The 55,844-nt window shown below is 61.4% G+C and carries 52 protein-coding genes and 2 pseudogenes (1 of these 54 only partly in view); 23 read left to right on the top strand and 31 right to left on the bottom strand.

From position 1 onward, the window contains the following. On the top strand, positions 1–361 hold the final stretch of the coding sequence (locus LPA37_RS13060; RefSeq protein ID WP_229012760.1) for an ABC transporter permease. Its footprint begins 527 nt before the window's first position; only the last 361 of its 888 coding nucleotides appear in the window; its start codon lies beyond the left edge, outside the window; it ends in the stop codon at positions 359–361. A 54-nt stretch (positions 362–415) separates the two neighbouring features. Here the strand turns inward: LPA37_RS13060 and LPA37_RS13055 are convergent, their stop codons facing one another. Then, the gene (locus LPA37_RS13055; protein ID WP_228976216.1) at positions 416–1,363 is read right to left on the bottom strand and encodes a glycosyltransferase family 2 protein; all 948 of its coding nucleotides are present in this window, start codon (positions 1,361–1,363) and stop codon (positions 416–418) included. A 439-nt stretch (positions 1,364–1,802) separates the two neighbouring features. Between LPA37_RS13055 and LPA37_RS13050 the strand changes: the two genes are divergently transcribed. The 4 genes from LPA37_RS13050 to LPA37_RS13035 all read left to right on the top strand — a co-directional run bounded on the left by LPA37_RS13050 (position 1,803) and on the right by LPA37_RS13035 (position 4,265). After that, positions 1,803–2,669 (top strand): NmrA family NAD(P)-binding protein, encoded by an 867-nt coding sequence (locus tag LPA37_RS13050; protein ID WP_229012759.1) that lies wholly within the window; start codon positions 1,803–1,805, stop codon positions 2,667–2,669. 143 nt (positions 2,670–2,812) lie between these two features. Next, the gene (locus LPA37_RS13045; protein WP_228976212.1) at positions 2,813–3,298 is read left to right on the top strand and encodes an SRPBCC family protein; all 486 of its coding nucleotides are present in this window, start codon (positions 2,813–2,815) and stop codon (positions 3,296–3,298) included. Between the two features lie 303 nt (positions 3,299–3,601). Further along, the gene (locus LPA37_RS13040) at positions 3,602–3,805 is read left to right on the top strand and encodes a cold-shock protein (RefSeq protein ID WP_090537609.1); all 204 of its coding nucleotides are present in this window, start codon (positions 3,602–3,604) and stop codon (positions 3,803–3,805) included. A 232-nt stretch (positions 3,806–4,037) separates the two neighbouring features. Further along, positions 4,038–4,265 (top strand): hypothetical protein, encoded by a 228-nt coding sequence (locus LPA37_RS13035; RefSeq protein ID WP_228976210.1) that lies wholly within the window; start codon positions 4,038–4,040, stop codon positions 4,263–4,265. A gap of 80 nt (positions 4,266–4,345) precedes the next feature. On the opposite strand, the gene LPA37_RS27810 is transcribed toward LPA37_RS13035, so the two are convergent. Both LPA37_RS27810 and LPA37_RS13025 read right to left on the bottom strand, forming a co-directional pair. After that, entirely contained in the window at positions 4,346–5,500 is a 1,155-nt protein-coding gene (locus LPA37_RS27810) for a methyl-accepting chemotaxis protein (RefSeq protein WP_324251709.1), read from the bottom strand. A 155-nt stretch (positions 5,501–5,655) separates the two neighbouring features. Then, on the bottom strand, positions 5,656–7,251 hold the full coding sequence (locus LPA37_RS13025) for a carboxylesterase/lipase family protein (protein ID WP_229012758.1): 1,596 nt from the start codon (positions 7,249–7,251) through the stop codon (positions 5,656–5,658). Between the two features lie 636 nt (positions 7,252–7,887). Between LPA37_RS13025 and LPA37_RS13020 the strand changes: the two genes are divergently transcribed. Next, a complete protein-coding gene (locus LPA37_RS13020) occupies positions 7,888–8,187 on the top strand; it encodes a hypothetical protein (RefSeq protein WP_229012757.1) in 300 nt (99 codons plus the stop codon). Between the two features lie 75 nt (positions 8,188–8,262). Here the strand turns inward: LPA37_RS13020 and LPA37_RS13015 are convergent, their stop codons facing one another. The 4 genes from LPA37_RS13015 to LPA37_RS13000 all read right to left on the bottom strand — a co-directional run bounded on the left by LPA37_RS13015 (position 8,263) and on the right by LPA37_RS13000 (position 12,224). Continuing rightward, positions 8,263–9,252, bottom strand: coding sequence for a zinc-dependent alcohol dehydrogenase family protein (locus LPA37_RS13015; RefSeq protein ID WP_228976204.1), 990 nt, complete (start codon positions 9,250–9,252; stop codon positions 8,263–8,265). Between the two features lie 44 nt (positions 9,253–9,296). After that, on the bottom strand, positions 9,297–10,409 hold the full coding sequence (locus tag LPA37_RS13010; RefSeq protein ID WP_228976202.1) for an alkene reductase: 1,113 nt from the start codon (positions 10,407–10,409) through the stop codon (positions 9,297–9,299). 171 nt (positions 10,410–10,580) lie between these two features. Next, on the bottom strand, positions 10,581–11,327 hold the full coding sequence (locus LPA37_RS13005; RefSeq protein WP_229012756.1) for an SDR family NAD(P)-dependent oxidoreductase: 747 nt from the start codon (positions 11,325–11,327) through the stop codon (positions 10,581–10,583). Between the two features lie 33 nt (positions 11,328–11,360). Continuing rightward, the gene (locus tag LPA37_RS13000) at positions 11,361–12,224 is read right to left on the bottom strand and encodes an alpha/beta fold hydrolase (protein ID WP_229012755.1); all 864 of its coding nucleotides are present in this window, start codon (positions 12,222–12,224) and stop codon (positions 11,361–11,363) included. Positions 12,225–12,450: 226 nt separating this feature from the next. On the opposite strand from LPA37_RS13000, the gene LPA37_RS12995 reads away from it, so the two are divergent. Further along, positions 12,451–13,332 carry a LysR family transcriptional regulator gene (locus LPA37_RS12995; RefSeq protein WP_228976191.1) on the top strand — a complete coding sequence of 294 codons (882 nt, stop codon included), beginning with the start codon at positions 12,451–12,453 and terminating at the stop codon, positions 13,330–13,332. Positions 13,333–13,542: 210 nt separating this feature from the next. Here LPA37_RS12995 and LPA37_RS12990 read toward each other — a convergent pair whose 3' ends face one another. Beyond that, positions 13,543–13,905 carry an H-NS family nucleoid-associated regulatory protein gene (locus LPA37_RS12990; protein WP_228976189.1) on the bottom strand — a complete coding sequence of 121 codons (363 nt, stop codon included), beginning with the start codon at positions 13,903–13,905 and terminating at the stop codon, positions 13,543–13,545. 924 nt (positions 13,906–14,829) lie between these two features. Between LPA37_RS12990 and LPA37_RS27715 the strand changes: the two genes are divergently transcribed. The 3 genes from LPA37_RS27715 (at position 14,830) to LPA37_RS12980 (ending at position 24,127) form a co-directional block, all read left to right on the top strand. After that, positions 14,830–14,958 carry a hypothetical protein gene (locus LPA37_RS27715; RefSeq protein WP_267478171.1) on the top strand — a complete coding sequence of 43 codons (129 nt, stop codon included), beginning with the start codon at positions 14,830–14,832 and terminating at the stop codon, positions 14,956–14,958. Continuing rightward, complete coding sequence (locus tag LPA37_RS12985; protein WP_229012754.1) at positions 14,955–23,561, top strand: GH36-type glycosyl hydrolase domain-containing protein; 8,607 nt, start codon at positions 14,955–14,957, stop codon at positions 23,559–23,561. The genes LPA37_RS27715 and LPA37_RS12985 overlap by 4 nt, the downstream gene beginning before the upstream one ends. Before the next feature lie 122 nt (positions 23,562–23,683). Beyond that, positions 23,684–24,127: a hypothetical protein gene (locus LPA37_RS12980; RefSeq protein ID WP_228976185.1), complete on the top strand. Its 444-nt coding sequence runs from the start codon at positions 23,684–23,686 to the stop codon at positions 24,125–24,127. 93 nt (positions 24,128–24,220) lie between these two features. Here LPA37_RS12980 and LPA37_RS12975 read toward each other — a convergent pair whose 3' ends face one another. Further along, on the bottom strand, positions 24,221–24,472 hold the full coding sequence (locus LPA37_RS12975; RefSeq protein WP_228976181.1) for a DUF1488 family protein: 252 nt from the start codon (positions 24,470–24,472) through the stop codon (positions 24,221–24,223). A 382-nt stretch (positions 24,473–24,854) separates the two neighbouring features. Between LPA37_RS12975 and LPA37_RS12970 the strand changes: the two genes are divergently transcribed. The 3 genes from LPA37_RS12970 (at position 24,855) to LPA37_RS12960 (ending at position 27,041) form a co-directional block, all read left to right on the top strand. Next, complete coding sequence (locus LPA37_RS12970; protein ID WP_229012753.1) at positions 24,855–25,319, top strand: MarR family winged helix-turn-helix transcriptional regulator; 465 nt, start codon at positions 24,855–24,857, stop codon at positions 25,317–25,319. Positions 25,320–25,401: 82 nt separating this feature from the next. Then, entirely contained in the window at positions 25,402–25,743 is a 342-nt protein-coding gene (locus LPA37_RS12965) for a hypothetical protein (protein ID WP_228976177.1), read from the top strand. After that, a complete protein-coding gene (locus LPA37_RS12960) occupies positions 25,740–27,041 on the top strand; it encodes an MFS transporter (protein ID WP_228976175.1) in 1,302 nt (433 codons plus the stop codon). The genes LPA37_RS12965 and LPA37_RS12960 overlap by 4 nt, the downstream gene beginning before the upstream one ends. 508 nt (positions 27,042–27,549) lie before the next feature. On the opposite strand, the gene cysM is transcribed toward LPA37_RS12960, so the two are convergent. From cysM to LPA37_RS12940, 4 genes and pseudogenes are all read right to left on the bottom strand, one after another. After that, positions 27,550–28,452, bottom strand: coding sequence for a cysteine synthase CysM (gene cysM, locus LPA37_RS12955; RefSeq protein ID WP_229012752.1), 903 nt, complete (start codon positions 28,450–28,452; stop codon positions 27,550–27,552). 70 nt (positions 28,453–28,522) lie between these two features. Further along, positions 28,523–29,005: a universal stress protein gene (locus LPA37_RS12950; RefSeq protein WP_228976171.1), complete on the bottom strand. Its 483-nt coding sequence runs from the start codon at positions 29,003–29,005 to the stop codon at positions 28,523–28,525. 982 nt (positions 29,006–29,987) lie between these two features. Further along, positions 29,988–30,292: pseudogene (locus LPA37_RS12945) on the bottom strand (chloride channel protein); the annotation flags it as partial. 18 nt (positions 30,293–30,310) lie between these two features. Beyond that, complete coding sequence (locus LPA37_RS12940; RefSeq protein ID WP_228976167.1) at positions 30,311–30,724, bottom strand: MarR family winged helix-turn-helix transcriptional regulator; 414 nt, start codon at positions 30,722–30,724, stop codon at positions 30,311–30,313. A gap of 550 nt (positions 30,725–31,274) precedes the next feature. On the opposite strand from LPA37_RS12940, the gene LPA37_RS12935 reads away from it, so the two are divergent. Continuing rightward, positions 31,275–31,607 carry a DUF1840 domain-containing protein gene (locus LPA37_RS12935; RefSeq protein ID WP_228976164.1) on the top strand — a complete coding sequence of 111 codons (333 nt, stop codon included), beginning with the start codon at positions 31,275–31,277 and terminating at the stop codon, positions 31,605–31,607. Here LPA37_RS12935 and LPA37_RS12930 read toward each other — a convergent pair. The 6 genes and pseudogenes from LPA37_RS12930 to LPA37_RS12905 all read right to left on the bottom strand — a co-directional run. Beyond that, positions 31,576–32,031 carry a universal stress protein gene (locus LPA37_RS12930; RefSeq protein WP_228976162.1) on the bottom strand — a complete coding sequence of 152 codons (456 nt, stop codon included), beginning with the start codon at positions 32,029–32,031 and terminating at the stop codon, positions 31,576–31,578. The genes LPA37_RS12935 and LPA37_RS12930 overlap by 32 nt on opposite strands. A 71-nt stretch (positions 32,032–32,102) precedes the next feature. Then, on the bottom strand, positions 32,103–32,288 hold the full coding sequence (locus LPA37_RS12925) for a hypothetical protein (RefSeq protein WP_228976160.1): 186 nt from the start codon (positions 32,286–32,288) through the stop codon (positions 32,103–32,105). 416 nt (positions 32,289–32,704) lie between these two features. Next, a complete protein-coding gene (locus LPA37_RS12920) occupies positions 32,705–33,091 on the bottom strand; it encodes a DUF488 domain-containing protein (RefSeq protein WP_228976158.1) in 387 nt (128 codons plus the stop codon). 35 nt (positions 33,092–33,126) lie between these two features. Further along, positions 33,127–33,750, bottom strand: coding sequence for a uracil-DNA glycosylase family protein (locus LPA37_RS12915; RefSeq protein ID WP_229012751.1), 624 nt, complete (start codon positions 33,748–33,750; stop codon positions 33,127–33,129). A gap of 327 nt (positions 33,751–34,077) precedes the next feature. Further along, positions 34,078–34,266 carry a copper chaperone gene (locus tag LPA37_RS12910; protein WP_228976154.1) on the bottom strand — a complete coding sequence of 63 codons (189 nt, stop codon included), beginning with the start codon at positions 34,264–34,266 and terminating at the stop codon, positions 34,078–34,080. 58 nt (positions 34,267–34,324) lie between these two features. Then, positions 34,325–34,652, bottom strand: a pseudogene (locus LPA37_RS12905) (cbb3-type cytochrome c oxidase subunit I); the annotation flags it as partial. A 122-nt stretch (positions 34,653–34,774) separates the two neighbouring features. Here LPA37_RS12905 and hmpA point away from each other — a divergent pair. Continuing rightward, positions 34,775–35,980, top strand: a complete 1,206-nt coding sequence (gene hmpA, locus LPA37_RS12900; RefSeq protein WP_229012766.1) for an NO-inducible flavohemoprotein — start codon at positions 34,775–34,777, stop codon at positions 35,978–35,980. A 200-nt stretch (positions 35,981–36,180) separates the two neighbouring features. Here the strand turns inward: hmpA and LPA37_RS12895 are convergent, their stop codons facing one another. The 5 genes from LPA37_RS12895 to LPA37_RS12875 all read right to left on the bottom strand — a co-directional run bounded on the left by LPA37_RS12895 (position 36,181) and on the right by LPA37_RS12875 (position 42,747). Then, positions 36,181–36,822, bottom strand: coding sequence for a peroxiredoxin (locus LPA37_RS12895; RefSeq protein WP_229012750.1), 642 nt, complete (start codon positions 36,820–36,822; stop codon positions 36,181–36,183). Between the two features lie 164 nt (positions 36,823–36,986). Continuing rightward, positions 36,987–37,556 carry a class I SAM-dependent methyltransferase gene (locus LPA37_RS12890; RefSeq protein ID WP_267478172.1) on the bottom strand — a complete coding sequence of 190 codons (570 nt, stop codon included), beginning with the start codon at positions 37,554–37,556 and terminating at the stop codon, positions 36,987–36,989. A gap of 34 nt (positions 37,557–37,590) precedes the next feature. After that, the gene (locus LPA37_RS12885) at positions 37,591–39,108 is read right to left on the bottom strand and encodes a nitronate monooxygenase (RefSeq protein ID WP_229012749.1); all 1,518 of its coding nucleotides are present in this window, start codon (positions 39,106–39,108) and stop codon (positions 37,591–37,593) included. Positions 39,109–39,146: 38 nt separating this feature from the next. Further along, positions 39,147–40,880: an NADPH-dependent assimilatory sulfite reductase hemoprotein subunit gene (locus LPA37_RS12880; RefSeq protein ID WP_228976148.1), complete on the bottom strand. Its 1,734-nt coding sequence runs from the start codon at positions 40,878–40,880 to the stop codon at positions 39,147–39,149. Positions 40,881–40,890: 10 nt separating this feature from the next. Further along, positions 40,891–42,747, bottom strand: a complete 1,857-nt coding sequence (locus tag LPA37_RS12875; RefSeq protein ID WP_229012748.1) for an assimilatory sulfite reductase (NADPH) flavoprotein subunit — start codon at positions 42,745–42,747, stop codon at positions 40,891–40,893. Between the two features lie 173 nt (positions 42,748–42,920). On the opposite strand from LPA37_RS12875, the gene LPA37_RS12870 reads away from it, so the two are divergent. Next, entirely contained in the window at positions 42,921–43,814 is an 894-nt protein-coding gene (locus tag LPA37_RS12870) for a LysR family transcriptional regulator (RefSeq protein WP_228976143.1), read from the top strand. A 164-nt stretch (positions 43,815–43,978) separates the two neighbouring features. Here LPA37_RS12870 and LPA37_RS12865 read toward each other — a convergent pair whose 3' ends face one another. Together LPA37_RS12865 and uxuA are read right to left on the bottom strand one after the other, a co-directional pair. Continuing rightward, positions 43,979–45,283, bottom strand: a complete 1,305-nt coding sequence (locus tag LPA37_RS12865) for an MFS transporter (RefSeq protein ID WP_228976140.1) — start codon at positions 45,281–45,283, stop codon at positions 43,979–43,981. An 85-nt stretch (positions 45,284–45,368) separates the two neighbouring features. After that, the gene (gene uxuA / locus LPA37_RS12860) at positions 45,369–46,409 is read right to left on the bottom strand and encodes a mannonate dehydratase (protein WP_228976138.1); all 1,041 of its coding nucleotides are present in this window, start codon (positions 46,407–46,409) and stop codon (positions 45,369–45,371) included. A 259-nt stretch (positions 46,410–46,668) separates the two neighbouring features. Between uxuA and LPA37_RS12855 the strand changes: the two genes are divergently transcribed. Continuing rightward, the gene (locus LPA37_RS12855; protein ID WP_229012747.1) at positions 46,669–47,397 is read left to right on the top strand and encodes a FadR/GntR family transcriptional regulator; all 729 of its coding nucleotides are present in this window, start codon (positions 46,669–46,671) and stop codon (positions 47,395–47,397) included. On the opposite strand, the gene LPA37_RS12850 is transcribed toward LPA37_RS12855, so the two are convergent. The 3 genes from LPA37_RS12850 to LPA37_RS12840 all read right to left on the bottom strand — a co-directional run bounded on the left by LPA37_RS12850 (position 47,378) and on the right by LPA37_RS12840 (position 50,089). Beyond that, on the bottom strand, positions 47,378–47,527 hold the full coding sequence (locus LPA37_RS12850) for a hypothetical protein (protein ID WP_228976134.1): 150 nt from the start codon (positions 47,525–47,527) through the stop codon (positions 47,378–47,380). The two genes, LPA37_RS12855 and LPA37_RS12850, sit on opposite strands and share 20 nt — an antisense overlap. A gap of 72 nt (positions 47,528–47,599) precedes the next feature. Then, positions 47,600–49,675 (bottom strand): transketolase, encoded by a 2,076-nt coding sequence (gene tkt / locus LPA37_RS12845; RefSeq protein WP_229012746.1) that lies wholly within the window; start codon positions 49,673–49,675, stop codon positions 47,600–47,602. Positions 49,676–49,873: 198 nt separating this feature from the next. Further along, positions 49,874–50,089: a copper chaperone gene (locus LPA37_RS12840; RefSeq protein WP_407672517.1), complete on the bottom strand. Its 216-nt coding sequence runs from the start codon at positions 50,087–50,089 to the stop codon at positions 49,874–49,876. Between the two features lie 254 nt (positions 50,090–50,343). On the opposite strand from LPA37_RS12840, the gene LPA37_RS12835 reads away from it, so the two are divergent. The 3 genes from LPA37_RS12835 to LPA37_RS12825 all read left to right on the top strand — a co-directional run bounded on the left by LPA37_RS12835 (position 50,344) and on the right by LPA37_RS12825 (position 51,970). Further along, entirely contained in the window at positions 50,344–50,559 is a 216-nt protein-coding gene (locus tag LPA37_RS12835) for a hypervirulence associated TUDOR domain-containing protein (protein ID WP_229012745.1), read from the top strand. A gap of 71 nt (positions 50,560–50,630) precedes the next feature. After that, positions 50,631–51,656, top strand: a complete 1,026-nt coding sequence (locus tag LPA37_RS12830) for a DnaJ C-terminal domain-containing protein (RefSeq protein ID WP_229012744.1) — start codon at positions 50,631–50,633, stop codon at positions 51,654–51,656. Next, a complete protein-coding gene (locus LPA37_RS12825; protein WP_229012743.1) occupies positions 51,653–51,970 on the top strand; it encodes a chaperone modulator CbpM in 318 nt (105 codons plus the stop codon). Before LPA37_RS12830 ends, LPA37_RS12825 begins: the two co-directional genes overlap by 4 nt. Before the next feature lie 192 nt (positions 51,971–52,162). Here the strand turns inward: LPA37_RS12825 and LPA37_RS12820 are convergent, their stop codons facing one another. Then, a complete protein-coding gene (locus tag LPA37_RS12820; RefSeq protein ID WP_228976128.1) occupies positions 52,163–52,387 on the bottom strand; it encodes a LysR substrate-binding domain-containing protein in 225 nt (74 codons plus the stop codon). A 35-nt stretch (positions 52,388–52,422) separates the two neighbouring features. Between LPA37_RS12820 and LPA37_RS27710 the strand changes: the two genes are divergently transcribed. The 3 genes from LPA37_RS27710 to LPA37_RS27705 all read left to right on the top strand — a co-directional run bounded on the left by LPA37_RS27710 (position 52,423) and on the right by LPA37_RS27705 (position 54,478). Next, positions 52,423–52,551 (top strand): hypothetical protein, encoded by a 129-nt coding sequence (locus tag LPA37_RS27710; RefSeq protein ID WP_267478170.1) that lies wholly within the window; start codon positions 52,423–52,425, stop codon positions 52,549–52,551. Positions 52,552–52,997: 446 nt separating this feature from the next. Beyond that, complete coding sequence (locus tag LPA37_RS12815; RefSeq protein WP_229012742.1) at positions 52,998–54,014, top strand: IS110 family RNA-guided transposase; 1,017 nt, start codon at positions 52,998–53,000, stop codon at positions 54,012–54,014. A 341-nt stretch (positions 54,015–54,355) separates the two neighbouring features. Next, a complete protein-coding gene (locus LPA37_RS27705; RefSeq protein WP_267478169.1) occupies positions 54,356–54,478 on the top strand; it encodes a hypothetical protein in 123 nt (40 codons plus the stop codon). Between the two features lie 42 nt (positions 54,479–54,520). On the opposite strand, the gene LPA37_RS12810 is transcribed toward LPA37_RS27705, so the two are convergent. After that, positions 54,521–55,735, bottom strand: a complete 1,215-nt coding sequence (locus tag LPA37_RS12810) for an ABC transporter substrate-binding protein (RefSeq protein WP_407672518.1) — start codon at positions 55,733–55,735, stop codon at positions 54,521–54,523. Positions 55,736–55,844 lie beyond the last annotated feature (109 nt).

The following is a 55,844-nucleotide window of genomic DNA, read 5'->3' as shown; positions in this document are numbered from 1 at the left end:
GTATTCAGGTTTTCAGGCCGTGCCTGAAACGCTGCGCATGACTGGACGCAATTATGGATTGAGCGGTTTGCGCCACGTGACGCTGATTCTCGTGCCGGCGGCTTTGCCGTCGATTCTTGCCGGTCTGCGTGTGGGCTGGGCCTTTGCGTGGCGCACGCTGATCGCCGCGGAACTCGTATTCGGTGCCAGCAGCGGCAATGGCGGCCTCGGCTGGTACATCTTCCAGAACCGCAACGAACTCTATACCGACCGCGTGTTCGCCGGACTCGCCGCGGTGATTGCGATTGGTCTCCTCGTCGAGCATCTTGTATTCGACACGCTGGAGCGCGTGACGGTGCGTCGTTGGGGTGTGCAGCATTGATCGGTGTGAGCGCGGTACGTTAGCCACCGCGCGTGCGCAGCGCTGATTGACGGATCAACGCGCTTTGAGCGTAAGCATCGAACGCGAAATCATCATGAGGTGATAGTAAAGCCGCATGCTGAAGCCGTAGTTATAGGCGAACAGGTTCTTTACCGCGATACGCAGCCCCTTGACCGGATCGTGGTTGCGAGAATAGACCGAAACGACGATCGGTACGATACGTCGCAATGCGAGCTTGCGCGCCGGTTCAAGCTGACGGTCAAGGCGAAGCTTTTCGATGAACGCATAGGCGGAAACCGAAGCCGCGTTTGTCGAACGTCTGGTCGTCGTCGAAATCGAGACGTCGGTCTTGCGATAGAACGACACGTATTCGTTGAGGTAATACACCTGCTTCGCAGCAAGGCAGAGTTCGACGCCAAATACATAGTCGCAGCACATCCCGTACCGCTCCTTGTAGCTGATGCGGCGCACGAGATCGGCATCCGCCATCCAGCCATTGTTCGGGAACATCTGGATGAGGCCCGTGCGCCCCGGTTGCCGCTGCAATCCTTCAGCGCCTTTCGTGCGGTAAAAATCGGCGTTCAGGCGGTCGCTGGCGTCGCGATCGACATGACCCGCCTGATCGACCTCGTACTGGTTCGCGAACGCCACGTCGAGATCCGGATGGCGCTGCCAGAGCGAAACCAGACGCTCGATGCCATCGACGGCCAGATAGTCATCGTCGTGAATCAGCAGAATCTTGCTGCCGCCCGCTCGCGCAAAAAGACTCGACACATTGCGCGCCTGTCCAAGCGAAGGTGTATTCCTCACGTAACGGATGCGTGGTTCGTGCTGATAGCGCGTTGCGATCATCCTTTGCGTGCGGTCGTCTTTTGAATCGTCGCCTATCAGGATCTCGATGTTTGTGTGAGTCTGCGCGAGGCACGACTCGATGCACTCGACAATGAGATCCGGACGGTTGCAGGTCGGCAGACAAATGGAGACCTTCGTTTGCGTCGTCATCTGGTTCGCCCTGGTTCGTGAGCCTGTGTTCGTGAGGGTCAATACAGCCCGCTCCCATGACGAACTGCTCGCCATGCGACACCAGGGTAGCCCAAAAAAAGTCGAAAAAAATCCTCAATAAATCGGCCAAAAACCCCGGATTCGCTGCAATCGCCCGGCCCAGGTGCACGCGCGGCACCGTACCTGCTGACCGGTCATGCGGGCGGGGGGCTGACCTTGTGGCTTGAGACAAGCTGGTTTTATTCATGCTGGCGCCCCGGAGACGCCTGTGAAACAGGCAATAACACCACTCGCCGGGTCGATCCTGTTTCAACTTCGAGTGAACACGTACATGACGTAACGGCATTAATCAAATGACATTCATGCGCTGGATGAAGCGGGATATCGTGACCAGAATGCTTTCCTGTGCGGCGTGGGTCGCAATTCACTGGAGAGAGCAATGTTCGCGATTACCGGAATCACAGGGCAGGTTGGAGGGGTTGTGGCACGGCAACTGCTGGCGCAGCAGCATGACGTTCGCGCGGTAGTACGTGACGCGACAAAGGGCGCTGCCTGGGCCGGGGCAGGTTGTGAAGTGGTGCTCGCCGGCATGGATGACGCGCAGGCTTTGGCCCGCGCGTTCGCTGGCTCGGAAGGTGTGTTTGTTCTGTTGCCGCCGAATTTCGATCCGTCACCAGGCTTTCCGGAATCGCGCCGGATTATCGCGGCTTTGCGGCAGGCACTGGAAGCCGTGCAGCCACGGAAGGTCGTGTGCCTGTCGACGATCGGTGCTCAGGCAGAAGAGATCAACTTGTTGCAGCAACTGCAGATCATGGAACAGGAACTCGGCACGCTGTCGATGCCCGTCGCGTTTTTGCGGGCCGCGTGGTTCATCGAAAACGCGGTGTGGGATGTCGAGCCTGCCAGCACGACCGGCATCATGCCGAGCTTTCTGCAGCCGCTGGAGCGCGCTGTGCCTATGGTCGCAACCGCTGATGTCGGTCGCGTCGCGGCTCGATTGCTGGGCGAAACATGGGCGGGGCGTCGTGTGGTGGAGCTCGAAGGTCCGCGCCGGGTGAGCCCTGATGACCTTGCCGCCGCGTTCGGTCATCTGCTGGACCGGGATGTGCGGGCGCAACCCGTGCCGCGCGATACGTGGGAGTCGCTGTTTCGCGCGCAAGGCATGCGGAATCCGGTACCGCGCATGCGGATGCTCGACGGCTTCAACGAAGGCTGGATCAGGTTCGAGGTGTCGGAGGCCGAAACGGTGAAAGGTGTCGTGACAGTCGAAACGGTGTTGCGCGGCCTGATCGGGCGGGCGGCCTGAAACCGTTCATCTGTGGCGACATGGACCGGAACGGGCGGCCTGGAGTCGTTTTTTCGTGGTCGTATATCGATGGAATCGGGCAATATGGTGCGTAAAACCCGGCAGGTGCAATCGGGAATGGCAACGTGATTGCAGGAGAAATCGTGCACACAGCGCAATACCGCTTTTCGACGACATGGCGAATCGAAGCGCCGTTGCCTGCGGTCTGGGCTGTGGTTCGCGATGCGTCGCGCTGGCCGCGGTGGTGGAAGAACGTCGAACGCGTGGTCGAAATCGCGCCGGGAACGGGCGAGGGCATCGGCGCCGTTCATCGCTATACGTGGAAAGGCGCGTTGCCGTACCGGATCGTCTTCGACATGCACGTGACGCACGTCGATCCGCTGGTCGCGCTCGAAGGCGAGGCGACCGGCGACGTGCGGGGCACCGGCCGGTGGCAGTTTGCAAACGATGGCGACGCAACCATCGTGCGTTACGACTGGCAGATCCATACGAGCCGGTCGTGGATGAATCTGCTCGCGCCCATCGCACGTCCGGTCTTTCGCTGGAATCACGATGCGGTGATGCGCGAGGGCGGTGAATCGCTTGCACGTCTTCTGCACGCGCGGCTACTCAGTATCGAGCAGACGTAAAGCGTCGGCCCAGAGCTACGGGTTCATGCCATTTGCTGTATGTTCAGGACGTCAGAACCGTTTGTTCAAGGTCGCGCGTAACCCTTTGTGGCGGCCGCCGCGGGTCTGACCAACAAACCGTTACTTAATAAACCTTGCTTTGGAAGCCTTCACAGCGTACTGTGAGGGCCGAAGTTCAAGAAGATCGATTGCTGATCATCAATGTGTCGCCTCTTCAGCGGTATTCGTTGTCCTCTCACTCCTTGATCCTTCTCAGCCGCTCCTTAACAGGGCGGATTATTTATTTTTTTCGCAAGGTGGGTTATGGAAACCGGTACCGTCAAGTGGTTCAACGACAGCAAAGGCTTTGGCTTCATTACGCCGGACGCAGGTGGTGAAGATCTTTTCGCGCACTTCTCGGAAGTGAAAGGCGATGGCTTCAAGACCCTGGCTGAAAACCAGAAGGTCAGCTACGAAACGAAGCGCGGCCCGAAGGGCATGCAGGCAGCGAATATCACGCCGCTTTAAGTCGCTGTTTCGGGCGCGTCAAGGCCTGAACGACCCCGCAACAGTGGGCCTCAAGGGCACACGGCTGATCGGGGTATAACGGCAACCTTTAAGGTCGCCGTCTGCTGCCGCTCCTTATTGGAGCGGCAGTTTCGTTTGCGCAACCGTTTCGTGCGTTTCCGTTCGCTCCGTTTGATTGATAGACTGATGTCCCGAGGCACACAACAAGACCCGGACACAGGAGACTTCAACAATGAAAATCGCTTTCAAGGATTTCGAGCGGCAGGTCATGCAGCGTCACCTCATCAAGGGACACGTCTACGAAAACGCGGCGGCGCTCGTTGAACGCGCAAACGCATGGATTGCCGAAGAAAGCATCGATGTCGTGAACGTAGAAAGTCTGTCGACGTTCGGCAGCGGTGACGACACGAGCGTCAGCCACTGGTATTCGGGCATCCGGATCTGGTATCGCATACCCTGAAGTGTTTTTCACGCCAGACCGAAATGAAGGTGCCGAGGCGAATCCCACGTCACGTGCGACGGGCGCGCGGCCATGCGCGCTCAAGCCGACAGCTTCGCCGTGTTTGCCGTGCCAACCTTGAATTCCGATAACGTGCCTCGCACGCGCGTCACCTGTTCTTCGAGCGACTGGGCTGCGGCCGCCGCCTGTTCGACGAGCGCGGCATTTTGCTGCGTGACCTGATCCATCTGCGTGACGGCCGCTGCGACCTGTTCAATTCCCCGGCTCTGTTCTTCCGATGCGCTCGCAATTTCCGCCACGATGGCCGAGACCTGTCCGATCGCGGTCTTGACCTGCTCCACCGTCGAGCCGACATGCGCCGCCTGCGATGATCCCTCGCGCACCATTGCAACCGACGAGCCGATGAGCGCCTTGATTTCCTTTGCCGCCGTTGAAGAGCGTTGCGCGAGATTGCGCACCTCGCTTGCGACGACCGCGAAGCCGCGCCCGTGATCGCCGGCTCTCGCGGCTTCCACTGCGGCGTTGAGCGCGAGAATGTTCGTCTGGAACGCAATGCCTTCGATAAGACCGGTGATCTCGGAGATTTTGGTCGATCCCTGGTTGATCTGCTCGATGGTGTGCATCATCGCCTGAACTGCGTCGTGACCGTCGTCCGCCATCCCGGACGCGCGGCTCGCGAGGTTGTTTGCCTGACGTGCGTTGTCGGTGTTGTGCCTGACCGTCTCCGTGAGTTCGACCATGCTCGCAGCGGTCTCCTCAAGCGACGCCGCCTGTTCCTCGGTGCGGGCTGAAAGATCCATATTGCCCGCCGCGATCTGCTGCGTGGCCGTACTGACCGAATCGGTCGCGGCCTGGACGGTCAGCACGGTTTCCTCGACGCGGTTCATGAACCGGTCGAACCATACGGCGCCGCGCCCGAACTCATCCATGCGGCGCGCGGCGGATCGCCTCGACAGATCCAGTGTCTGCGACAGGTACTGGAACGAACGCGATTGCCTGCCCAGACCGTCGACCACGATGGCTTGCAGATGCACAAAGCCAAACGCGAGTATCGCAATCGTCCCGCCTGTGGCAACAGGTAGTAGCCAGAGCAGGGCGTGTGTGGACACGCCGGCAAACGAATGCGAATCGCGCAGCGCGACCGTCGCCACCACACCGATGCCCAGTGTGAGCAGCGCTGGGATGCCAAGGGCCATCGCCAGGCGAAACTTGATGGTTGGAACAAACTTGTGCATCGGGTCTCCAATGGGCTGCGTTCCAGGGCAACCGTCTGTCTCGCAGATTGCCGTCGAACGACACCTGTATGGCCGTTTTTGATGAAACTGTACGTCGGCGTCATGCCCGTCGAGACGCAAGCGCCTTCGAGCGGGCATCACGATTCAAGGAACGGTTAGAACGCGAAGCCGAGGCTGCCGTTGCTTCTGAAGCTGTTCAGGAACTGGAAGCGGGCCGTGGACACTTCGGACTGCGCCTGAAGCGGCGTCGCGAGCCCCATGACCTTGCCGGCCGCACCCGTGTACGCGGGCCAGTCCGGCAGACCGTTGCCGTTCGGATTGCCGGTCTTCGCGAAGTTCGTCCAGTACGACGACATCGCTTCCGCGACCGCGGCGTCAGTCGCATCAGGCGCGCCGTGGCCGTTTGCCACGAGATTCTGGAAGACGTACGGCACTTCCGACACGTGGATGGGCAGCGGATTGTAGGCGGACGTCTGGCTGAAGTAGTACGAGTAGACAGGCGACTTGCCGGTTTTCAGCTGCAGATTGGCCATTTCCCACGTTTGCGACGCGATGATCAGATCGCCCGCAAGCGTGACTTCCGACTGCTGTGCCGCGGCGTCGGTGGTTGCCGGGTAGAACTGCAGGAACGTATTGATGTTCGCGGAGCCAAACGCGGCAGTAGCCGCCGTGACGAAGTGATCTTTCGTGTCGGCGGGAATGCCTGCCGTTGCGGCGAAAATCGTGCCTTCGTCCGCATTTTGTCCTTCGAGCAGCGGTACGTCGTTTTGCTGGCCGGCGGCAAATCGCGAGTAAGGATCGGTTGTGAGCACATAACCGTCGACGCTCGGGTTACAGGCCGGTTCCGTCGGGTCGGTCATCAGCTGCGAAGCCGGCAAGGCACGAAGATCGGCCAGCGTTTTGGCGCCCATCGTCACGCCCAGTTGCGCGCCGATCTGCGACACGGCAGCATGCGATCGCATCACGCCCTGCGGTGTTTCCCAGAAGGCTCCGCTTTCGGCGATCGCCTTGTTGAAGGTGCCCGCGGCGAGTGGCGACGCCAGAAGCATCCCGACCGCATGCGCCCCGGCCGATTCGCCGAACACGGTAATGTTGTTCGGGTCGCCACCGAACGCCGCGATGTTTGTCTTTACCCAATGCAGCGCGGCGATCTGGTCGAGCAGGCCATACATCCCGGACGACTTGCCACCCGATTCGGCGTCGAGATCCTGGCGCGCAAGAAAACCGAACACGCCGAGCCGGTAGTTAAGCGATACGACGACCACCCCTTTCTTCGCGAGGTTGCCGCCTTCCCAGCGCGGATCTCCCGATGTGCCGAACTGGAAGCCGCCGCCATGCAGCCACACCATCACAGGGCGTTTTTCAGTGGTTGATTTCGCGCCGGTCCACACGTTGAGGAACAGGCAGTCTTCGCTTGCCTTGCTGTTGTCGACGGCGCCGAATGCGGTGCCTTGCCAGCATGTGTTGCCGTATTGCGTGGCCGCCTTGCTGCCGGTCCACTTGACGGGCGGTTGAGGCGCCTGCCAGCGCAACGCGCCGACGGGCGCCGCTGCGTATGGGATGCCCTTGAAGCTGATAATGCCGGACGAGTCAGCAGGATTGCCGGTGACAAGACCGGTCTCGACCTGGGCCTGACTGTTTGCCAGCACAGCGGATTGCGCGGGGTTGCCATTGGAGCCGCCACAGGCGGTCAGTATCGCGGTCACGCACGCTAGCGTCGTCGCGCGCAGCAGCGCCTCTTTTTTAATCACGGTTTTGTCTCCTTCATTATTTTTGAATCGTCACGCTGTCCGCATGAGACTGAGCAAGCCTTTTCCGCGAGACATCGCAGGCGGCCCCGGACGTTTGAAATTAATATTTGTCGTCTTTTGTGCTTTAAAAAATAAATCGGATAACGAACTAATGTTCATCCGGTTCGATATAAAAGTCGTTGGTGGAGTGTTCGATTGCCCGCCACTGCGCCTCTTTTTTCAGACGTGTTGCGAAGGTAGCCGCGTCTGGCCCATAACTCCATACAATCGAATTCATACCCAGTATGAAACTGGCGCATAGAGGAGGGGCAACGCGGTGGGATGTATCGGGGTGCGGCGCCGGTGCGCAGGGCCAGCGCGCGTTACGTCGCGACGCGCGTGCGGTGCGCATCAAGGCCAGCTAAAGGGACAGGCTCAGGGAAAATCCGTAGGCCCGCCAGGGAGCTGCCGTGCTTCGGCCAAGCGTAGACGTCAAGCCCAGCAGGAATACGTCCGTCAACACCGTGCGGCGTGCGCGCCACGATCAGGGCACAGTTCGCAAGCGCACCCGCGCTGTCGTTGATATCATCTCGCTCGCTGCGGCAGCGGCGTCAGCCCGTCGCTATCATTGGATCAAAAAGAGAAGCCGGAACAACGATGCGTTTGCGGAAAATTGAGTATGCGTTTCTGGCGGTGGCGGTGATTTCCGTTGTGGGATTCGGGAACTGGCTTCAGCGGGAAATGGACCGGGCGGCGCGCTCGCGCAATCAACGCGTCGCGAGCGACATGACGGACTCGCGCAATCACTGCGGCGATGCGCTCAACCGTCGTTCGGCACAGCAGGACACGATCTGGTGCGGCGCTGTCGCGCGTGACCTGACGAAACTGACTCGCCAGGTCGCGCAGCTTCAACCACGCGTAGTCGACGCGCCCTTGCGGCGTGTCAGCACGCGCTGACCCACAGCAGACGCCCAAGGCACGCGCGCGCCTGCACCAGCTGTGCTTAAGAGCGGGCCCAGCCGGTGAACGTGTTCATACGGTCACGACGATCTTGCCAAACTGACCGTTCGTTTCCAGATAGCGGTGAACCTCCACGATGTCATCGAAACTGAACGTGCGGTCGATGACAGGTTTGAGCGCGCCGGCCTCAAGCCCCTTCAGAACGAACTCGACCGCAGCGCCGCGACGTGTCGCGTCGCCGCTTGTCAGCCAGATGTTGTGCGCCTTCACGGTGATCACTTTAGCGATCATGTCCAGCACCGGCAGCGGCGTTACACCCTCGTCGAGCGCCCCGTAGATGAACGCGATTCCCCCGAACGACAGAGCCGCAATCAGCTTCGCGAAGTTCGCGCCCCCGACTGGATCGAACGCCACGCGCGCACCTTTGCCTTCGGTGATCCGCATGACTTCCTTGACGAGATCGACCTCGTCGGTGGCGATTACGTGCGCGGCGCCCGCATCGAGCAGCGGCTGGCGCTTGGCGGAGGTCCGCGTCAGCGCAACGGGCGTTGCGCCGGCGTAGCGGGCGATCTGTATCGCGGCCAGCCCGACGCTGCTGGATGCAGCCGGAATGAGCACGACGTCGCCTCTGGTGATTTTGGCGTCTTCGATCAGCGCGCCATATGCGGTCACGAACATCATCCACACAGAAGCGGCCTCGTCGAACGAAAGCGACTCCGGATGCTTCACGACCGCATGGCCCGGCGCGATGATCACTTCGCCATAGGTGAAGTACTGGTTCATCGAGAACGACGGAATTACGTTGACCTTGTCGCCAACTGCCAGACCTTTGACATCCGCACCGAGCGCGTCGACGATACCGGCCGCCTCGTAGCCGAGCCCCGCGGGAAACTCGACCGGCTCGATATAGACGTCGGTGCGCCACATCGATTCGGCGCGGTTGATACCAATTGCCTTGACTTTGATGCGAACTTCGTTCGGGCCAGGGGCGGGGACGTCGGTCTCGACGAATTCGAGGACTTCCGGACCGCCTGCTTTTGCAAACCTGATCGTGCGTGACATGTGAACCTCTTGAACGGGATGGTTGAAACCGGGTTCACCTCGGCTTATGCAGCCGCGGTGGCCTCGACAGCCTGATAAGGCGGGAAATCCGAGTAATGCTTCTCGTCGCCGCCCCAGAACGCCGCGCGGACATAAGGTGTCAGCGGCAGCTTGTGCTCCAGACGATACGGCAAATCTGGATTCGACGTGAAGTGACGACCAAACGCGACGAGATCGGCATCGCCCGACGCGACGATCGCTTCGGCGCTTTCGCCGTCAAAGCCGCCTGCCGCAATGATGGGACCGTGGAAATGCGGGCGCAGATAGCGCGTAGCAACTGGCGGATGATCTTCGTGAAGCGTGTCGTCGCCCTTGATACGCGGTTCGATTACGTGCAGGTAGGCGATCTTGTATTCGTCGAGCACGCGGGCGACATGGCTGAACGTCGTTTCCGGATCGCTGTCGGCAATGCCGCCCCATTCGCCTGACGGCGAGATGCGCACGCCCACGCGGTCCGCGCCCCACACCGGGATGAGCGCTTCGACGGCTTCGCGCAGGAAGCGCACGCGGTTTTCGATCGGGCCGCCGTACGCGTCCGTGCGCCTGTTCGTGCCGTCCTGGATGAACTGGTCGACGAGATAGCCGTTGGCGCCGTGAAGCTCGACGCCGTCGAAGCCTGCATCGAGCGCGCGCTGCGCCGCGACGCGGAATTCCTCGATGACGCCGGGGATTTCCCCGATATCGAGCGCGCGGTGCGGCGACGCGGGCACGAAGCCGTCCTTCGTCAGCGCCACGCCTTCGAATGGCACCACCGAAGGCGCGACCGGATCGACACCGCCCGTCATTTCGACGTGGCTTTGCCGGCCGCCGTGGATGAGTTGCATGAATACGCGGCCACCCTTTGCGTGAACGGCGTTCGCAATGGCCTTCCAGCCTTCCGTCTGGCCGTCGTGATAGAAGCTTGCCGCGCCGAGATAGGAGCGCGCGGGAATCGAAATGCTGACGCCTTCGATGATTTCGAGGCCACCTTCCGAAGCGCGCTGGCCATAGAAGTCGGCCATCATCGGGCTGGGAATGTCCCCGGGCTGGATGGTGCGAAGGCGAGTCATCGGCGCCAGCACGACGCGATGTGAGAGGGTGTACGGGCCGAGCTTCGTTGATGTGAACAGATGAGCCATGATCTTTCCTTAAGCGGTGAGGGTGAGGCAGTGCGGTGAGGGATTGCGTCGCGATATGCGCCTGGCGCTCGCAGCTGGATTGCACCGTATCTTTGTGACAATTTATAAATATGGATGACTAACTATTTCGAATTCAGATGCGACCATGACATCCATATACTGCCGATCAGTTCAGAGCCTTGATCCGCCGTCGACGCTCAATGTATCGCCGGTTATCCAGCGTGCCGCGTCTGACGCGAGAAAGACGACCGCGCCGGCAATATCGTCGGGCTGCGCGACGCGCTTCAACGCCTGCATGCCGAGAGCGGCTTCGCGGCCCGCTTCTGTCTTCGTGAAACTCGACATTTCGGTGTCGACGACGCCCGGTGCGACGGCGTTCACGCGGATGCCGCGCGCACCGAGTGCGGTAGCGAAATGCCGGACCAGCGTGTCGATTGCACCCTTGGTGGCGGCGTAGGCGGGCAGGGTGCCCAGCGAGGCACGGGCCGCCAGCGAAGAGAGCATCACCACGCTGCTGCCCTTGCACATCACCGGCAACAGCTGTTGTACGAGAAAGAAGGGCGCACGTACGTTCACGGCAAAGAGATTGTCGAAGTCTTCCACGGTCGTGTCCTCGATGCTCGCCGCTTTCGAAATGCCGGCGTTCGCCACGAGGATGTCAAGGCGATGTCCGACCACGGCGCGCACACGTTGTGCAAGAGAGTGTGGACCATCCGCGGCACGCAGATCAGCCGCGATTTTCTGGGCGTTGCCACCCGCCGCGCGGATTTCGGCGACCACCGCGTCTGCCGCCTTTTCTCCGCTGCTGTAATGAACGAGGACCTGGGCGCCAGCCTTTGCGAGTGCGAGTGCGCTGGCGCGGCCGATGCCGCGTGATGCGCCCGTGACAAGGGCGGTCTTTCCGGTGAGGTTGCTCATGACAAGACTCCTGAGTATGGGTTCAGCACAGGCTTAAGCGCGTTCGTTGCCTTCGTCCAGAAACTGGCTGGCGTGAGTCACGAAACGCTCCGGATACTGGTAAAGCGAGCCATGATTCGCGTCGGGGTAGATGATCAGTTGCGCATCAGGGATGTGCTGTTGAAGAATCCATGAGTTGATCGAATAGATGATCACGTCGTTGTCGCCGTTGACGACGAGCGTCGGTTGCGTGAGTGCGTTCAGATAGTCGTACGGGTTTTCGCGCGAAGCGCCCCATTTGCCGAGCGCGGCGAGTTGTGCCGGCGCGACCTTTTCATTGGCTTCAGGGTCGCGGCCTTCAGTGCGCTGGCGGAAACGCTGGAGGAACTGACGTCCGGCTGCCTGACTCGCCGCCGAAGGCGAGAAGTGCACACGCAGCCACAGCTGATCCGGTTCCTCATATGTCGCGCCGAAAATGTCCTGCGCTTCGGGTGTAAGCGAACTCATACCTTCGCCGCTACGCGGGCCCGTACCGACGAGAATCAGGCGGCGTACGAGTTGCGGTTCGGCGAGCGCGAGTTCCTGGGCGATCAGGCCGCCCATCGAAAAACCGAGCACGTCTACCTTCGTGAGGTCAAGGGCCTTGATGAACGCCGCAGCGTTGTCCGCCATTTCCTCGATCGACTCCGGCACCTCGCCCGACGAGCTGGAAATGCCCGCGTTATTGAACAGGATCACTTCGCGGCTTTGCGCAAGACCGTCGGTCACGGCCGGATCCCAGTGATCCATCGTGCCGGTGAAGTGGATGTTGAACACGAGCGGCACGCCGCCCGTTTTGCCGAACCGGCGAAAGGCGAAGCGAGTGCCGTTTGCTTCAACGTATTGCGTCGGTACGTTCTGATGGGTATGGCGGGTCATGGCGAAACTCCTGTAAGGTCAGTGGACAGCCCGGCTGTCGCTTCCCGATTCCTGCGATATAGATGAAAGGCATGAAGCAGGTCGACGATCGGGTTGCCGGGCCTTCGCCGCTGGGTCCTCGTTGTGTCGCTGCCTGAACGGTAATCTAGTGGAGGCTTGCGGAAAACAAAAAGACTTTGTAGGCTGACTGGCATGCCTTTGAGGTATGGCTAACTGAAGAGAGACCATGGAGCTTCGACATCTGCGGTACTTTGTGGCGGTCGCTGAGGCCGGCAGCCTGACGGTGGCGGCCGAGCGCCGGCTCCATACCTCGCAGCCATCGCTTAGCCGCCAGATTCGCGATCTGGAGGACGAGGTGGGGGCCGAGCTGTTCAACCGCAGCGCGCGTGGGGTTGAACTGACTGCGGCGGGCAAGGCGTTTCTCGATCACGCCCGACTCGCGCTCACGCAGGTCGACGCCGCGACCGAGGCAGCGCGCCGCGCGGCGCAACCCGCAAGGCAGGTGTTTGCGCTCGGTTTTCTGACCGGGCAGGAAATGACGTGGCTGCCGCGCGCCATGCAGGTGCTGCGTGACGAACTGCCGAACATCGAGGTCACGGTCTCGAGCCACTATTCACCGGATCTCGCCGATGCGCTCGCGCGCGGCAAGCTCGATCTCGCGTTTCTGCGTGCCGAACCGGGATTCGATCTCGACTATCGCGTGGTCAACCGGGAGAAGCTGCTCGCGCTCATGCCGAGTGATCATCCGTTGACGGCCAAAGCGGCAATCAGCCCGCGCGATTTCGTGGGTGAACCCTTCATCATGGCGTCGAACAAGGCGAGCGTGCTGCACGACGTGATCGAAAAGTATCTGCAGCAAAGCGGCGTGGAAGTCGCAGCGGAACACGGTGTCGACAATCTCGCGATGGCGATGTCGCTCGTCGCTTCCACGCGGGGCCTCGCGTTGATGCCCGAGTACGCGAACAATCTGCTGCCGTGGTCGGTCGTCAGCCGGCCGCTCGAAGGAGATGCGCCCACGGTCGATCTGGTGATCGGCTACAGCAGGGCGAATACGTCCGCCGTGCTGAAGCTCTTTCTTTCACGCGCCGGGGAACTGGTCGCCTGGTAAGCGGATGCAGTGTCGCCTGCAAGCAGGTCGATCGTTCGAAGAAAACGAGTTGCTGGAGCACGGTGTGAACATGCGCGACGACTGGCGCTGGCGCGGACTCGATTCAAGGCTTGTTGTTGAGCCAGTTTTTCGACTGGCATGGCTCATGCGACCAGTGGCGATTTGCTCGCCTTTATCCTGGGTCGACTCCAGGCAGCGTAACGCGAGGCGTTATCGGGCACCGGTAAAAATCGACATTCCCGCATCGCCAGGCGAACCCGATCCTGGCGCGGCGTCCTGTTTACGGACTGCGAAAAAATCGACGTCTACACCGAGTTGCTGGACATGTTTAAGCCAGTCCGGCATATCGCCCTCACCGTTCCACTCGTTGCCTTTGTGATCACGGTAACGGGGCGTCAACGGTTTATCCGCTTCGATGGCGGCGGCAAGATTCTCGGTGCTTATTCCATATTCGTCCATGCGCCGGCGAATCCAGACGATCAGGCGATCGCGGGCTTCTCCGTCAAAATTGCGATGCGGTATTTGTGGAGCGGATGGCGGGTTCACCACGTGGCTTTGTTTCTGTAAAAACATGGTTATCTCAAACGTAATGCAAGGGGCCGGCTCGCAAGGCAGCAACTCGGGGAATAACCCGATTCATTGCGCCAGTCGTGCTGGCCGGGGGGGAAAGGAAATATTCTGGAATGCAGAAAATAGGGGAATCAAGCTATGACCGTCGCAAACACATGACGTCATACCAGCAGCATACGCTATATTCGTCGCCGACAGATTGGTGAGCTGATTGGGACCCGTCTGGCTGGCTTCCTCTGGAAGATGCGCAACGGACATTCAAAAGAAAAATCGCGACAGTATCGCCAAATGCGCCCAGACTGGGCGACATGGTGGTCGCTTTCGCGACCGGCGAATCAGGAGAAACATATTGGCAAAGAGCACGATGCGCGGCAATCGCGAGGCTAAAAAGCCTAAACAACCCAAAAAGGTGATCGCTCCTGCGGCAGGCGTGTCCCCGGCGAGTGCGCCGAAGGCCGTCGCGGCCAGCGCCCCGGCCAGAAAAAAATAGCAGGCACCCGGGGCACGGATTCGTGGCCTTTCTGTTTCACCCTTTCCGGATGTTGAGCCGGGAACTTCATCTTTAAGGACAGGGATGCGCAAGTGCCCCTCTGTCTCTCATTCAGAGCCGCATCGGTCCGATGCGAAGTCCATCCGACTTTTCGTGCATCGCTAAACGGCCGCTAACGGTTTGCGTGTGACGGTCGACTGACCCATTCCCTTTGCCCGCATGGTTCCTGCGGAATGTTTCGATTCGCCGGTAATCCGCGGCTGCGTCAGTGGCCGCGTCGCGTCATGGCTGACCACGTCGGCGGAGGCCGCACGTGGCCGCTTGTTCGTCCTGACGGGTTTGCGTGCTCTTTCCGCATCCGTCGGACCCACCACGGCCGGCAGGCGTCCACACGCGCGACACGCGTAATCCGGCCGCCCTCGAAGGAAGAACCGATCATGTCCCAGTTCGATGAACAGTGCGCCGATGCAACGACGGCGTCCGATGCAAGCGTCGCGAACATCGCGCGTCGCCGCGACCAGTCCGGTCTGCCGATGGCACAGACGTCGCAGGAAACGCATCTGTGAACGCGATTCTTCACTATGTCACGCGACGTCGCTTCGTGTCGCCGCCGTGGACCGACACCGCACCGGTGCGAGAGGAACTGTTTGGCGTCGAACGGCTCGAGCAACACGCGCAGAGCCTCGCTGCCGCGCAGCCGGTGACGAAGACGCCGCCCGTCGTGCTATCGCTGCACACGCGGCTTGACGACAACGCCGCCGTCCTGCTCGCGGCCTACCGGGCGAGCGCCTGGGAACTGGAGAGCGGCCGGGGCGTCGTGCCAGCGGCCGAATGGCTGCTCGACAACTATCACCTCGTCGAGGAACAGATCCGCGAAATCCGCGACGACCTGCCGCACGGCTACTACCGGCAATTGCCCAAGCTCGCCGCTGGCCCGTTCGCCGGCTATCCGCGCGTATTCGGCCTCGCATGGGCGTTCGTCGCGCATACCGACAGCCACTTCGATCCGCAGATCCTGCGGCGTTTCATCGATGCGTATCAACGGGTTCAGCCACTGACGATCGGTGAACTGTGGGCGGTCGCGATCACGCTGCGCATCGTCCTGATCGAAAACCTGCGACGTCTTACCGACCAGATCACCGCGGGGCGCGGCGCACGCGCGGACGCCGATGCGCTCACCGACCGTCTGCTCGAATCGGGCAGCGCGCGCTCGGCACTCGAAGCGGATATCTCGACGCGTTCGTCGGACCTGCTCTCGGAACTGTTCGCCGCACAACTGGCTAAACGGCTGCGCGATCAGGATCCGCGAACCACACCCGCGCTGGGCTGGCTGGAAGAGCGGCTCAGGCTCCAGGGCGCCAGCGTCGACGAAGTCGTGCAGCACGCGCAGCAGCGGCAGGGCGCGTCGAACGTCACCGTGCGCAACGTGATCACCAGCATGCGGCTGATTTCCGACATCGACTGGGCGGAACTGTTCGAGAGCATGAGTCTCGTCGACGCCCGGCTGCGTGCGGGCAGCGCCTTTGGTGCGATGGATTTTCCGACCCGCAATCTGTACCGCAGCGCGATCGAGCAGCTGGCGCGCGGCTCGCACTTTACCGAACTCGAAGTCGCCGATCTCGCGCTTCGCTCGGCGCAGGCGGCGGCCGGAGAAACAGGCGATGCCGCGCACGCGGAGCGAACCAGCGACCCCGGCTACCACCTGATCGCGGAGGGCCGCCGCGTGCTTGAACAGACGATCGGGTTCCGTCCACCGTCACGTTTGCGGATCACGCGATTCAACCTCCACCTCGGCATCAGCGGCTACGTCGGCGAGATTCTCGCGCTCGCCACGACGTTGCTGGCGCTGGCGTTGTGGCTGCTCTGGTCGCTGGCGCCACGCGGTCTCGACGCCAGTGTGTTCGTGCTGTTTGCCGTGTGCGGATTCCTGCCCGCCACCGAGGTCGCGACCGCGCTCATCAACCGGACGATCGCGTGGAGTTTCGGCGCGATCACGTTGCCGGGTCTCGAACTGACGGCGGGGGTGCCGTCGTCGCTGCGCACGCTGGTCGCCGTGCCGACGCTCCTGACGAGCGAAGCCGACCTGCGCGAGCAGATCGAACGTCTCGAGGTGCATCACCTCGCGGGTGCGGGTGGTGACCTGTCGTTCGCGCTTCTGGCGGACGGCCTCGATGCAGATCAGGAGGTGGTGGCCGGCGACGCGCATCTGCTCGCCGTCGCCGCCGATGCCATCGAGGCGTTGAACCGCCGGTACGAGCCAGGTCCCGGCGGTAGCCGCTTCCTGCTGCTACACCGTCGACGCGTCTTCAACGCGAGCGAGAACAAATGGATGGGCTGGGAGCGCAAGCGCGGCAAGCTGCACGAACTGAACCGTTTGCTGCGCGGCGCGACCGACACGACCTTCCTGTCGATCGCCGGGCGAGCACCGCACGTGCCGTCCGACGTGCGTTATGTGATCACGCTGGATGCCGATACGCGTTTGCCGCGAGACGCGGCGTTGCGGTTGATCGGCAAGATGGCGCATCCGTTGAACCGGCCGAAATTCAGCGACGTCGAACAACGCGTCGTCGATGGATACGCAATTCTCCAGCCGCGTGTCACACCTTCGCTGCCCGTTGGCCAGGAGGGTTCGCTGTATCAGCGCGTCTTCTCCGGTCCGGGCGGAATGGACCCGTATGCTGCGGCCGTGTCCGACGTCTATCAGGATCTGTTCGGCGAAGGTTCGTTTACCGGCAAGGGCATCTACGACGTCGATGCATTCGAAGCGGCTTTGCATGGCCGCGTGCCGGAAAATGCGTTGCTCAGTCACGATCTGTTCGAAGGGATTTTTGCGCGCGCCGGTCTGGCATCGGATGTCGAAGTGGTCGAGGAAGTGCCGTCACGTTATGACGTGACGGTCAGGCGGCAGCATCGCTGGACGCGTGGCGACTGGCAATTGCTGCCATGGATCGTCGGGCATCGCGGTCGCGACCGGCACGCGATGCCGTCGATTGGTCGCTTCAAGATGCTCGACAATTTGCGGCGCTCCCTGCTCGCACCGTCGATGGTCGCCGCATTCGGTCTGTGCTGGCTGATGCCGATCCGCGCCGGGATTGCGGGCGGCTTGCTGGTGTCAGGCGCGCTGGCGATTCCCGCCTTCCTGCCGACGCTGTTCGCGATCGTGCCGCGGCGCACCGGCATCCGTCTGCGCAATCACATCGGTGTGCTGGCCGCCGATGTGCGGCTCGCCGCGCTGCAAATCTTCCTGTCGGTCGCATTCCTTGCCGATCACGCATGGCACATGGGCGATGCGATTGTCCGGTCGCTGACACGGTTGTTCGTGACGCACCGCCGTCTGCTTGAATGGACGACGGCTGCGCAGTCGAAGGGGAGTCCGCGGCTCGACCTGCAAGGTTTTTATCGGCAAATGGCGGGCGGCACCATGCTCGGACTGGCGCTGCCGGTTAGCGCGATCGCGTTCGCACCGTCGCATTGGCCGCTCGCGCTGCCGTTTGCGTTGTTATGGCTTGCCGCGCCGGCGCTCGCGTTGTGGGCGAGCCGCTCACCGGACGTCGCGCGGCGCTTCGCCATGTCGGACCCGGACGCGCGCGACCTGCGCCTGATCGCGCGGCGCACGTGGCGCTTCTTCGAGACCTTCGTCACGCCAGCGGAAAACATGCTGCCGCCCGACAATTTCCAGGAAGACCCGAAGCCTGTCGTCGCGCATCGGACTTCACCGACCAATCTCGGTCTTTATCTTCTGTCGGCGGTCGCCGCGCGCGATTTCGGCTGGACCGGCACGACGGAAACCGTCGAGCGCCTCGAAGCGGCGTTCGCGTCGATGCAGAAACTCCCGCGTTTCAAGGGACATTTCTATAACTGGTACGGGACACTGGATCTCAAGGCGTTGGCGCCGGCTTATGTTTCGTCGGTGGATAGCGGCAATCTGGCGGGGCATCTGATCGTCGTCGCAAACGCCTGCGAAGAATGGCTGCATGCGTCGCTCGCACCGGCTGCGCGACGAGGGATGATGGATAACCTGCAACTCGCGCGTGAAGCCGTCGATGCGCTACCCGCCGCAAGCGGCACGCGTGGCAGGCAGATTGCCGCGATCTTCGACGAGATCGAAGCGCAATTGCAAGGGCCGCAAACGCTCGAAGCCCTGTCGCCATCGCTGGCCCGTTTAACGGAAAAAGCCGCGAAAGCAACGCGCGAAATCGTGCCGGCCAGCGGCGACGACAGTTCGGCCGACCTGATGTTCTGGATCGATGCGTCAGGCAAGAGCGTCGTCGAGCATGGCCGCGACCGGCAACAACTCGCCGACGCGCCGGATCGCCTGCGGGAACGTTTGAAGTCGCTCGCCGACACCTCGCGCGCGATGGCGCTCGGCATGGACTTCGCGTTCCTGCTCGATCCGGAACGCAAGCTGCTCTCGATCGGCTATTCGCAGTCCGACAACAGCCTCGACCCGAGTTGCTATGATCTGCTCGCGTCAGAAGCGCGGCTCGCGAGCCTGTTTGCCATCGCGAAGGGCGACGTCACGACGCGCCACTGGTTCCGTCTCGGTCGCGCCGCGACGCCGGTCGGTAATGGCTCGGCGCTGATCTCGTGGTCGGGATCGATGTTCGAATACCTGATGCCCTCGCTCGTGATGCGCGCGCCGGTCGGCAGCCTGCTCGAACAGACGAGTCGTCTTGTCGTCGAGCGGCAGGTGTCGTACGGCAGGTCACTCGGTATTCCATGGGGTATTTCGGAATCGGCCTATAACGCCCGCGACATCGAATTCACCTACCAGTACTCGAATTTCGGTGTGCCGGGTCTGGGTCTCAAGCGCGGTCTTTCGGAGAATCGCGTGATTGCTCCGTATGCGACAGGGCTCGCCGCGATGGTCGACCCGCAGGCCGCGCGACAGAACTACGCGCAACTCGCCGCACTCGGCGCGCTGGGTCGTTACGGTTTCTACGAAGCACTCGATTTCACGCGCTCGCGGTTGCCGGATAACGAGGATGCCGCGATTGTCCGCAATTTCATGGCGCATCACCAGGGCATGACGATCGTCTCGATCGCGAACACGTTACTCGATGCGCAGATGCGCGCGCGTTTCCATCGCGAGCCGATGATCCAGGCGAGCGAACTGCTGTTGCAGGAACGCATGCCGCGCAATGTCGCCGTGGCGCAACCGCGTGCCGAGGAAGTGAGCACGTCCGCAGTCGAAGACGGCGCCGTGCTGCCGACCGTGCGGCGCGTCGCTGCGTCGGCTGTGGCTGACGCGGCGCCGGTGACACACCTGCTGTCGAATGGACGCTACGCGGTCATGCTGACGGCGACCGGCGGCGGCTACAGCCGCTGGCGCGACACGGCCGTGACGCGCTGGCGTGAAGACGCGACCCGTGACGACTGGGGCTCGTTCATCTTCCTGCGCGATACGCGCAGCGGTCAGGTGTGGTCGGCCAGTGCACAGCCGGTGGGCAGCGAAGCCGAGTACGAAGAGGTCGTGTTTGGCGAGGACCACGCGGAATTCATCCGCCGCGACGGCTCGCTGACGACCACGATGGACGTGCTGGTTTCCGGCGAAGCGGACGGCGAAGTGCGCCGCGTGTCGCTGGCGAACAGCGGCCGCCGGGCGCGCGAGATCGAGCTGACTTCCTGCGCCGAAATCGTGCTGGCTACACCCGCCGCCGACAACGCGCATCCGGCCTTCTCACGCATGTTTGTCCAGACCGGGCACCTCGCCGAATTCGGCGCGCTGGTGGCAACGCGCCGTCCGCGTTCGCACGACGAAAAACAGGTGTGGGCCGCGCATTTCGCGGTGGTCGACGGTGAGATCGTCGCCGATCCGCAATACGAATCGGATCGCGCGCGCTTTCTGGGCCGCGGGCGCAACGCGGGCACGGCGGCGGCGATTTTCGACAATCAGCCGCTGACCAACACCACCGGCACCGTACTCGATCCGGTCTTCGCGCTCAGGTATCGCGTGCTGGTGCCGCCGGGCAAGGTCGTGCGCGTCGCGTTCTGGACGGTGGTGGCCGAGTCGCGGGCACTGCTGCTCGATCTGGTCGACCAGCATCATGACCGCAACGCGTTCGATCGCGCCAAAACGCTCGCATGGACGCAGGCTCAGGTGCAGTTGCGCCATCTCGACGTCAAGGCTGAAGAGGCGGCGGATTTTCAGCGCCTCGCCGCGCCGGTCATTTACGCTGATGCGCGTTTCAGGGCACCGTCGGACACGATCATTCGCGGGGCCGGCGTGCAGTCGGGACTCTGGCCCAACGCGATTTCCGGTGATCTGCCGATCGTGCTGTTGCGGATCGACGATGTCGAGGATATCGCACAGGTGCGGCAGCTATTGAGGGCGCACGAGTACTGGCGGATGAAGCGGCTGGGCGTCGATCTCGTGATCGTCAACGAGCGGGCTTCGTCGTATACCCAGGAATTGCAGGGCGCGATCGAAACAGCCGTACGCAGCAGCCAGTCGCGGCCGCATTTCGGCGAAGAACTTGCGCAAGGGGCGGTCTATACGCTGCGCGCCGATTTGATGAGCGTGGAGGCGCGCGCGTTGCTGCAATCGGTCGCGCGTGTCGCGTTGATCGCGCGTCGCGGCTCCATCGCCGACCAGCTCGCACGGTTGCCATCGATGCAGGGTCAGCCGTCGGCACTTCGACGGCAGAAGGTGCCGATGTCGTCGCCCTGGCCCGCACCGGTTCACCCACCCCTCGCGCCTTTGGCTTTAACTGCACGACTGGAGTTTTTCAACGGTCTTGGCGGCTTCGATAAAGACGGTCGGGAATACGTGACCGTTCTTGCGGCGGGCGCGACGACGCCCGCACCGTGGATCAATGTGATCGCCAATCCCGGCTTCGGTTTCCAGGTCGCGGCAGAAGGCAGTGGTTACACGTGGGCTGAAAACAGCCGTGAAAACCAGCTCACGCCGTGGTCGAACGATCCGGTCGAAGACCCAGCCGGCGAAGCCATCTACGTGCGTGACGAAGTGACCGGCGACGTGTGGGGCGCCACCGCGCTGCCGATCCGCGACAGCGGTACCTATATCGCGCGTCACGGGCACGGCTATAGCCGTTTCGAACACGAGGCGAATGGCATCGCACTCGACTTGCTGCAATACGTGCCGCTCGCCGACCCGTTGAAGATTTCGCGGCTGACGTTGCGCAATCTGTCTGGCGTGTCGCGCCGCCTGTCCGTGACGGCGTGGCTGGAATGGGTGCTCGGCACGTCGCGTGGTGCGTCGGGGCCGTTCATCGTGACGGAAATGGACTCCGCTACCGGCGCGATGCTGGCGCGCAATCCGTGGAGTATCGGGTTCGCGGGGCGTGTCGCATTCGCCGATCTTGGTGGCCGGCAGACCGCGTGGACGGCGGATCGCACTGAATTTCTCGGCCGCAACGGCCGGACTGCCGCGCCCGCTGCGCTCGCCGGCAGGGAGCCACTGTCTGGTGCAACCGGCGCGGGCCTCGATCCATGCGCGGCGTTGCAGGGTGTGATTGAGCTGGGTGTGGGCGAAACCGTCGAAGTTGTGTCGTTTGTCGGGCAATGCGCATCCGTCGAAGAGGCGCGCGCGTTGATCGAACACTATCGCAAGGCCGATCTCGACGCCGTCCTCGCCGAAGTGACGAACCACTGGCAGACCGTGCTCGGCACCGTACAGGTGAAGACGCCCGACCGGGCGATGGACCTGATGCTAAACGGCTGGCTGCTGTATCAGACGCTCGCGTGCCGTGTCTGGGCACGCTCGGCGTTTTATCAGGCGAGCGGGGCGTATGGGTTCCGCGATCAGTTGCAGGACGGCATGGCGCTAACGCATACACAGCCGGACGAGACACGTCGGCATTTGCTGCGCTCCGCGGCGCGACAGTTCGTCGAAGGCGATTTTCAGCATTGGTGGTTACCGCAGTCGGGGCAGGGCGTACGCACGCGGATTTCAGATGACCGCGTGTGGCTCGCGTTCGCGACGGCGACCTATGCCGGGTGCACCGGCGACGCCGCGATCCTCGACGAGATCGTGCCGTTCCTCGATGGGCCGCCGCTTCGTCCGGGCGAACACGATGCGTTCTTCCAGCCGATGGTTGCTGACGAACTGGCGTCGCTGTTCGAACACTGCGCACGTGGACTCGATCAATGCATCGAGCTGACCGGCAAGCATGGTTTGCCCCTGATCGGCACGGGTGACTGGAATGACGGCATGAACCGCGTCGGCGCGGCTGGCAAGGGAGAAAGCGTCTGGCTCGGCTGGCTGCTATTGCGAACCATCGAGCTGTTCGCACCGCTGGCTGAAGCGCGTGACGCAGCGTGCGTTGCGCGTGCCGGGCGCTGGCGCGCGCATGCCAGGTCGGTGCGCGGGGCACTGGAACGCGATGCGTGGGACGGTGAGTGGTATCGCCGCGCGACTTTCGACGACGGCACGTGGCTCGGCTCGAAAAACAGCGACGAGTGTCAGATCGATTCGATTGCACAATCGTGGGCTGTGCTGTCGGGCGCGGCCGATCCTGCGCGCGCGGCGCAGGCGATGGCATCGCTGGAGAAGCACCTGATCCGTCACGAGGATGGTCTTGCCTTGCTGTTCGCACCGCCGTTCGATAAAACGTCGCACGATCCCGGTTATATCAAGGGCTATCCGCCGGGGCTACGTGAAAACGGCGGTCAGTACAGCCACGCGGCGATGTGGGCGATTCTCGCGTTCGCGAAGCTGGGCGATGGCAACAAGGCGGCCGGACTGTTTTCACTGCTCAATCCGGTCAACCACGCGCGTACGCCGATGGACGTCGAGCGCTACAAGGTCGAACCTTATGTGGTTGCCGCCGACGTCTATTCCGTGACGCCGCACGCCGGGCGCGGTGGCTGGACCTGGTACACGGGGTCCGCTGGATGGATGTACCGCGCTGGTGTCGAGGGCATTCTGGGCATTCGTCGCGAGGGGGATTTTCTCGTGGTTGATCCGTGTATTCCGGATGCGTGGCCGGGATTTGAAGCGACGGTCAATGTGCATTCGACGCGGTATGAAATTCGCGTTGAATCCGCGGCTGCGCGAGGTGCGATGCGTGTGCTGCTCGACGGCGCGAGTATTGATTGCGACGGCGGGCCTGTACGTGGGCCGCTGGATGCGAAGTCGCATACCCTCGTGATTTCGCTTCGTCAGGGAGCGGGCGAGAACGTCGAGCGTGACGAACGGGTTGCGTGATGCTCCGGCTTCCCTCCAGCTTTTTCGCCCGCCCTTCGGCGATGTTTCCGCCAGGCTGTTGACGCCTTACCCAGGGGCGCTGGCAGGTCGCCTGGCGCCGGACCTTTGAATCAGGGAAAACGATGTTGGCATGGCACTACACCACGGGCCGGAAATTGCAACACATCACCGCAAGCGGGATGCTGATTCCAGGCGGCATGGGAACTGAACCGTCCGGCAAGCCCATACTCTGGTTTTCGCGAAATCAGCACTGGGAGCAAACCGCCGGCAAGGCATGCCATGATGCCGGACAACCAGTACGCCGCCTGACATTGCGGGAAACCTGGGCGGAGAGCGACGGGCTCGTGCGATATGGATGCGACGTTAAACGCCTGTACGCCGGGGAAGCGCTGCGGCAAAAAGCACAAATGAGCCACGAGGTCTGGGCGGCCTTGTACGCGGCGGGAAAGCTTCAGCAGGCCTATCCAGCCGCGTGGTGCGGCTCGGTCGACTCAATTCCGGTTGATGGCCTGGTCGTGGATGTCATGAGCGGATCCTTCAAATGGGAGCGCCTCGATGCATGCTAGCGTACCGTCGGCCATGGGTCCGTCAGTGTGGTGCGGCCCAAGGCCCGCCGCGGGTTAGCCGATCCTGGAGCGTTCTGGTGAAAGGGGTTCCGCTCAGGAAATCGAATATCGATTCCGTGGGCCGCTGACATACTGCTTCCTGGCGATTTCAAGAAGCTTTTCGCGAAACTGGTCAAAGGCACTGAGTATCGAACGCTCGTCGGAGCCCGCGCCAGGTTGCAGATTTCTTATCATCGCGTCGTCGACCTGGAAGGTGATTTCGCGTGAATTGTCGTATCCCCAGAAACACACGCAATGCCTGGAGGCATCGTAACTACGACTGGGATTGGGGAATTCAAGCACCACGATCAGCCTTTCTCGCGTACAACTGAGTAACGCCACTTACTGGCGTTCGAATCGATAGAGGCGTAACTGACACGTCTCTGTTCCGCGCGCAAAGCGTCTGCCGTTGCGAGGACAAGGGCCTGCGTCCTGCGCTCGTAAGAGTACGCGCTCTCTTTGCCGACAGGGGGCGAAGCCGGTTTGGTCTGTAATTGCATGATTGATCCATGAACAGGAGGCCGCAAGGGGCGGCCGGCCTTTTCTCACTGTATACCCTTCGTATGGTGCCAGCGTCTTTTATTGATCGATCCGGGCCGCCAGGCCCCTTTTCAGGCGTGCTTGACGCGCGCGCATGTGAAAAGGTAACCTGTGAAGGTTACCTTCATATGTGGCGGCAAGACAAAAAATGGTCAGTCAAACGAAAGGTGCGTGCGATGACGACGACATCGCGCTGGCATTGTCGCTGGCGGGCGAATTGCGGGTTCTTGTCGGCAAACTGAAGCGACGGATGCGCGAAGAGGCGAACCTTGGCGATCTCACGTTTTCGCAAACACGCGTGCTGGCCTTGCTCGAACGCGAAGGGCCCGCCACCGTAACGGCGCTTGCGCGCGCGGAAGGCGTGCGCCCGCAATCGATGGGCGAGACCGTTTCCTCGCTAAAGGCGGCCGGGTTTGTTAGCGGCGAGCCCGATCCGGTGGACGGCCGGCAAACGGTACTGTCGCTCACCGCAGCCTGCAGGAAAGCGATCAAGGCAGGCCGTGCGGCGCGCGAGGACTGGCTCTTCCGTGCCATTCGCGCGAAGCTCGCGGCCGCCGAACAAAAGAAGCTTGCCGCAGCGGTCGAATTGCTCAAGCGCCTCCTCGATACCTGATCGCACCGGCACGCGCTATTGCCGAAAATGCCTTTGGGCCGCACCGGGCAAGCCCTGCACTCAATGAAAGGAGCGTTTGACGATGAACTGGATTCACCTGGTTTCGTGGTTCTTTGGCGGTGCGTTTTTGGCCAATGCCGTTCCGCATTTCGTGAGCGGCGTGATGGGACGTGCGTTTCAGACGCCGTTTGCGAAACCGCCTGGTGAAGGACTTTCGTCTTCGACGATGAACGTGCTGTGGGGTGGTTTCAATCTTGTCGTTGCCTGGCTGCTGTTGTGCCGTGTCGGCAGCGCGGACCTGTTCTCCATGGCATATGCTGTTTCGACGGGACTGGGCCTGTTATTGATGAGCTTGATACTCGCACGCCAGTTTGGACGGTTTAACGGCGGCAATGCGCCACTCGAGCCGGGAGCGGGCAGGTGAGCGGCACATTCCGTTCGCTGCGCGGATACAACTATCGGGTATGGGCGAGCGGGGCGATCGTGTCCAACGTCGGGACGTGGATGCAGCGCACGGCGCAGGACTGGCTGGTGCTGACACAACTGACGCATCACAACGCGACCGCCGTCGGCATCGTGATGTCGTTGCAGTTCGGGCCGCAGATGCTCCTGTTGCCCTTGACAGGCTATGCGGCCGACCATCTCGACCGGCGCAGACTGCTGTTCGCCACACAGGGTTCAATGGGCGCGCTGGCGCTCGGCCTTGGGATACTGACAGTCGCGGGATTCGTGCAGTTGTGGCACGTGTATGTATTTGCGTTTCTGCTCGGATGCGTCACCGCGTTCGATTCGCCCGCGCGTCAGACGTTCGTGTCGGAGCTGGTCGGCGAGGCCGATCTGTCGAACGCCGTGGCGCTCAATTCGACGTCGTTCAACGCAGCGCGAATGATCGGTCCCGCCGTGGCCGGCGTCCTGATCGCGGCAGTGGGTATGGGATGGGTGTTCCTGATCAACGCGGCGTCGTTCGTGGCCGTGCTTGGCTCGCTACGATTTCTTCGTCTGGACGAGCTTTATCGGAAGAGCAGGGTCGCGCACACCCGCGGCAGTCTTGCCGATGGTTTCCGTTACGTCTGGAAGCGCCCTGATCTTAAAGCCGTTCTATTGATGCTTTTCCTGATCGGCACGTTCGGACTCAATTTTCCGATTTTCATCGCGACGATGTCCGTCACGGCATTTCACGCGGGGGCCAGCGAGTACGGGTTGCTGACGTCGATCATGGCAATCGGCTCGGTCAGTGGCGCACTCCTTTCGGCCCGTCGCGCGCGACCTCACATCACGCTATTGCTGCTGGCGTCGGCGGTTTTCGGCCTGGGCTGCGGACTGGCTGCGCTCATGCCGACCTACTGGCTGTTCGGCGCGGTGCTCGTGATGATCGGCGTTTCGGCGCAGACGGTCACGACGTCGACGAACAGCTACGTGCAACTGGCAACCGAGCCCGAGATGCGTGGACGTGTCGTCGCGATCCTGCTGGCCATCGCGCTGGGCGGTACGCCGCTCGGTGCACCTGTCGTTGGCTGGGTGGCCGATCATTTTGGCCCGCGCTGGGCGCTCGTGGTCGGTGCGGCGTCTGGTTTTGCCGCGGCGATCGTTGCGATCCGGTATCTGATGAAGCGTGGTGAGTTACGTGTGTTCAGGGAAGGGGCGCGTATTCGTGTCAGTTTCGCGAGAGCCGGGGCGGAGGCTGAGGCTGCAGCCGATGGGCGGTTAGTGGATCACTCCTGACTCTGGCAGGGTGCTGTTGCCATTCGATAGCGAGAGCGCCGGACGGATCAGGCTGTTACTGAAGGGCATGGCCGTCAGGGACGATGCGTTCTCCGTCGTGTCTTTGGCCACCTGATACATCTACGCCACGGAAGTGCTGGCGGTTGGCGGCTTGCGACGCTTTTTCCCACCCTGGTGGGAGACGCGCTATCTTGCCGATCCGGCAATCCTGTCGTGTGCAGACGCGATACAGGTTCGGAGTTGGCATCGCGGAGAAGTTCAGACAGCGCGACGCCGAGGACGCAACACACAGCCACCAGTGCAATCAGCCATACCCAGGCCTCGTCGGCGCTCATGATCGGCTCCATCTCCTGAGATTGCGCTCAAGTCCGTCACCGTGTGAAAGCGGGATCGCATTCCGTGTTGCCGGTTATATTCACCTGCCAGGCTGATCGCTCGTGCTATCGCCCCCTTCTGCACGAGAAGCAGCAGGTTGCAGGTAGCGCCAGGCCGGCCTTCGCGATGTTCATCACGCTGGAAACACGCCTGTTGACAGGTAACGATCGCCTCGATCACAAACGACGAACACGATCGTCGCGTTCTCGACCTCCTGAGCGATGCGCATTGCGACGGCGCACGCACCACCCGCTGAAATTCCACAAAAGATTCCCTCGAGCGCAGCAAGGCGACGCGCTGTGGTTTCGGCCGCCGCCTGACTCACCGACTCGGTCCGATCGATTCGTGTGGGCTCAAAGAATGCCGGCAGATATCCGTCGGACCATTTGCGTATGCCTGGAATGCGTGAGCCTTCTTCAGGCTGGGCCCCCACGATCTGCGCGGCGGAATTCTGCTCTTTCAGAAACCGGCTCACGCCCATGATGGTCCCGGTCGTTCCCATGGCCGAAACGAAATGAGTGATGCGTCCCTGTGTTTCACGCCAGATCTCGGGACCGGTTCCTTCGTAGTGAGCAAGCGGGTTATCCGGATTGGAGAACTGGTCGAGGACGATTCCCTTGCCTTCCCGTTCCATCTGCCCGGCGATGTCCCGCGCACACTCCATGCCGCCCTTGGCCGGCGTCAGGATTATTTCGGCGCCATACGCTGCCATGCTGCGACACCGCTCGACGGAAACATCCTCCGGCATGAGCAGCACCATCCGGTAGCCGCGCAGGGCGGCCACCATGGCTAGCGCAATGCCGGTGTTGCCACTGGTCGCTTCGATCAGTACGTCGCCAGGCCGTATGCGTCCGCGACGCTCAGCCCCCTTGATCATCGACAGCGCGGCGCGATCCTTGACTGAACCCGCAGGGTTGTTGCCCTCCAGCTTGCCGAGGATGACATTGTTGCGCGCCCGGATCGTTTCATCGGGAAGACGAACGAGTTCGACGAGCGACGTGTTGCCAATGACACTTTCAATGGTTCTGTAAGTCATGTTCCGAAGTATTGGCGCGGTCTGAGTCATGGCTGTCCAGCCGTCTGGCGACGAGTTTTTCACGATGCGCTTACACGCGAGCGGAGAGCACCTCTACCGGCTCGTGTGTATCCGCGTCTTCCGGCTCCATGGCGACGAGCACGGCGCAGGAAACCCTGTCCAGCAGCAATCCGTCGTTCTTGCCGCTCCACCATCGCCTGACCCGACCGCTTCGGCGATGTCCAACGACGATCAGGTCGACTTTCAGTTCATTGGCAAAAAGCGGAATCTGCTCCAGAGGATCGCCAATCGCGAAATGGGCCGTTGCGATGATTCCACGCGCGGCGAGCTTTTCGATTCCATCGCGAAGGATCTCTCTCGCAGACTGTTCCAGGACATCGAGCGGTACGGTCGACGCAATCTCGGTCCCTTGCTGCCACGTCGAGCTATTCAGGACAGCAAGCAGGTGCGTTTCCGCCTTGACCTGCCCGGCCAGTGAGGCGCCATGACGCAATGCTCGCCGCCCCTCACGGGTTGCGTCATAGCACAACAGGATGCGCCCGAACGCAGGCATATCGTCATTCGCTCCGATTCGAGATACCCACTATCCAGCAGCCGGGCAGCGGCTACGCCGCCATATGAATGGCCACTGCTCACGCGTGCTGCTGCCCAGCCTCGGGGAGCGCACTGTGTCAAAATCATTATATATCACTTTGTGATATATATGTTCTGCCCCAATCGCGCGAAGGGTTCTGGCTGGAGCCCGCACGACCCCGAATGGCTCATGCCGTTCGAGATGCCGTCAGGTACCCAGGCAAACCAGGTATTTTTCGTGAGCCGTTTGCACTGCGGCGTCTATCTGCCTGGGCCGGTCTCTTCGACGCAACTCAGTACAAGGGTACTGCTCGACCCTGCTTCAGGGCTAAGCGCGGCGGTGTGGAATTCGGTGTCGGTACACCGCCATTCGGCTCGAAAGTCCTTGTGGCAGCTCATGGATGGAGCACCCGTGATTCCCTTGTGCAGTACGTACCGGCAAGTCTGGAGACCGTCGCACTGACGGGCGAGGTCATGAGTCGCGTTGCCTCGTGGCGCTCCGCAGTTCGTGCCGTCGCTACCCGATACGATCCTGATTGCCCGCGCTTGCGCACCCGGGCTTGCGACCACGCAGAGAATGCCCAGTATCGCCAGGACACAGTGAGAGGCTCCGGGGAGAGGAGGGGATTTATATCGTTGGTGTGCAAGTGTCGTGGCCATCATCGCCAGCTACCCGTGATAGTACGTTCGCGATCATCCGATTGCAGCGGGTGCCGTCGAATCTGGATACGTCGCACACTGCGGCATCGATTTCGCGCGATGATGATTCGCGCAGGAAAGGACAAAACCGCCGGTACATATTTTGACACGACGATTTCCGTCTGCACAAAGTATCCGGGCATCCAGTGCGCATGCGATCCGCAACCAGTCGGATCGTGGATAGGGTGTTCGATGTCACGTGTGAGAGCCGCGTTCCCGCCTTCCTGGTTACGGTTTGCGAGGCGCGCGTCTTTGAAGCAATCGCCGAACAGGATGGCTTCAATTGTTTCCGGAATGCCGTGCCCACGAATCTTCTCCGGGCCGTAGCGCGCCATGAAGCCGGCGATGAGGCCGCCGGTTACCGGAATGATTACCACCGGGATCCCCAGTGCATTAAGGGCCCGCGAGCGGTTCGCAAACGAAAATTCCTGGAAGAAAACAGGCTGGTGAACAGGTGAATCAGGCCCGGCAGCACGAACACCGCGAACGTGCTGAGCGTGCCGATCGCCGCGGCGAGCGCGGAAATGCCGGCAAGCCGCGTATTGATGGAAAAATCGCGCTTACGGATATCGAAACGCGCTGTGACTCAAAAATCAATCTGGGGGACGTTAAAGGCGCCGTCGAGCGACTTCAGTTCGGTACGATGCATCTCGGCGAGACGGGCAAGCACTTGCTCGCCCGCTTTCAGCAAATGGACCTCGACCTGCCGCCGGTCTGTCTCACTGACTTTTCTGCGGACGAGATCGAGCGCCTCACAGCGGGACACGAGCGCGACTACGCCGTGATGCTGCGCCTGGAACCGTTCCGCGAGTTCGCCGACGGTCGCCCAGTCGCGCTTCGGGTAGCCCTTGATGTGCAGGAGCAGCAAATACTGCAATGGCGTGATGTCCTCGTGCTGCGCGGCCTGTTCAGAAAAACGCTCGAAGCGCCGCATCTGATAGCGAAACTCGGATAGTTGCTCGAAGTCTGTCTTGGTCAAGCTGCGAGCGAGGGCTTTCATCGGCGCTCCGTCGAGAAACAGGGGAAACGTAAATTATATCAAATTATGATATTTATGTCTGAATTCAATCTGGCAACGGAACGGTGGCTATGCCAGGTATATTTCGTCGTGGTATAAAAAGTGGTTCGGACTGCGGCAGTGCAGCAGAAGCGGGTTGACCATAGAGTCAAAACAGTTCGACGGCTGTCGCAAGGAACGTCAATAGATGCTATTTCCAGCCCTAATAAATCATGTCGTGATATAAAATGATGGCAGGCCTTCTGGTGGCTGGACCTTGAGCAGGAGCAGTCCGGATGAAACTACAACGATGATTTGCCCGGATTGCGCGTACCGATGGGGACGCCGTGCTTCGCTCCGATGCGCAATGCCAGTCATCCTGAAGGCCCTCGCTGTCGTCACAGTGTGAAAGATGCGTTGCCTCACTTCCACGAGAGCATCGCCGTGGGTAGATCCGAGGCCTTTCCGTCTGCATCGTCGAGACGCGCCTCATTCGTTTTGCTCAACGGCTTTCTGGTGCGATCGTGCAATAAGATCAAATCAAGGAGCCATCATGCTGATCACGTTTCAATCGCCCGCAACGCCTGATGTCGTGATGCTCAGGGAGCTTGCCCAGTATCTGCTGGGGCTCGTCGGCAAACGGCTCGATGCGCGTGGTGTCATCCTGCACGACGAACTACCCGGCGCGATCAGGCGTGTTGAAGCGGCTATCTCCGATGACGAAAAAGCGGAGCTTGCCCTCGAATCGCTGCAATTCCCCCGCGAACACGGTCAGGAATCTGGCAGTGGACTTTCGCAGCCAGCCTGGTCGTTTCTCGACATGATGCGTGAAGCCCGCGAACACAATGCCGACATCATCTGGAAGATTCCGCGCGCGCTTCAGTGACCTCGAACAGGACGCCGCACGACACGCGGTTGAGCAGCAATGCGTGGTTTTCTCCGGTCCACCAGCGCGCAAAAAAGCCATGTGGGTGATGTCCGATGACGATCAGGTCGACCTTCAATGAATTGGCCAGACGGGAAATCTGGTCGACCGCGTTTCCTGTCGAATAGTGGCCCGTCGCGGCCACACCCCATGCCTGCAGACGGTCAATGCCCTCGCGCAGTGTTTCCCGCGCCGCCTGCTCATCGACTTCGAATTTCATCGCGGACAGAACGTCGAATCCACTCGACCAGTACGAGCAATCGAGAATCGACAGCAGATGGGTTTCAGCCTGGAGTTGCTGCGCGAGTGCTGCGCCGCAGCGCAACGCAAGCTGCCCTTCCGGCGTGCCGTCGTAGCAGAGCAGGATCCGGTTGAACGGGGTCATCGTCAGTCCTTTACCAGGTTTCGCTGCGCCTTCTGGATTGCGCGCCCGAATGGGTTTTGCCGTGAACCGGTTCAGGTGAACATCGGCACCGCTTCGATCAGCACGAAGCCGAGTAGTGCGCCGAGTGCCGCGCCTATGAGTCTCGGATGCCACCGCTCGAGATGCAGCATGCTGAACAGACTGCCGATGAGAATGATGCCCAGCAATGCGAATGCAACCAGCAGATAGCCGATTTCGAAGTCGTTGTTAATGATCACGATACCTCCCTCGTGTCGTAACGAACTGGGTGCCTCACGCGCGCGAGACCGCGAGGGCTTGCATTCAATTATATATCATGAAGTGATATATATGACCGGGCGGACCGGGTGTTGCCGACGCAACACATATGGCGATGGCAGGATGGAAAATCGCAAGTATGGGACACGGAAACCGGGCGGCATTCGCAGAGATTATTGCGTGACTACCAGGCGAATCGGGTATCTGGCCGGAGTGCCTGCATTCCGTTCAGTTCGCGGGCATTCCGCGAGTGCCAGAGGCGAGCCGTGCGATCCCTGATCAGTGATGTTCTCTGTCCGCCGGGCGCACGCTGCGCAGGGCAACGTGTCCGCTGCCGATCTGCCCGTCCGTTCGCGCGGTATCGAACCTCGTCGAAAACATGAGCACGCTGCGAGCGTCATCCTCCATTCAGACTCGACAATACGCTCTGGAGAACGATTGCCTGATTGTGCTCCTCGTCCTTTGCGCCATAAACGAGCGTGATGGTCTGGCCGTCCGCTTCGGCTAGCAGGTGTCGCATACGTTCCTGCATCTCTTCACTTTCAAGTTCGCTTCGGTAGCGTTGCTGAAAGGCGTCCCATCGCTTCGGATCGTGGCCAAACCATTTGCGCAGTTCCGTGCCTGGCGCGAGGTCGCGCTCCCACTGATCGAGTTCAAGCGTCGCCTTGCTTAGCCCGCGAGGCCAGATGCGGTCGACGAGCACACGGTAACCATCTTCCGGCCTGGCATCTTCATAGGCCCGTTTGACAAGGATTTTCGATTTTTTCCGGTTCGTGCGTGGCATGTCTTGCTCCGTTCTGGAAAACGTTTCGATGCGTGTTATCCGTTCTGACTCACGCCATGCGTCACGAGCTGGTCGATCCTTTCACGCAGCATCGGGAGTACCTCGCTTTCGAACCAGACGTGTCGCTGAAACCACGCCTGGTTACGCGGTGACGGGTGCGGCAACGGAATGAAGGCGGGTGCGTATTCTCGCCAGGCCCTGACCGTTTCAGTTAGCGACGGCTTGCGGTCGCTACCCAGAAAATGACGTTGCGAATATTGCCCGATCAGCAAGGTTAGCTGGATCTCCGGCAGCTTCTCAAGCAGGCTGTCGAGCCATAATTTCGCGCACTCACGGCGCGGCGGTTTGTCGCCGCCATTGCCTCGCCCCGGATAACAGAATCCCATTGGAATAATGGCGAACTGCGACTCGTCCATGAATGTGGCGACGTCGACGCCGAGCCATTTGCGTAAGCGATCGCCGCTGGCGTCGTTCCATGGAATGCCCGATTCATGCACGCGGGCACCCGGTGCCTGACCGACAATGAGAATGCGTGCATCCGCTCCAGCGCGTACGATCGGGCGAGGGCCGAGTGGCAGATATTGCGAACATACCCGACAGGCACGCACATCGGTCAGAAGGCTTGCGAGGGAAGAAGGTGGACGCTTATGCTTGTTCACTGTCTGATTGCTCTATGTGGGGCTCGTCGTCGTGTATCGTGCGCGGGATGTGAGTATGGGTTGAACGTCCATCGTTTCGAGCGTCAGCACTGAATGCGCATATGGCACGTCAGCGCGCATTTCAGCAGCAACCCGGATGGCCTCCATGATTTCCTGTTCAGTTGCCCCGCTTCCAGCGTCCGTCCTGACAGGGCCGCGTATGCAGCAGGGGAATTGCGTGACGTGCGCGTCGGCCACCGCGATCGCCGCACTTGATGCAGGGTACCTGGGCTGGTTCATGAATCACCTCCCCAAAACGGACTGGCAGCGAGCGGCGCTAGCCTTCCGTTATCCGCACGTTGTACCAGCTTCCTCGAATGCGATCAGGAATTCTTCCGCCAGCAGCCATGAGCCCACTGTGACGCAGCGCGTGCTTTCGTCGACGTCGACCTTCGCATCCGGATGGACGCTGCCGATCGCTTTAGCAATGACGCGCGAGTCATCGCCACCCGTCATGTTCTTTACTTCGAATTTCATCCGTTGTTCCTTTACACCAGTGATGGGGAGCACTCTGGTTGCTTACCCGAGGATGGGTGAAATCCGCAGGGCCTGAGACCGTCCATTCGCGCCCTTCGCGCCTTCCCATGGCTTTCCGGCCGCCTTCTCGTGGCCGACTCCGCGATAAGTGGGCAATGCGACGAAAAATAGAAAATACACCTGCAGCAGTCCAAAGCCAAACGCGCTAATTGTTGCCACATGATTGAAATCCTTGAACTGTTCTGGATAGTCTGAACATCGACGCGGCATACCGGCCAGGCCCGGAAAGTGTACGGGGAAGAACGTGAGGTTGAACGTGATCATCGTGCCCCAGAAGTGGATCTTGCCTCCCGGTTCGTTATGTACCCGGTCCACTTTGTGGACCAGTCCGGCCTCGCCATGACCGCCGGGAGGCGGCTTGGATATCGCCTTATCGTGCGACAAAACGCCCACCGCGGATCGTGCACAAATAATGCATCATTTGTGCATCTTTAGGCGGAAGGACATCATGACGCAACTCACTCCCACACAGATGAAGAAGGTCAAATCCACGGCTCCCGTTCTTGCCGAACATGGCGTGACGATCACAAAACATTTCTATCGACGGCTGTTCACGCATCATCCGGAGCTCAGGAACGTTTTCAATCAAACGAACCAGAAAAACGGGAACCAGGCGGAGACACTCGCGCACGCGGTATGGGCCTACGCTGCACACATCGACAATATCGACGCGCTTGGTCCAGCCGTCGCGCACATTGCGAACAAGCACGTCAGCCTGAACATCGCGCCCGCGCAATACGACATCGTCGGCGAGCATCTGCTCGCGTCGATCGTGGAGGTACTGGGCGACGCAGTCGACGCCGAGACTGTCGACGCATGGTCGGCCGCCTATGCGCAGCTTGCGGGCCTGATGATCGGGGTCGAAAGAAAGCTGTACGATCTTGCCGACTGGGAAGGGTTTCGCCCTTTTACCGTGGTTCGCAAGGTTCACGAAAGCGATGAGATCTCCTCGTTCTATCTGGAACCGGTCGACGGCAGATCGCCGGGTCGCTTCAAGCCAGGTCAGTATGTAAGCGTAAAGCGTTACATCGACGTGCTCGGCTATGAACAACCACGTCAATATAGTTTATCGGATGCACCCACCAGCAATTACCTGCGCATTTCGGTAAAACGTGAACCGGGCAACATTGAGACGACACCCGGTGTCATCTCGAACGTACTGCATGATGGCGTCAACGTAGGTGCGTTGCTCGAGGTCAGCGCGCCGGCAGGGGTCTTTGCACTCGATACGACAAAACATACGCCGGTGGTGCTAGTGAGCGGCGGTGTTGGCATCACACCAATGATCTCAATGCTTTCGTTTCTGGTTCAGGATCGGAACGATCGACGGATCGTGTTCGCGCATGCGTGCCGCAACGGTCGCGTCCACGCATTCAAGGACTGGGTGAATGAATGTGCGACTCGTCGCAGGATGCTCTCGAAGCACGTCTACTATGAGGCGGTCGGTGAAGACGATATTCCCGGCACCGACTACGATGCGACCGGCCGGATCGACCTGTCGTCGCTGGTTGACGAAGAGCTGATCGCTGGCGCTGACTTCTATGTGTGCGGCCCATTGCCGTTCATGATCGAGCAGAAGGAAACTCTTGGTCGTCTCGGAGTCGAGGCAGCGCGCGTCCATACCGAGATTTTCGGTTCAGGCATGCTCGGCTAGCAGGGGAGCGATCTCGTTCGAGGCGGTCTACGGCCCCCGGAGCCGTAGCTTGATCCTCGCGATGAGGACAGGCGCAGGGTGAAACCGGAGGGCACTGACGCGGTACCCTCCGGACATCTTGTTGCCGGATCAACAGGCGGCATTGTCAGGAGCGCCGGCACGCTACTCCGGGCGTCATCGACCGGGCGCCAGCCAGCCGCTTACTTGTCCGGTTGCGGCGTGAAGCGCAGGTAAGGCCGCTCGGCGCGATATCCCTTCGGAAACTTCTGTTTGATGACGTCCTCGTCCTGAAACGTGAGCGGGATGATCACGTCGTCGCCATTTTTCCAGTTGCCAGGCGTTGCGATATTGCTGGCATCACTCAACTGCAGCGCGTCGATAGCGCGCAGGATCTCGTCGAAGTTGCGGCCGATGCTTAAGGGGTAGGTGAGCGTCAGGCGCAGCTTCTTCTGCGGATCGATGATAAAGACGGCGCGCACCGTCGCCGTTCCCGACTGATTCGGGTGAATCATGTCGTAGAGCGTGGCGACTTTCCGGTCCTTGTCGGCAATGATGGGAAAGCCGACGACCGTCTTCTGTGTTGCTTCGATATCCTTCCTCCACGCCTTGTGCGACTCGACGTCGTCCACCGAAAGGGCGATGGCCTTGACGTTGCGTTTTTCGAATTCGGGCTGCAGCTTTCCGGTCAGCCCCAACTCAGTGGTGCAGACCGGGGTGAAATCCGCGGGATGGGAAAAGAGAACGACCCAGGTGTCACCGGCCCATTCATGAAACCTGATATGGCCCATCGACGTGTCCTGCTCGAAGTCGGGCACGGTATCGCCCAGACGGATAGTGCTCATGACATTGACCTCTCATGTGGAACGCCCTGACCAGGGGCTGAAGTTTTCGGTACGGCAGGCTTTTTATCGCGTGACCGGAGGCCGGTTTTGCACGGGATGTGCGCGGTTTCAACGCACCGGGCCGTCGCCGGTCCCGACCTTGCCGGTCGCGCAGGTTTTTTGCGTCAGTGGGAATCTCCCTGATAGATATAGCGGCGAGACCAGGGCAGTGTGTCGGCCCGACGGCCCGCCTTGCGCCCAACGATCTGGTAAATGGCGACATCGTCGTTCTCGAACGCGTAGGCGCAGCCCGCCAGATAGATACGCCAGATGCGGTACTTCTCCTCGTCGACCATCTTGCGCAGCGTCGATGCATGAGCTTCGTAGTTATCGCTCCAGAGCCGCAGGGTCCTTGCATAGCGGCGACGCAGGTTTTCGACGTCGAAGGCTTCGAGCCCGCCCTCCTGCATCGCATTCAGCGCAAGGCTGAGGTGGGGAAGCTCGCCGTCGGGAAACACGTACCTGTCGATGAATTCACCGCCGCCGTACGCTGCTTCGCCGCTGCCCGGATCGGTCGATGTAATGCCGTGATTCATGATGACGCCATCGTCGGCGAGGCGCTTCTGCACGCGCGTGAAGTAGTCCGGCAGATTCTCGCGGCCGACGTGTTCGAACATGCCGACGCTCGTGATCCGGTCGAACTGACCCTTGACGTCCCGATAGTCCGACTTCTCCGTTTTTCTGGTGTTAGACAGGGGTCAGGCAGTTCTTTAAAGGAAGGTGTGTCCGTCATACGTTGACTGACGGCGCGCGGTCGTCAGTAGGGGAAAGCTGAATTTCGACGCGCCTGATGTTTTTTTCGTGAGAGGCGAGCATCGCGACCAGGTCGTTGCGGATGCGCCCGTCACGAATTTCCGGCAGCAACGCCTGCAACCTGCGGACAACCCATCCCTGGCCGCGGTTCAGAAAAGCCATGCGTTGAGGCAGATCGGCGATAGCCATCGCCTTTTCATAGAAGGCGCCGGTGCGACGGGTCGGCGTCGCGCCCAGCGACAAAATCGCTTTCGTCAGTACACCGCACCAGCGTGCTTCGTCCTGACGGATGCCGGCTATCAGTTGTCTGAGTTCCGGCGCGGTGATTTCAGCCGCTGTCTGCGACGTCACGCGCGCACCCGCGCGCTCGGCCTCCAGCAATTCGTTCAGCGCGGCCAGCAACTCACCCCGGTTCGTCTCCGCCAGCGGTGTGTCATGCATCCCGCCGGCGTCGGCGGGCTGCATCGGTGCGGCACCAGAGTCGAGGAGGGCAGCCGCGTCGGTGACGATGCGATGCAGACGTTCCGCCGCACCGACGATCGTGCCGATCCTTCCCGCGCCCGTGCCCGCATAAAGCGCCATGGCTTCGAAATCGCCGGTCATCGAACGCATCGGCGAGTCGGTGCTGAACAGGTAGATGGGTCGACCTTCCTCATCTCCGATCACGGTCCTGTCCGTGCCGAACGGGTCGCCCCGCTGGCCGCTGGTGACGCTGTTCGCAAGCACCCGTACGCGCGCGCCGCGCGGCCAGTTGATGTGGAAGGCGTCGGTCAGAAGGGTCGCGTCTTCAGCAGCATCGGCGATGCGTTGCTTGTGATAGGGATGGGCGAAGGATTCGTGAGTGGGAATCAATGCCGTACCGAGCACGACGCCTTGCGCGCCGAAATAAAGCGCTGTTGCGATATCGGCTCCATCGACGAGACCGCCTGCAGCGAGAACGGGAATCCGCGCCGCCGCGACGATTTCCGGCAGCAGCATCGCGAGCGGCCGGTCGCCCCAGACGTGGCCGCCGGCCTCCCGTCCCTGGGCAATCAGTACCTGGGCGCCGGCCTCTTCGGCAAGACGCGCGTCTCTCGTCGATCCGACCTGATAGACGACCAGGATGCCGGCATCGCGCAACCGTTTGACGACTGCGGGAACCACATCCCAGAACAGCCCGATGACCGGCACGCCGAGTTCGATACAGGTATCGATCTGCGCGTCCAGCAGTTCCGGGTCTGTCGCGGCCGGGATCAGGTTGACGCCGAACTTTCGGTCGGTATGTGCGCGCACGCGCTGGACTTCCTCGCGGATCAGCGCCACCGGTTCGCGCACCATGCCCAGAAAGCCGAAACCGCCGGCGCCCGTCACCGCGCTGACGAGTTCCGAACGCGCGACGCCGCCCATGCCTGCCAGCACGACCGGCCACGTGCAGCCGAGCAGATCGCAGACGGGGCGATGCAGGGTGCTCACAATGTCGTTGGCCTCCGACGTGAGGTTGATCTGGATCGACATGGCACGTTCTCCTTGATGCAAATTGCGGACGTTTTGCGTTAGCTGTTGAAATCGCGGCCGGCCGCGACGGCCTTCACGTAGCCCGTCCGAATGACAAAGTCCCCGAAATGTTCGTGCTCGCCGCGCTCACGTGCGAAGTGGCCGAGCGTGGCGTCAAGCGCATCGAGAATGGCTGCTTCGCCGGCATTCCCGAGATACATCCGGTTGAGTCGATTACCGTGGAAGCCCCCGCCGAGATACAGGTTGTACTTGCCCGGCGCACGCCCCGTCAGGCCGATCTCGGCGACGTAGGGCCGCGAACAGCCATTCGGGCAGCCGCTGATGCGCAGCGTGATGGGCACGTCCGAAAGACGGTGACGCTCAAGGATCGTCTCGATCCGGCTGACGAGGGACGGCAGGTAGCGTTCGCTTTCCGCCATGGCAAGACCGCAGGTCGGCAATGCGACGCACGCCATCGACCCGAGTCGCAACGCGCTGCCTTCAGCGGACGCGAGAAGCCGGTATTCGTCGAGCAGCCGTTCGATGTCCGGCCGCTTCGCATCGGAGATCTGCGCGATCGTCAGGTTCTGATTGGGCGTCAGACGGAACGTACCGTCGTGGATGCGCGCGATGGCGCGCAGGCCATCCATCAACGCCCGGTCAGGCCGGTTGGCAAGGCGTCCGTTTTCGATAAAGAGTGTCACGTGGTGGCGTCCGTCGTCGCCGGTTTGCCAGCCGAGGGTATCGCCGTTCGAATCGAATACGTAAGGGCGTGGCGCATCCAGCCTGAAACCGAGTCGACGCTCGATGTCTGCCTTGATCCAGTCGAGACCGCGGTCGTCGATCGTGTATTTGAACCGCGCATGCGCGCGGTCCTTGCGATCGCCAAGATCGCGTTGCAGTTCCATCACCGCATCGCAGGTCGCGGGAACGTTGTCCAGCGTGACGAAGCCGATGACATCGGCGAGACGCGGGTAAGTCGACGGCACCTGGTCAGTGCGACCCATGCCGCCGCCAATGGCGACGTTGAAACCTTCGAGACCCTCGTTGCCGGCGATCGCGATGAAACCCAGATCCTGCGTATAGACGTCGATGTCGTTGACCGGCGGAATGGCAAAGCCGATCTTGAACTTGCGCGGCATATACGTGGCGCCATAGAACGGTTCCTCCGGCCCGGAAGAGGCCAGCCGCTCTTCGCCGTACCAGATCTCGTGATAGGCCCGCATCCGCGGGATGGCGCGATCGCTCGCACGCTGGGCGAGATCATGGACTTCGGCGTGCAGTGCCGACAGATGCGGGTTGACCGAGCACATCACGCCACGCGAGTCGTCCCCGCAGGCTGCGATGGTATCGAGCAGCACTTCGTGCAGCCCTGCCAGCGTCGGGCGCAGATCGTCCTTGAGCACCCAATGAAACTGAAAAGTCTGCCGCGTCGTCAGGCGCAGCATCTCGCTGCCGTAGCTGCGCGCGAGCTCGTCGAGCTTCAGCCACTGCGCGGGCGTGCAGACGCCACCGGGCAGTCGCACCCGGATCATGAACTGATACGCGGGTTCGAGCTTCTGACGTCTGCGTTCGTCGCGTACATCGCGATCGTCCTGCTGATAGATGCCGTGGAATTTCAGCAGTTTGGTGTCGACATCGGACACGGCGCCCGTGATCTGATCGATCAGGCTGTGCCGGATCGTGCCGCGCAGCTGGTCGCTCGAGGCCTTCATGCGTTCGTCGGGGCCAAGGTTTTCAACGGGCTGGGACAGATCGCGGCTGCGATCTGTCGGCGCAAGCGTCTGCGACATATGTGCCTTTTCAATAAACATCGCGCTGATAGCGGCGATCCTGCTGAAGTCGATGGAGGTAGTCTTCCGCCGCGGCCGGGCCGAGCCCGCCTTCGGTCGAGATGACAGCAGCCAGCGCCTGATGGACGTCGGGGGCGAGCCGGTTCGCGTCGCCGCAGACATAGACGTGCGCGCCTTCTTCGAGCCACGCGAAAATATCGCGGGCCTGCTCCTTTAACCGATGTTGCACATAAACTTTCGCGCGATCCTCGATGTGCCGGTCACGCGAAAAGGCGACGTCCATGCGTGTGAGCACGCCGTCCTTGAGCAGGGTCTGCCACTCGGTCTGGTAGAGAAAATCCGTGCGGAAGTTGCGTTCGCCGAAGACGAGCCAGGACCGGCCGCCGGCGCCGCGTGCCTCACGTTCCTGCATGAAAGCGCGGTAGGGTGCGACACCGGTTCCCGCACCGATCATGATGAGCGGCACGTCATCCGCGGGCAGCCGGAAATTCGGGTTCTTCTGCACATAGACGGGCAACCGCGCGTCCAGCTCGCCGCGCTCCGCGAAATGGCCGGACGCGACCCCGGAGCGGCGCTCGCCATGCAGGGTGTAGCGCACCGTGGAGACAGTCAGATGGACTTCATCGGGTGCGACCGCGAGGCTCGACGCAATCGAATAGAGCCGTGGCGCCAGCGGCCGCAACCCTGCAATGAGATGCTGTGCATCGATCCCCTTGACCGGGAATTGCCGGATCACATCGATGACATGGTGGCCGTGCGCGAAGTCGGTACGCTCTCCGGCGCGATCGGCCAACGTCAGGCGCCTGAGCGCATCCGCGCCGGAAAGATGAGCCCAGTGATCCAGAAAGCGGGGCGTGAGTGTCGTGATTTCAAAGCGGTTCGCCAGCGCGTCGCCCAGTGTGACGGGCTCACCCTTCACGTCGATCACGGTCTGCGGGGCAAGGCCGAGTTCGATCAGGATCGTCTCGACCAGAGCAGGGGCGTTGGCCGGCATGACACCCAATGCGTCGCCTGGCTCGAAGGCAAGACCCGACTCTTCGAGCGACAGCTCGATGTGCCGCGTTTCCTTTGACGATCCGCGTCCTGTCAGCGCGATGTTTTCGATGATCCGTGCGGAAAACGGATTGCGTTTGTCGAAGGCCGGCGTCTGTGTCTTCGTCGAAGCTGGCAGTGCCGCTGAAGACATCCCGTCCGCGGACTTGCCACCGGTAAGCGACGTATTTCCCAGCGTGGCCGCGATATCGTCGATCCATGCGCTGGCGGCTTCGTCGTAGTCGATGTCGCAATCGACTCTGGGTTTTAGACGCTGCGCGCCCAGTTCTTCCAGACGGCGATCGAGGCGCTTGCCGGCCTCGCAATAATGTTCATAGGTCGAATCGCCGAGTGCAAGCACGGCAAAGCGTACGGCAGGCAGTTTCGGCGCCTTGCGGCCTTCCACGAATTCGAAAAATCCCGCCGCCGGCTGGGGTGGATCGCCTTCGCCATACGTGCTGACGATGATCAGCATGTCGTGCTCGTCCTTGAGTTGCCGCGTCTTGTACGTGGCCATGTCGTGGAGCGAGAGGGTAAGGCCGCGCTTCGCCGCGTGTCCGGCGAGCGTGGTTGCCAGCGCGGCGCTGTTGCCGGTCTCGCTACCGTAAAGCACCGTCAACGGACGCTGACCGGGATGACCTGCATCACCCGGAGCGGGTGATGCATCGACCGCCGTACCCAACGGCGATACGTCGCGCGTCGCGGCTTGCTCGACCCCGGCAAGAAAGCCGCTTACCCACAAAAGTTGCTTTGAGTCGAGCGATGAAGCAAGACCGCTGATGTGTTCCCACTGCGCCCCGGTCAACCCCGGGCCTCGAAACTCCGAAACAGTCATTTCCGCTACCGGCTCCAGATGTGCGCTCCGCCCGGTCGAGGCGGCAGGTACCCGCTTGCTTGCACGTCCGGTCGGTACAGCATTGATGTGATCGTCCCTATTTTCCGCCCTGGATTGTCAACACACAAATGCATTATTATTGGAAATAACCGCAATAAAATTGATATGAAATCATGGACATCACGCTGGCACGTACCTTTCTGGAAGTCTCGGTAAGTGGAAGTTTCATATCGGCCGCGGAGCGTCTGCATCTGACGCAAACGGCGGTGAGCGCGCGGATCAAAACGCTGGAAGAACAACTGGGGCGCCGGCTTTTTGTGCGCAACAAGGCAGGAGCCCGCCTGACCGCGGCCGGTGAGCGTTTCGTGCGGCATGCCACGACGCTCGTCCAGGTGTGGGAGCAGGCGCGCCAGCACGTGGCGCTTCCGCCTGGGCGGGAGGAGGGGGTGAGTCTGGGTGGCGAATTGAGCCTGTGGCATCCGCTACTCGCCGACTGGCTTATCTGGATGCATCGCGAGTGCCCGGAGATCGCCTTGCGGGCGGAAGTCGACAGTCCGGCTCGCCTGCTCGATCGCGTGCAGGAAGGCTCGCTCGATATTGCTGTTCTCTACAATCCGCCGCAACGCGCCGATCTGGTTTCCGAACTGCTCGTCGAAGAGAAGCTGATCATGGTCACGAGCGCGCCAGATGGTGCAATGGATCCGGACAGGTATGTTTATGTCGACTGGGGGCCGAGCTTCGCCGTCAACCATCAAGCTGCCTTTCCCGAGCTTGCGAATCCGCCTGTTTCCATTTCCCTCGGCCCGCTTGCGCTGACCTACCTGCTGACCGTCGGCGGCTCGGGCTATTTCCGTATTGGTACGGCGCAGCCCTTTCTGACGGACGGCCGCCTGCGCCGCGTGGCCAATGCGCCGGAATTTTCCTGGTCAGCTTTCACGGTCTATGCGACACGACAGGAGGCACATGCGATCGACCGCGTGCGTCACGGTCTGCGCATGGTAGCCATGGCCCATGACAGGCCTGGGATCGGGCAAAGCATCGGCTCCCGGCCGTCTTCGTCGGCGTAGAGGCCTCGGTCGCCGAAGGCGAGTGCGCTGGTCAGAAGACTGGACTCGAGCCCAGGGGAAAACGACCGCGAAACGTACAGGCGTCATAACGCGGGCGAACGACTGTTCATGCGCCTCAAAGTGAGACGCATGCTTGCTCCAGCGAAACAGCGTGTCGTCATCGCTCAGACGACACGCTCGCCGGTCACTTTTCCCATTCGATGACGCGGCAGCAGCGGCAACGGCTCGACCTTGCCGACCACGAACAGATAGGACAGCGCGCCGACGATGCAGAGCGATCCCGCGGTCAGCAGCGGAATCACAAACGAGCCTTTGGTGACGGACAGCATGACGCCCGTAAAGGTCGTAATGAAGATGCCGGCCAGATTACCCGCAAAATTCTGAATGCCGCCGAGCGACGCAACATGGGCCGGTGTGGGTGCCACTTCACCGACCAGCGTCCACACATTGGCGCCGGCGAACGACAGACTCGCATAGGCCAGCGCGAAGAGCGCAAGACAGGCCCATGTGCTTTCCACGAACACGGACAGCGCGATCGACGAAGACAGCAACATGCCCACGACGAGACAGGTCTTGCGGGCTGCGGTCGCACTCCATCCGCGTTTGAAAAGACTATCCGACACGATGCCGCCGAGCCAGCCGCCGGGGATCGCCAGGAGTGCCGGCAGCATGCCGAGCGTGCCGAGCGACGTCAGCGAAAATCCGCGTGACTGCAGCAGATAGGTCGGAAACCACGTGATAAAAAAGTAGATGGCGAAGTTCAGGCAGAACAGGCCGATCATCATGCCCCACACCGTGCGGTAGCGAAACAGGTCGAGCCATGACACCGTGCCGGCAGCGTCAACGGTTGCGGGTGCGCCGCGCTGTGCCAGCAACGCGTCGACCGCGCCGGGCGCGATCGCGCGATAACGCTCCGGGTCGCGATAGATGAACCACCACGCGAGCGCCCACACAAGCCCGAGGCCGCCGGTAATCGCGAACGATCCGCGCCAGCCCACGAGCGCGATCAACCACGCGACGAGCGGCAGCGAGAGCGCCGATCCGACGCGCGAACCGCTGTCGAAGATACTGCTCGCGAGCCCCCGTTCGCTGCGCGGAAACCAGTTGAAGGCCACCTTCGCAAACGACGGAATCGCCGCCGCTTCACCCACCCCGAGCATCAGCCGCACGCCGACCAGCTGCGCGAGACCGCGCGCCATGCCGGTGGCGATCGTGAACGCCGACCACCAGCCCACCGCGAGCGCCAGACTCACGCGCACGCCGACCTTGTCGATAAACCAGCCGGCCGGCAGTTGCAAGAATGCGTAGGTCCAGAAGAACGCGCTCAGCACGAGTCCCATGCCCACCGCGTCCAGACCGAGCTCCGCGCGGATGCTCGGCGCCGCGATCGCCAGGTTGGCCCGGTCGATGAAATTGATGACGTTGGCAAGGAAGCACATGAAGATCATGGCCCAGCGGATTCGTGGCATGGAAGTCTCCGTCTGTAATAGCGGTGTGATGTACGCCGACCGAACTGTCCGTCAGCGTCCTGGTGAAGGGTGTTATCGCGTGGGCTCAGGACACCTTGTCCATCGCTTCCCACAATCCGTTGATGTACACGGCGCCTAGCGCGCGGTCGTACAGACCGTAGCCGGGCTTGCCGGTTTCGCCCCAGATCATGCGGCCGTGGTCCGGACGGAAATAGCCGGTGAATCCGGTGTCGTGATAGGCCTTGACGATTGCGGCGATATCAAGCGAGCCGCAACTGGACAGGTGAGCGGATTCTTCGAAATCACCTGCGGGCGTGATCTTCACATTGCGGATGTGCGCGAAGTGGATGCGTCCCATGCCGCCAAATTCGCGCACGAGTGCTTCCACGTTGTTCTGCGGTCCGGCACCGAGCGAACCGGAGCACAGCGTCAGTCCGTTCGCCGGCGAGTCGACGATCTGGAGGATGCGTGCGAGGTCGTCGCGATTCTTCACGATACGCGGCAAGCCAAAAATCGGGCGCGGGGGGTCGTCCGGATGAATCGCCATTTTCACACCGCATTCTTCGGCGACCGGAATGATGGCCTTCAGGAAATATTCCAGATGTTGCCAGAGCCTGTTTTCGTCGACTTCGCGGTATTCAGCGAGCAGCGCTTTCAATTGATCGGGCTTGTAGCTCGAATCCCACCCCGGCAGCGCAATGCCGTCGTCCGGGTCGATCGCTTCGATTTCTTTCGTGCTGAACGCGAGACATGTCGAACCGTCTTCGAGCGTTTTCGACAGCTCGGTGCGGGTCCAGTCGAACACCGGCATGAAGTTGTAGCAGATCACCTTGATGCCCGCAGCCGCCAGGTTGCGAATGGTTTGCCGATAGTTGTCGATGAGCCGGTCACGCTCAGGCTTGCCGAGCTTGATGCTTTCATGCACAGGCACGGACTCGACCACTTCGAAGCGCAACCCGGCCTGTTCGATTGCCGACTTGAGCGCAGCGATCTTGTGAATGGGCCACACTTCGCCCACCGGTTCGTCGTAAATGGCGGACACGATATCCGTCATGCCGGGAATCTGGCGAATGTATTGCAGCGTGACGGGATCGGACTCGCCGTACCACCGGAAAGACATCTTCACGACTTCACTCCTTGAGACTGATTGGGCAGGCAGGACGCGGCCATGCCACATCCAGGACGGGCGGATTATGATTGGTTGACCAATTTATGGCGATAGTGGTTTACCAGTCTCTCCACATGGCTCAAGGGGCGGTGCGGAGGAGAGGTGGGCCCTTTAGGGGCCGCCAGTGGGGCACAGAATCCGATGTACCGGAAAATTGGTGTACCATTTTCGGCGCGGAGGCGAGTGAGCCGCCGCGTTACCTGTTCGCGAGCGCCTTATGACCGATCTCTCCACTCAATCCTTTGCCCAACGACAGGACGCCGACGCTACCGACCGGTCCTATATCGGGCTCGCCAGGCAGATTCATGCGTTGATCGCGGCTGGCGATTTCGAGGTGGGATCGAGATTGCCGTCGGAGCGCGCGCTCGCCGACAAGTTCGCCGTGAGCCGCACGCAGGTGCGCGAGGCGATCATCGCGCTGGAAGTGCAGGGTGTGGTGGAAGTGCGAGTGGGCTCGGGCATCTATGTGTCGGCCGGGATCGGCGCGCGGCCGGTGACCTTCGAGCTGCCGCGTGGCCCCGGGCCGATCGAAACCTTACGCGCGCGAGCATTGATCGAATCGGAAGTGGCGGCGCTCGCGGCAACAGAGCGCAAGGATCGTGACCTGGATCGCATCTTTGCCGCGCTCACCACGATGCGTGAGCAGATGCACGACAAAGAGGCCAATCACGCGGCCGACCGGCAGTTTCATATGTACATTGCCGAAGCGACGGGAAACACGGTGCTGTTGCATATGGTCGCGGCGATGTGGGACTGCGCGCGCAGCGATCCGTTGTGGGAAAAAATCGAGGAGCACTTTCATACGTCCGGGTTGCGTGCGGCGTCGCAGGAAGACCATCAGCATATTTTTGCCGCGATCGCGGACCGTAATCCAGATGCGGCGAAGAGCGCGATGCACGCGCACCTGTCCCGCGTGGTTGGAGAATTCACGCAGGCGTGGAAATGATTAGCGACGCTTCAACGAAAAGCGTGGCTTGTATTCCATACACATACAGCAGCGAGACGATGGCCGTGGTGGGGACATAGACGTGATCGCGCTGGTCGACAGCATGCTTGAGGCGCAGACGGTCGTGCATGATGGCCCGCTGCGGTAAAGCACGAGCGTGAGGCGCGGCCCCGCACATACTCCGGGCACACGCCTTCAATCGCTAGACTGACAGCGCCAGCGCGCATGCGCAGACGTTGTCGACGGTGAAACCATACTCGCGCATCAGAATATCAGCGGGTGCCGATGCGCCGAAGCGTTCGATGCCGAGCACCTCTCCGCTTTCGCCGACATAGCGATGCCAGCCTTGCGGCACGCCGGCCTCGATAGCCAGCCGCGCGCCGACCGGGGGCGGCAGCACCACGTCCCGGTACGCTTGCGGCTGCGCGTCGAACAGCGACCAGCAGGGCAGCGAGACCACGCGCACCGCAACGTTTTGCGCCTGCAGGCGCTCGCGTGCGGCCATCGCGAGCCCGACTTCCGAGCCGGTCGCGATCAGGATCAGTGCCGGCTTGCCGCCCGGCGCGTCCGCGAGGATGTAGCCGCCGCGCCGCAGACCGTCGGCGGCGCCGAACTGGGCACGGTCGATGGTCGGCACGTTCTGGCGCGTCAGGATGAGTGCGGTCGGCCGGTCACGCGTTTCGAGCGCTACGCGCCACGCCACGGCGGTTTCGTTGGCATCGGCGGGGCGAATCACGTTGAGGTTCGGCACGGCCCGCAGGCTGGCGAGCTGTTCGATGGGCTGATGCGTCGAGCCGTCTTCGCCGAGCGCCAGACTGTCGTGGGTGAAGACATAGATCACGCGTAGATGCATGAGCGCGGCAAGCCGGATCGGTGGACGCATGTAGTCCGAAAAAATCAGGAACGTCGCGCCGAACGGGATGGTCCCGCCGTGGGCGGCGAGGCCGTTCAGGATCGCGCCCATGCCATGCTCGCGCACGCCGAAGTGCAGATTGCGGCCGGCGCGGCTCCAGCCGCCTCCTTCGGAGCCTTGCCGGTCGCGGGCACTGGCGCCGGGCGCTTCGAAGTCGCCGAGCCCGGACAGTGCGGTAAAGGTGGACGGATCGAGATCCGCGGAGCCACCAGTCAGCGACGGCAGGCGCGGCGCGATCGCATTCATCACCTTGCCCGATGCGACCCGCGTGGCGATACCTTTGGCATCGGCGGGAAAGAGCGGGATATCCTGATCCCAGCCGGCCGGCAATTCACCGCGCGTCGCGTTCAGCAGTTCCTCAGCAAGCTCTGGAAACGCCTGCTTATAGGCGGAAAAGCGCGTGTTCCATTCGGTTTCTTTTTGCCGACCCTCGTCAAGCGCACGACGAAAATGCGTGCTTGCCGGCTCGGGAATATAAAACGCCGGCCCGGTTGGCCAGCCGAGGTTCTGTTTGGTCAGACGCACTTCTTCTTCGCCGAGCGGCGAGCCGTGCGCCTTGTAGGTGTCCTGCCTGTTCGGCGAACCGTAGCCGAGATGCGTGCGCACCAGAATCAGCGACGGGCGCCGGATTTCGGCACGCGCATTGCCGAGCGCCTGCTCGATGGCGCCCCTGTCGTTGCCGTCGCCGATGGACTGGACGTGCCAGCCATAGGCTTCGAAACGCCGCGCACGGTCTTCGCTGAACGTGATGTCCGTGCCTGCGGAAAGCGTGACCTCGTTGTCGTCATAGAGATAGATCAGCTTGCCTAGCTGCAAATGACCGGCGAGCGACGCGGCTTCCGATGCGACGCCTTCCATCAGATCACCGTCGCTGACGATGCCGTAGGTGAAGTGATCGACGATGTCGAAGCCCGGCCGGTTGTAGCGCGCGGCAAGGTGCGCTTCGGCCATCGCCATGCCGACTCCGTTGGCGAGGCCCTGGCCGAGCGGCCCCGTCGTCGTCTCGACGCCGGGTGTCAAACCGCGTTCCGGATGGCCCGGCGTGAGACTGCCCCATTGGCGAAACTGCTTGATCTGTTCGAGCGGCAGATCGTAGCCCGTCATATGAAGCAGGCTATAAAGCAGCATCGAGCCATGTCCGGCCGACAACACGAAGCGATCGCGATCGAGCCATGCCGGATTCGCCGGGTTGTGTTTGAGAAAGCGGGTCCACAGCACGTAAGCCATCGATGCGGCGCCGAGCGGCAGACCGGGATGGCCACTGTCGGCTTTCTGCACCGCATCGACCGACAGAAAACGCAGCGTGTTGACGCACAGATCGTCCAGCGTCGCGGCGCTGGACGAGAGGGAAGCCGCTGGGTTCATGTGTACTCTCCTTGATTGCTACAGACCGGCGGGGCGGTGCCGCCGTGAGCGAATGGACCGGAGTGCCGTCACGCTCCACGTTGTGCTTCGAGTTCAGGGCTGGTGGTACCGCAGCGCGCCATCGGCGAAAACGCTGTCGCTGAACGCCTTGAACGCGGCATGCGGGGCGGGTGCCAGCTACAGAGTCCGCACGCCGGATCAGCCTTTGCTGATTTTCGCCGTGTAGCCCGTGTCCTCGAACGCGACGAGGAACTCCTCGGCCATCAGCCACGAGTCGACCTTCACAACTCCTGCTTTGACGTCGACGTCGACTTTCGCGTCCGGGTCGACCGCACCGATGGCCCGGACAAGCGTCTGCGCATCGACATCGCCGGTCATCTTCTCCACTTCGAATTCCATATGTTCGAATTCCACGTGCAGCTCCTTCAATTCGGGTTATTGGGTGCTTCGAACGGCCCATGATGCGCCTGCCCGATGCAGTTGTACCTTCATTCCTGTGCGTCGAAAACTTCGGCGATTCAATTAAATTCAAGCTATATCACAACGTGATCTATAGTGAAATGCGCTGAATCATCATGACAATGCGCTGTTGAATGTCCGGCAGCGTCCGCGTGCGCCGGCATCGACATCACTGCACTGTACGCCGCACTGAACGGAGGGCGTCCATCATGACGACGAGATTCAAGGTTGGCGATCACGTGACGTGGAATTCGGAGGCCGGCCATGTGAGTGGCAAGATCATCGAGGTGCACACGAAAGACGCCGGCTACAGGGGGTACACCCATCACGCCAGCATTGACGATCCACAGTACGAGATCAGGAGCGACAAGACCGGCCATGTCGCGATGCACAAAGGCGGCGCACTGAAAAAGACGCATGCCTGAGCCATGTCGACTGTTACAGTACAGACGAGCCGCTAACGGATGTGAAACGCTTTGATCAGGCGGACGCGGGAATGAAATACAGGGACTACTACGAGATTCTCGGCCTGCAACGCACCGCGACGCAGGACGAGGTCCGGCGCGCGTACCGGAAGCTCGCGCGCAAATATCATCCGGACGTCAGCCAGCAGACCGACGGGGAAGAGCGTTTCAAGGAACTGGGCGAGGCGTATCAGGTTCTCAAGGATACGGAGAAACGCGCGGCCTACGACCGTTTGGGCCACCAGTGGCAGAACGGTCAGGATTTTCAGCCGCCGCCTGACTGGGACGAAGGCTTCGAATTCAGCGGCGCAGGTAACGGGCGCGGCGCGGATGCCAGTTTCAGTGATTTCTTTGAGGCGATGTTCAGCGACGCGCGTACAGGTGGGCACGCACGGCAAGCAGGAAGGCGTGGCAGGGGATCGGAACACGCCGCCGGCGCGGCCGACGATCTGGAGGGCGCCTGGCGCGGTGCGCAACGGTCGATGCCCGGACAGGATCTTCACACGAGAGTCGTGATCGATCTGGAGGATGCTTATCACGGCGCGCAACGTTCGATTTCGCTGCAAATGCCGGTCCTCGATGCACACGGTCATGTCGTCCTGCAGCCGCTTACGCTGAACGTCACCATTCCCAGGGGCGTGCGTGCCGGACAGCACCTGCGTCTCGCCGGTCAGGGCGCTGCCGGGGTGGGGCAGGGACCGTCCGGTGACCTGTATATGGAAATCGCCTTCCGGGAGCATCCGCATTTTCGCGTCGACGGGCGCGATGTTTCGCTCGACGTACCGGTGGCGCCCTGGGAGGCCGCGCTCGGCGCGCACGTAACCGTTCCCACGCCTGATGGCTCAGTCGAGCTGACCGTGCCAGCGGGGTCGGCCGCTGGTCGGCGGTTGCGACTCAAGGGCAAGGGGATCCCGGGGAAGACGCCGGGAGACCTGTATGTGATATTGGCCATCGTGCTGCCACCAGCCGACAGCGACAGCGCGCGAGCGGCCTACGACGCGATGCGGCAGGCGTTCCATTTCGAGCCGCGCGCGAATTTCACGGGTACTCGACCATGAAAGAATCGGTGGCGGTCTTTGTACAAGGTCAGATTGTCGAGGAAGACGTCGAGTTCACGCTCGTTGAATTGTGCAGGGCGAGCGGCGCGTCGGAAGAACAGCTGACGTTATGGATCGAGGAAGGCGCAGTCGAGCCGCAAGGTGCCACGCCGCGCGAATGGCGCTTCAGCGGTGCCGCACTGCGCCGCGTGCGAACCGCTCGACGACTTGCACAGGATCTCGAGATCAACGCACCCGGCATTGCGCTCGCCCTCGACCTGCTCGATGAAATCGATGCATTGCGAGCGAGGGTGAGGCGCCCGGCGGGTCGTTGAGCGTGGTTTTTACGTTCCTTACCGGTTCAATGGCGGGCGCGGCGCGAACGACCGGGTTCGTCTGAATTGCTGGCTGGCACCACCGGCAGGCGTGGCGGAACGGTAGGCCTGCCTGCGATGTTGTGCGCTGCTATTGGGCGCGGCAATCCAGGTCCTTTGCGAGCAACCTGGCCTGTCACGGCCCTGGACGCCTCAATAGCTTCTCGCTGTCTGGGTCAGTGCAGCGTCGTCGGCGTGCTCGAGAATACGCGCGAACCAGTCAGCCAGAAAATCCACAAACGCGACGACCTTGGCTGACACATTCATCCGCTCGCCGTACACCGCATAGATATCCGCACTCGGCAACGACCAGTCGGGCAACGCGATGCGCAATGCGCCCGAACGCAAATGCGCCTGTACGTCCCACTCCGAACGCATCAGTACACCATGACCGGTTGTCGAAGCGGACGTCGTTGTATACCCAGGTCGGCTACGTGAAGAACAGCCACGGCTCGAACCTTGGTCTTAACGGCTACGACACCGACATCGTCGCCGGCCACAATCAGACCGGTGCGATGCTTGGCGTTATTCACTATTTTTGAGCGGGACGGAAATGGATAACCCAGTCGTGAACTGGAGATAGTGAGGGTCGGTTAGAAGCAGGGGAATCCGCAGCGCAAAAGGTAATCAACGTCGAACGGGAAACCCGTAACGGGTTGCGGGTTTTTCGATAAGGCCAGATTTGTCTGCAAGCCATGCACAGACTGGCGTTGGAGGTCTCGGGGCCTTTGCAATCCAACTCTGTCGCCTGGTCAATGCAAAGGTCATTGGTGTCACGTTGAACGCCAGGCGTCAGGGCTTCGCATTGCGTATAGGAAAGCGCCCTATGTTTGACATAATATAAATTATCGAGCATTGGTGTGTCAGAGCTTTTTAGATGGAATGGTCGCCTCCCGCCTTAGCGTCGTCCGGACGCCGCAACAAGCCCGGCGACCGTGTCGAGCCCGAGTATCGTTTCCGTTAGGACATCCCGTTAAGGAGAAAGCTGATGGAACCCACGACCATTGCCATCGACCTGGCCAAGAGCGTCTTCCAGGTGCATTTCGTTGAACCTGATACCGGTGCGATTCACAGCAAGGTACTGAAGCGCGCCCAGCTCAAGCCGTTCTTCGCCAATCGTGCCCGATGCCGGGTTGTCATGGAAGCCTGTGGAAGCGCTCACCACTGGGCCCGTCAACTGGCCGCGCTTGGTCACGACGTCCAGTTGATCGCGGCGCAGTTCGTCCGTCCGTTTGTCAAATCGAACAAGAACGATGCCGCGGATGCTGCAGCGATCTGGGAAGCCGCTCAGCGGCCCGGCATGCGGTTCGTTGCCGTCAAGACGGAAGATCAGCAGGCGATGCTTGCATTGCACCGGATGCGCCAGCAACTCGTGAGAATCCGGGTCATGCAGGTCAACCAGCTACGCGGGCTGTTATACGAATTCGGTGTCGTGTTGCCACAGGGCCGGCGCGCAGCAATCGAGGCAGCCAAGGCATCGCTTGCGTCCCTTGCGGATCAGTTGCCGGCCATGTTGACAGACAGCCTTCAGGACCAGATTTCGCGCTTACTTGTACTCGACGAGCAGATCCAGCGCATTGAACAGCGCATCACCGAATGGCGTCGAGGTGATGAAGCATGCCGTCGCATCTCTGAGATTCCCGGCGTGGGATTACTTACCGCCACCGCGGCTGTCGCAGTCATCGGCAACGCGCAGGCCTTCAGGTCGGGACGCGAATTTGCCGCCTATCTCGGGTTGGTGCCGCGACAGAACGGCTCGGGTGGCAAGGTGAAGCTGGGCGGTATCAGCAAACGTGGGGACGTGTACTTACGAACCCTGCTGATACACGGCGCCCGATCTGTCATCTCCAGTTCGAGACAACTGCCTGAGCGGATGCGCGCCATGCTCGCCCGGCGACCCACGAACGTCGTCGCGGTTGCTCTGGCTAACAAGGTTGCGCGAACGATCTGGGCGTTACTTGCGTATGGTCGAACGTATCAGCCTGTGACGTCGACGCCTGCCTGAATAGTATTGCAGTCTGATACAAACCTACTCCAGGTTGCATAGGTGATATTGAGTGATGGCAAGACAGGTTGGACCGCGCAAAGGCAAGCCTGAGACATTACTCGGACCTCGAGTCCGTTATTTAGATTAGGACCTTTGCGGCGAAATCCATCGGGGCCGGCAGGCAAGTCCTGCAATCGAGTCCGGATATAAGTCCGCAACCACCCTCCTCGCTGAGTGCAATATCTCCTTGCAAATGGGAGGCGACCATATAAGTAATGTCGTGTTTCAGCAAGATACAGATGTCGTGTTTGCAGCTGATGCCATGCTCGGCGTTTCCGGTCTGATTGCGGGAGCCCGCCATGCGTGCAGCCGAACTGGTGACACTGAACATGCGCGAACTCGACCGTTTAAAGGTCATCCAGGACGTCGCCGATGGCAGGCTCAACGCATTGCCACCGGATTCATCCGTTCGCCTTTTATGAGTAAAGGTATTCGTTTCAAACCCGGTGGCCCGAAGCTCCCGCCTACTTGACCTTCGCAGCAGCGGCCAGCTTGCGCACGCCCTCTTCAGGATCCTCGTTCGAGTTCATGAAATTCGTTACGGCGTCGGTAATCGCGCCAGCGGTAGCCGAAGAATGAAGTTCGCCGAAGGCCAGCGACGGCAGGAACCCGCCCGATTTAATCGTGGCCAGTTCGTCTGTACGTGATTTTTTGGCGCAATCATCGAACTTGTCCATGGGCACATCCAGCCGGATGGGGATCGAACCTTTGTAGAGACTGAACTGCTGCTGGAAATCAGGGGACATGATCGTCCTGGCAAGCGCAAGCTGTCCGGGAGTCGCCTCCTTTTTGCCATTCTGCTGGAAGAACACGAACGCATCCACCGTGTAGGTGAAGGCATTCGACGTGCCGGGCGCAGCCGCGCAGACATAATCGACGTCCGATTTCCTGTTCGCATTCGCAAACTCGCCTTTCGCCCAGTCGCCCATGAATTGCATCCCACCCGAGCCGGAAATAACCATGGCCGTCGCGAGATTCCAGTCACGGCCGTGGTAGCCCTTGTCGAAGTAAGTCCGGATCTTCTGGACGGTCTCGAACACCTGCACCATCTGCGGCGAAGTCAGTGTTTTCTGGTCAAGATCAACCAGGGCTTTGCGGTAGAAGTCCGGGCCCTGGGAAAGCACAACCGTCTCCCAGATGGTCATGTCCTGCCACGGCTGGCCGCCATGTGCGACGGCCGTGATTCCCGCTGCGCGGAACTTGTCGGCAAGCGCGAAGAACTCCGGCCACGTCGTGGGCGGCGTGCCGCCCACCTTATCGAGGTCGGCCTTGTTGATCCACAGCCAGTTGATTCGATGTACGGAGAATGGCGCAGCCACATAGTGGCCGTTTGCCTTCATGGTGTTATCGATTTGCGCCGGCGAATGCGCTTTCCAGTCCGTGGCGGATTGATCGATGTTGACCAGTACGCCCTGACTCGCCCAATCCTGAATCAGCGGACCCTTGACCTGCGCAGCCGACGGCGCGTTGCCCGAGATAACCTGCGTCTTGAGCGCCGTCATGGCCGCCGCGCCCGCTCCTCCCGCTACCGCGAAGTCCTTCCACTGGTAGCCCTGTTTGTTCATATCGTCCTTCAGCACGCGGATCGCCTTCGATTCGCCGCCGGAGGTCCACCAGTGCAGTACCGAAAGCGGTTCGGCGCCAAGTACAGAATGCGTTCCAGCCACGAGCAGCGTCATAGCCGTTGCAACCGATGTCAGTGATCGTTTCATTGCAGTCTCCGAATTTTTCGTTATTGATCGAGCGACGCATTCGCGGCCAGGGCGAACGCGCATGCGCGCCCGTTTT

The organism is Paraburkholderia gardini (genome assembly GCF_907164545.1).
Lineage (GTDB): Bacteria > Pseudomonadota > Gammaproteobacteria > Burkholderiales > Burkholderiaceae > Paraburkholderia > Paraburkholderia gardini.
Note: the sequence above shows the minus strand (reverse complement) of the source record. Positions and strands in the feature narration are given on the sequence as shown.

What these genes read in the sequence shown, in the direction of transcription:
- LPA37_RS12830 (WP_229012744.1), top strand. Translation starts at nt 50,631, where the DNA reads ATGAAATACAGGGACTACTACGAGATTCTCGGCCTGCAACGCACCGCG.
- LPA37_RS12940 (WP_228976167.1), bottom strand. Translation starts at nt 30,724, where the DNA reads ATGAAAGCCCTCGCTCGCAGCTTGACCAAGACAGACTTCGAGCAACTA.
- LPA37_RS12875 (WP_229012748.1), bottom strand. Translation starts at nt 42,747, where the DNA reads ATGACTGTTTCGGAGTTTCGAGGCCCGGGGTTGACCGGGGCGCAGTGG.
- LPA37_RS12930 (WP_228976162.1), bottom strand. Translation starts at nt 32,031, where the DNA reads ATGACCCCGTTCAACCGGATCCTGCTCTGCTACGACGGCACGCCGGAA.
- LPA37_RS12980 (WP_228976185.1), top strand. Translation starts at nt 23,684, where the DNA reads ATGTTGGCATGGCACTACACCACGGGCCGGAAATTGCAACACATCACC.
- LPA37_RS12880 (WP_228976148.1), bottom strand. Translation starts at nt 40,880, where the DNA reads ATGTCGCAGACGCTTGCGCCGACAGATCGCAGCCGCGATCTGTCCCAG.
- LPA37_RS13000 (WP_229012755.1), bottom strand. Translation starts at nt 12,224, where the DNA reads ATGACCCGCCATACCCATCAGAACGTACCGACGCAATACGTTGAAGCA.
- LPA37_RS13040 (WP_090537609.1), top strand. Translation starts at nt 3,602, where the DNA reads ATGGAAACCGGTACCGTCAAGTGGTTCAACGACAGCAAAGGCTTTGGC.
- LPA37_RS12920 (WP_228976158.1), bottom strand. Translation starts at nt 33,091, where the DNA reads ATGCCACGCACGAACCGGAAAAAATCGAAAATCCTTGTCAAACGGGCC.
- LPA37_RS12820 (WP_228976128.1), bottom strand. Translation starts at nt 52,387, where the DNA reads ATGCGTTCGGAGTGGGACGTACAGGCGCATTTGCGTTCGGGCGCATTG.
- LPA37_RS12910 (WP_228976154.1), bottom strand. Translation starts at nt 34,266, where the DNA reads ATGAAATTCGAAGTAAAGAACATGACGGGTGGCGATGACTCGCGCGTC.
- LPA37_RS12970 (WP_229012753.1), top strand. Translation starts at nt 24,855, where the DNA reads ATGGTCAGTCAAACGAAAGGTGCGTGCGATGACGACGACATCGCGCTG.
- LPA37_RS12810 (WP_407672518.1), bottom strand. Translation starts at nt 55,735, where the DNA reads ATGACGCTGCTCGTGGCTGGAACGCATTCTGTACTTGGCGCCGAACCG.
- LPA37_RS13020 (WP_229012757.1), top strand. Translation starts at nt 7,888, where the DNA reads ATGCGTTTGCGGAAAATTGAGTATGCGTTTCTGGCGGTGGCGGTGATT.
- LPA37_RS12995 (WP_228976191.1), top strand. Translation starts at nt 12,451, where the DNA reads ATGGAGCTTCGACATCTGCGGTACTTTGTGGCGGTCGCTGAGGCCGGC.
- hmpA (WP_229012766.1), top strand. Translation starts at nt 34,775, where the DNA reads ATGACGCAACTCACTCCCACACAGATGAAGAAGGTCAAATCCACGGCT.
- LPA37_RS27810 (WP_324251709.1), bottom strand. Translation starts at nt 5,500, where the DNA reads ATGCACAAGTTTGTTCCAACCATCAAGTTTCGCCTGGCGATGGCCCTT.
- LPA37_RS12835 (WP_229012745.1), top strand. Translation starts at nt 50,344, where the DNA reads ATGACGACGAGATTCAAGGTTGGCGATCACGTGACGTGGAATTCGGAG.
- LPA37_RS13035 (WP_228976210.1), top strand. Translation starts at nt 4,038, where the DNA reads ATGAAAATCGCTTTCAAGGATTTCGAGCGGCAGGTCATGCAGCGTCAC.
- cysM (WP_229012752.1), bottom strand. Translation starts at nt 28,452, where the DNA reads ATGACTTACAGAACCATTGAAAGTGTCATTGGCAACACGTCGCTCGTC.
- LPA37_RS13010 (WP_228976202.1), bottom strand. Translation starts at nt 10,409, where the DNA reads ATGGCTCATCTGTTCACATCAACGAAGCTCGGCCCGTACACCCTCTCA.
- LPA37_RS13005 (WP_229012756.1), bottom strand. Translation starts at nt 11,327, where the DNA reads ATGAGCAACCTCACCGGAAAGACCGCCCTTGTCACGGGCGCATCACGC.
- LPA37_RS13055 (WP_228976216.1), bottom strand. Translation starts at nt 1,363, where the DNA reads ATGACGACGCAAACGAAGGTCTCCATTTGTCTGCCGACCTGCAACCGT.
- LPA37_RS12825 (WP_229012743.1), top strand. Translation starts at nt 51,653, where the DNA reads ATGAAAGAATCGGTGGCGGTCTTTGTACAAGGTCAGATTGTCGAGGAA.
- LPA37_RS13050 (WP_229012759.1), top strand. Translation starts at nt 1,803, where the DNA reads ATGTTCGCGATTACCGGAATCACAGGGCAGGTTGGAGGGGTTGTGGCA.
- LPA37_RS13015 (WP_228976204.1), bottom strand. Translation starts at nt 9,252, where the DNA reads ATGTCACGCACGATCAGGTTTGCAAAAGCAGGCGGTCCGGAAGTCCTC.
- LPA37_RS12895 (WP_229012750.1), bottom strand. Translation starts at nt 36,822, where the DNA reads ATGAGCACTATCCGTCTGGGCGATACCGTGCCCGACTTCGAGCAGGAC.
- LPA37_RS12935 (WP_228976164.1), top strand. Translation starts at nt 31,275, where the DNA reads ATGCTGATCACGTTTCAATCGCCCGCAACGCCTGATGTCGTGATGCTC.
- LPA37_RS12870 (WP_228976143.1), top strand. Translation starts at nt 42,921, where the DNA reads ATGGACATCACGCTGGCACGTACCTTTCTGGAAGTCTCGGTAAGTGGA.
- LPA37_RS12950 (WP_228976171.1), bottom strand. Translation starts at nt 29,005, where the DNA reads ATGCCTGCGTTCGGGCGCATCCTGTTGTGCTATGACGCAACCCGTGAG.
- LPA37_RS12885 (WP_229012749.1), bottom strand. Translation starts at nt 39,108, where the DNA reads ATGTCGATCCAGATCAACCTCACGTCGGAGGCCAACGACATTGTGAGC.
- LPA37_RS12855 (WP_229012747.1), top strand. Translation starts at nt 46,669, where the DNA reads ATGACCGATCTCTCCACTCAATCCTTTGCCCAACGACAGGACGCCGAC.
- tkt (WP_229012746.1), bottom strand. Translation starts at nt 49,675, where the DNA reads ATGAACCCAGCGGCTTCCCTCTCGTCCAGCGCCGCGACGCTGGACGAT.
- LPA37_RS27705 (WP_267478169.1), top strand. Translation starts at nt 54,356, where the DNA reads ATGCGTGCAGCCGAACTGGTGACACTGAACATGCGCGAACTCGACCGT.
- LPA37_RS12990 (WP_228976189.1), bottom strand. Translation starts at nt 13,905, where the DNA reads ATGTTTTTACAGAAACAAAGCCACGTGGTGAACCCGCCATCCGCTCCA.
- LPA37_RS27715 (WP_267478171.1), top strand. Translation starts at nt 14,830, where the DNA reads ATGTCCCAGTTCGATGAACAGTGCGCCGATGCAACGACGGCGTCCGAT.
- LPA37_RS12965 (WP_228976177.1), top strand. Translation starts at nt 25,402, where the DNA reads ATGAACTGGATTCACCTGGTTTCGTGGTTCTTTGGCGGTGCGTTTTTG.
- LPA37_RS12815 (WP_229012742.1), top strand. Translation starts at nt 52,998, where the DNA reads ATGGAACCCACGACCATTGCCATCGACCTGGCCAAGAGCGTCTTCCAG.
- LPA37_RS12865 (WP_228976140.1), bottom strand. Translation starts at nt 45,283, where the DNA reads ATGCCACGAATCCGCTGGGCCATGATCTTCATGTGCTTCCTTGCCAAC.
- LPA37_RS12850 (WP_228976134.1), bottom strand. Translation starts at nt 47,527, where the DNA reads ATGCACGACCGTCTGCGCCTCAAGCATGCTGTCGACCAGCGCGATCAC.